This window comes from Serratia sp. PGPR-27 (genome assembly GCF_022678525.1).
GTDB lineage: Bacteria > Pseudomonadota > Gammaproteobacteria > Enterobacterales > Enterobacteriaceae > Serratia > Serratia nematodiphila.
Genome location: NZ_JALBYS010000016.1, coordinates 1 through 55,759 on the forward strand (window position 1 = coordinate 1; position 55,759 = coordinate 55,759).

The 55,759-nt window shown below is 57.6% G+C and carries 55 protein-coding genes and 1 other RNA gene (1 of these 56 cut by a window edge); 29 read left to right on the top strand and 27 right to left on the bottom strand.

Translation table 11 applies throughout. From position 1 onward, the window contains the following. The 4 genes from MMS95_RS10675 to MMS95_RS10690 form a co-directional block, all read left to right on the top strand. A non-coding RNA gene (locus MMS95_RS10675) (RtT sRNA) lies at positions 1-115 on the top strand; the annotation flags it as partial. Positions 116-307: 192 nt separating this feature from the next. After that, positions 308-880, top strand: coding sequence for a TIGR00730 family Rossman fold protein (locus tag MMS95_RS10680; protein ID WP_242141656.1), 573 nt, complete (start codon positions 308-310; stop codon positions 878-880). A gap of 101 nt (positions 881-981) precedes the next feature. Further along, on the top strand, positions 982-1,788 hold the full coding sequence (gene xthA / locus MMS95_RS10685) for an exodeoxyribonuclease III (RefSeq protein WP_004932192.1): 807 nt from the start codon (positions 982-984) through the stop codon (positions 1,786-1,788). Positions 1,789-1,832: 44 nt separating this feature from the next. Next, entirely contained in the window at positions 1,833-2,234 is a 402-nt protein-coding gene (locus tag MMS95_RS10690) for a pyrimidine (deoxy)nucleoside triphosphate diphosphatase (RefSeq protein ID WP_242141674.1), read from the top strand. 21 nt (positions 2,235-2,255) lie between these two features. Here MMS95_RS10690 and MMS95_RS10695 read toward each other — a convergent pair whose 3' ends face one another. From MMS95_RS10695 to MMS95_RS10715, 5 genes are all read right to left on the bottom strand, one after another. Further along, positions 2,256-2,552: a YnjH family protein gene (locus tag MMS95_RS10695; RefSeq protein ID WP_033632870.1), complete on the bottom strand. Its 297-nt coding sequence runs from the start codon at positions 2,550-2,552 to the stop codon at positions 2,256-2,258. Next, on the bottom strand, positions 2,549-4,474 hold the full coding sequence (locus tag MMS95_RS10700; RefSeq protein WP_242141657.1) for a DNA topoisomerase III: 1,926 nt from the start codon (positions 4,472-4,474) through the stop codon (positions 2,549-2,551). Before MMS95_RS10700 ends, MMS95_RS10695 begins: the two co-directional genes overlap by 4 nt. Beyond that, positions 4,474-5,583 (bottom strand): tRNA 2-selenouridine(34) synthase MnmH, encoded by a 1,110-nt coding sequence (gene mnmH, locus MMS95_RS10705; RefSeq protein WP_048325023.1) that lies wholly within the window; start codon positions 5,581-5,583, stop codon positions 4,474-4,476. Before mnmH ends, MMS95_RS10700 begins: the two co-directional genes overlap by 1 nt. 8 nt (positions 5,584-5,591) lie before the next feature. Beyond that, the gene (selD, locus tag MMS95_RS10710; protein WP_016927479.1) at positions 5,592-6,635 is read right to left on the bottom strand and encodes a selenide, water dikinase SelD; all 1,044 of its coding nucleotides are present in this window, start codon (positions 6,633-6,635) and stop codon (positions 5,592-5,594) included. A gap of 157 nt (positions 6,636-6,792) precedes the next feature. Further along, complete coding sequence (locus MMS95_RS10715; RefSeq protein WP_033632868.1) at positions 6,793-7,344, bottom strand: NAD(P)H nitroreductase; 552 nt, start codon at positions 7,342-7,344, stop codon at positions 6,793-6,795. A 160-nt stretch (positions 7,345-7,504) separates the two neighbouring features. Here MMS95_RS10715 and sppA point away from each other — a divergent pair, with 160 nt between their 5' ends. From sppA to MMS95_RS10735, 4 genes are all read left to right on the top strand, one after another. Further along, on the top strand, positions 7,505-9,361 hold the full coding sequence (sppA, locus tag MMS95_RS10720) for a signal peptide peptidase SppA (RefSeq protein WP_242141658.1): 1,857 nt from the start codon (positions 7,505-7,507) through the stop codon (positions 9,359-9,361). A gap of 93 nt (positions 9,362-9,454) precedes the next feature. Beyond that, positions 9,455-10,471: an asparaginase gene (ansA, locus tag MMS95_RS10725; RefSeq protein ID WP_016927477.1), complete on the top strand. Its 1,017-nt coding sequence runs from the start codon at positions 9,455-9,457 to the stop codon at positions 10,469-10,471. Positions 10,472-10,493: 22 nt separating this feature from the next. Then, positions 10,494-11,126, top strand: a complete 633-nt coding sequence (gene pncA / locus MMS95_RS10730) for a bifunctional nicotinamidase/pyrazinamidase (protein ID WP_033632866.1) — start codon at positions 10,494-10,496, stop codon at positions 11,124-11,126. Positions 11,127-11,359: 233 nt separating this feature from the next. Beyond that, entirely contained in the window at positions 11,360-12,637 is a 1,278-nt protein-coding gene (locus MMS95_RS10735) for a glycoside hydrolase family 18 protein (protein ID WP_103085345.1), read from the top strand. A 42-nt stretch (positions 12,638-12,679) separates the two neighbouring features. Here MMS95_RS10735 and MMS95_RS10740 read toward each other — a convergent pair whose 3' ends face one another. Then, entirely contained in the window at positions 12,680-12,952 is a 273-nt protein-coding gene (locus MMS95_RS10740) for a DUF1315 family protein (RefSeq protein WP_004932218.1), read from the bottom strand. A 63-nt stretch (positions 12,953-13,015) separates the two neighbouring features. Next, positions 13,016-13,429: a peptide-methionine (R)-S-oxide reductase MsrB gene (gene msrB, locus MMS95_RS10745; RefSeq protein ID WP_004932219.1), complete on the bottom strand. Its 414-nt coding sequence runs from the start codon at positions 13,427-13,429 to the stop codon at positions 13,016-13,018. Between the two features lie 348 nt (positions 13,430-13,777). On the opposite strand from msrB, the gene gapA reads away from it, so the two are divergent. Together gapA and MMS95_RS10755 are read left to right on the top strand one after the other, a co-directional pair. Beyond that, a complete protein-coding gene (gene gapA / locus MMS95_RS10750; protein ID WP_016927474.1) occupies positions 13,778-14,773 on the top strand; it encodes a glyceraldehyde-3-phosphate dehydrogenase in 996 nt (331 codons plus the stop codon). A gap of 194 nt (positions 14,774-14,967) precedes the next feature. Further along, positions 14,968-15,843 (top strand): D-hexose-6-phosphate mutarotase, encoded by an 876-nt coding sequence (locus tag MMS95_RS10755; RefSeq protein ID WP_021503854.1) that lies wholly within the window; start codon positions 14,968-14,970, stop codon positions 15,841-15,843. Between the two features lie 94 nt (positions 15,844-15,937). Here MMS95_RS10755 and MMS95_RS10760 read toward each other — a convergent pair whose 3' ends face one another. Next, positions 15,938-16,702, bottom strand: a complete 765-nt coding sequence (locus MMS95_RS10760; RefSeq protein WP_015378103.1) for a MipA/OmpV family protein — start codon at positions 16,700-16,702, stop codon at positions 15,938-15,940. Positions 16,703-17,128: 426 nt separating this feature from the next. Between MMS95_RS10760 and yeaG the strand changes: the two genes are divergently transcribed. The 3 genes from yeaG (at position 17,129) to MMS95_RS10775 (ending at position 21,032) form a co-directional block, all read left to right on the top strand. After that, positions 17,129-19,063 carry a protein kinase YeaG gene (gene yeaG, locus MMS95_RS10765; protein ID WP_242141659.1) on the top strand — a complete coding sequence of 645 codons (1,935 nt, stop codon included), beginning with the start codon at positions 17,129-17,131 and terminating at the stop codon, positions 19,061-19,063. A 132-nt stretch (positions 19,064-19,195) separates the two neighbouring features. Continuing rightward, the gene (locus tag MMS95_RS10770; protein WP_004932234.1) at positions 19,196-20,464 is read left to right on the top strand and encodes a YeaH/YhbH family protein; all 1,269 of its coding nucleotides are present in this window, start codon (positions 19,196-19,198) and stop codon (positions 20,462-20,464) included. Between the two features lie 337 nt (positions 20,465-20,801). Beyond that, complete coding sequence (locus MMS95_RS10775) at positions 20,802-21,032, top strand: hypothetical protein (RefSeq protein WP_004932237.1); 231 nt, start codon at positions 20,802-20,804, stop codon at positions 21,030-21,032. A gap of 181 nt (positions 21,033-21,213) precedes the next feature. Here MMS95_RS10775 and MMS95_RS10780 read toward each other — a convergent pair whose 3' ends face one another. Then, complete coding sequence (locus MMS95_RS10780; protein ID WP_004932239.1) at positions 21,214-21,903, bottom strand: alpha/beta hydrolase; 690 nt, start codon at positions 21,901-21,903, stop codon at positions 21,214-21,216. A gap of 826 nt (positions 21,904-22,729) precedes the next feature. Between MMS95_RS10780 and MMS95_RS10785 the strand changes: the two genes are divergently transcribed. Beyond that, positions 22,730-22,906, top strand: coding sequence for a GhoT/OrtT family toxin (locus MMS95_RS10785; RefSeq protein ID WP_015378105.1), 177 nt, complete (start codon positions 22,730-22,732; stop codon positions 22,904-22,906). A 264-nt stretch (positions 22,907-23,170) separates the two neighbouring features. Here MMS95_RS10785 and MMS95_RS10790 read toward each other — a convergent pair whose 3' ends face one another. Then, on the bottom strand, positions 23,171-23,464 hold the full coding sequence (locus MMS95_RS10790) for a hypothetical protein (RefSeq protein WP_015378107.1): 294 nt from the start codon (positions 23,462-23,464) through the stop codon (positions 23,171-23,173). A gap of 225 nt (positions 23,465-23,689) precedes the next feature. On the opposite strand from MMS95_RS10790, the gene MMS95_RS10795 reads away from it, so the two are divergent. The 3 genes from MMS95_RS10795 to MMS95_RS10805 all read left to right on the top strand — a co-directional run bounded on the left by MMS95_RS10795 (position 23,690) and on the right by MMS95_RS10805 (position 26,310). Further along, the gene (locus tag MMS95_RS10795; protein ID WP_004932246.1) at positions 23,690-24,172 is read left to right on the top strand and encodes a hypothetical protein; all 483 of its coding nucleotides are present in this window, start codon (positions 23,690-23,692) and stop codon (positions 24,170-24,172) included. A gap of 306 nt (positions 24,173-24,478) precedes the next feature. Then, on the top strand, positions 24,479-25,039 hold the full coding sequence (locus tag MMS95_RS10800; protein ID WP_033632864.1) for a 3'-5' exonuclease: 561 nt from the start codon (positions 24,479-24,481) through the stop codon (positions 25,037-25,039). Positions 25,040-25,116: 77 nt separating this feature from the next. After that, positions 25,117-26,310, top strand: a complete 1,194-nt coding sequence (locus tag MMS95_RS10805) for a multidrug effflux MFS transporter (protein ID WP_156865940.1) — start codon at positions 25,117-25,119, stop codon at positions 26,308-26,310. Positions 26,311-26,318: 8 nt separating this feature from the next. Here the strand turns inward: MMS95_RS10805 and dadX are convergent, their stop codons facing one another. Further along, positions 26,319-27,392 (bottom strand): catabolic alanine racemase DadX, encoded by a 1,074-nt coding sequence (gene dadX, locus MMS95_RS10810; RefSeq protein ID WP_033632862.1) that lies wholly within the window; start codon positions 27,390-27,392, stop codon positions 26,319-26,321. Between the two features lie 76 nt (positions 27,393-27,468). Then, the gene (locus MMS95_RS10815) at positions 27,469-28,773 is read right to left on the bottom strand and encodes a D-amino acid dehydrogenase (protein ID WP_028127472.1); all 1,305 of its coding nucleotides are present in this window, start codon (positions 28,771-28,773) and stop codon (positions 27,469-27,471) included. Between the two features lie 538 nt (positions 28,774-29,311). Here MMS95_RS10815 and MMS95_RS10820 point away from each other — a divergent pair. After that, positions 29,312-29,629: an antibiotic biosynthesis monooxygenase gene (locus MMS95_RS10820; RefSeq protein ID WP_033632861.1), complete on the top strand. Its 318-nt coding sequence runs from the start codon at positions 29,312-29,314 to the stop codon at positions 29,627-29,629. A gap of 46 nt (positions 29,630-29,675) precedes the next feature. Here MMS95_RS10820 and zinT read toward each other — a convergent pair whose 3' ends face one another. After that, positions 29,676-30,326: a metal-binding protein ZinT gene (zinT, locus tag MMS95_RS10825; RefSeq protein WP_088381668.1), complete on the bottom strand. Its 651-nt coding sequence runs from the start codon at positions 30,324-30,326 to the stop codon at positions 29,676-29,678. A 297-nt stretch (positions 30,327-30,623) separates the two neighbouring features. On the opposite strand from zinT, the gene MMS95_RS10830 reads away from it, so the two are divergent. Then, positions 30,624-32,159 carry a SpoVR family protein gene (locus MMS95_RS10830; RefSeq protein ID WP_016927460.1) on the top strand — a complete coding sequence of 512 codons (1,536 nt, stop codon included), beginning with the start codon at positions 30,624-30,626 and terminating at the stop codon, positions 32,157-32,159. Positions 32,160-32,216: 57 nt separating this feature from the next. Here MMS95_RS10830 and fadR read toward each other — a convergent pair whose 3' ends face one another. Further along, positions 32,217-32,936 carry a fatty acid metabolism transcriptional regulator FadR gene (gene fadR / locus MMS95_RS10835; RefSeq protein ID WP_004932271.1) on the bottom strand — a complete coding sequence of 240 codons (720 nt, stop codon included), beginning with the start codon at positions 32,934-32,936 and terminating at the stop codon, positions 32,217-32,219. Between the two features lie 243 nt (positions 32,937-33,179). Here fadR and nhaB point away from each other — a divergent pair, with 243 nt between their 5' ends. The 3 genes from nhaB (at position 33,180) to MMS95_RS10850 (ending at position 36,860) form a co-directional block, all read left to right on the top strand. Beyond that, positions 33,180-34,745 (top strand): sodium/proton antiporter NhaB, encoded by a 1,566-nt coding sequence (gene nhaB, locus MMS95_RS10840; RefSeq protein WP_033632859.1) that lies wholly within the window; start codon positions 33,180-33,182, stop codon positions 34,743-34,745. Between the two features lie 120 nt (positions 34,746-34,865). Continuing rightward, entirely contained in the window at positions 34,866-35,396 is a 531-nt protein-coding gene (dsbB, locus tag MMS95_RS10845; protein WP_004932277.1) for a disulfide bond formation protein DsbB, read from the top strand. A gap of 702 nt (positions 35,397-36,098) precedes the next feature. Continuing rightward, complete coding sequence (locus MMS95_RS10850) at positions 36,099-36,860, top strand: aspartyl/asparaginyl beta-hydroxylase domain-containing protein (RefSeq protein WP_033632857.1); 762 nt, start codon at positions 36,099-36,101, stop codon at positions 36,858-36,860. A gap of 113 nt (positions 36,861-36,973) precedes the next feature. On the opposite strand, the gene MMS95_RS10855 is transcribed toward MMS95_RS10850, so the two are convergent. The 4 genes from MMS95_RS10855 to MMS95_RS10870 all read right to left on the bottom strand — a co-directional run bounded on the left by MMS95_RS10855 (position 36,974) and on the right by MMS95_RS10870 (position 39,581). Continuing rightward, a complete protein-coding gene (locus MMS95_RS10855; protein ID WP_004932284.1) occupies positions 36,974-37,420 on the bottom strand; it encodes a YcgN family cysteine cluster protein in 447 nt (148 codons plus the stop codon). Positions 37,421-37,542: 122 nt separating this feature from the next. After that, entirely contained in the window at positions 37,543-38,199 is a 657-nt protein-coding gene (locus tag MMS95_RS10860; protein ID WP_033634830.1) for a fumarylacetoacetate hydrolase family protein, read from the bottom strand. Between the two features lie 58 nt (positions 38,200-38,257). Further along, positions 38,258-39,220: a lytic murein transglycosylase gene (locus MMS95_RS10865; protein WP_242141675.1), complete on the bottom strand. Its 963-nt coding sequence runs from the start codon at positions 39,218-39,220 to the stop codon at positions 38,258-38,260. An 88-nt stretch (positions 39,221-39,308) separates the two neighbouring features. Continuing rightward, a complete protein-coding gene (locus tag MMS95_RS10870) occupies positions 39,309-39,581 on the bottom strand; it encodes a YcgL domain-containing protein (protein ID WP_004932294.1) in 273 nt (90 codons plus the stop codon). Between the two features lie 136 nt (positions 39,582-39,717). On the opposite strand from MMS95_RS10870, the gene minC reads away from it, so the two are divergent. Genes minC through minE form a run of 3 tightly spaced genes read left to right on the top strand, consistent with a single transcriptional unit; the run spans position 39,718 to position 41,524 of the window. Beyond that, a complete protein-coding gene (minC, locus tag MMS95_RS10875) occupies positions 39,718-40,413 on the top strand; it encodes a septum site-determining protein MinC (RefSeq protein ID WP_004932297.1) in 696 nt (231 codons plus the stop codon). 25 nt (positions 40,414-40,438) lie between these two features. Then, on the top strand, positions 40,439-41,251 hold the full coding sequence (minD, locus tag MMS95_RS10880) for a septum site-determining protein MinD (protein WP_004932300.1): 813 nt from the start codon (positions 40,439-40,441) through the stop codon (positions 41,249-41,251). A 3-nt stretch (positions 41,252-41,254) separates the two neighbouring features. After that, positions 41,255-41,524, top strand: coding sequence for a cell division topological specificity factor MinE (gene minE, locus MMS95_RS10885; RefSeq protein ID WP_004932303.1), 270 nt, complete (start codon positions 41,255-41,257; stop codon positions 41,522-41,524). Between the two features lie 237 nt (positions 41,525-41,761). On the opposite strand, the gene rnd is transcribed toward minE, so the two are convergent. From rnd to MMS95_RS10910, 5 genes are all read right to left on the bottom strand, one after another. Then, positions 41,762-42,883, bottom strand: a complete 1,122-nt coding sequence (rnd, locus tag MMS95_RS10890; protein ID WP_048323835.1) for a ribonuclease D — start codon at positions 42,881-42,883, stop codon at positions 41,762-41,764. An 81-nt stretch (positions 42,884-42,964) separates the two neighbouring features. Then, positions 42,965-44,653, bottom strand: a complete 1,689-nt coding sequence (gene fadD / locus MMS95_RS10895) for a long-chain-fatty-acid--CoA ligase FadD (RefSeq protein ID WP_242141660.1) — start codon at positions 44,651-44,653, stop codon at positions 42,965-42,967. A gap of 209 nt (positions 44,654-44,862) precedes the next feature. Beyond that, positions 44,863-45,453, bottom strand: coding sequence for a Slp family lipoprotein (locus MMS95_RS10900; protein ID WP_049277274.1), 591 nt, complete (start codon positions 45,451-45,453; stop codon positions 44,863-44,865). 101 nt (positions 45,454-45,554) lie between these two features. Continuing rightward, positions 45,555-46,256 carry a tRNA (adenosine(37)-N6)-threonylcarbamoyltransferase complex dimerization subunit type 1 TsaB gene (gene tsaB, locus MMS95_RS10905; RefSeq protein ID WP_049277275.1) on the bottom strand — a complete coding sequence of 234 codons (702 nt, stop codon included), beginning with the start codon at positions 46,254-46,256 and terminating at the stop codon, positions 45,555-45,557. A 79-nt stretch (positions 46,257-46,335) separates the two neighbouring features. Continuing rightward, a complete protein-coding gene (locus tag MMS95_RS10910) occupies positions 46,336-48,252 on the bottom strand; it encodes an ATP-dependent DNA helicase (protein ID WP_004932318.1) in 1,917 nt (638 codons plus the stop codon). Positions 48,253-48,385: 133 nt separating this feature from the next. On the opposite strand from MMS95_RS10910, the gene MMS95_RS10915 reads away from it, so the two are divergent. Next, positions 48,386-48,730, top strand: a complete 345-nt coding sequence (locus tag MMS95_RS10915; protein ID WP_015378124.1) for a RidA family protein — start codon at positions 48,386-48,388, stop codon at positions 48,728-48,730. A gap of 62 nt (positions 48,731-48,792) precedes the next feature. Here MMS95_RS10915 and mdtI read toward each other — a convergent pair whose 3' ends face one another. The 4 genes from mdtI to zwf form a co-directional block, all read right to left on the bottom strand. Further along, positions 48,793-49,122: a multidrug/spermidine efflux SMR transporter subunit MdtI gene (gene mdtI / locus MMS95_RS10920; protein WP_004932324.1), complete on the bottom strand. Its 330-nt coding sequence runs from the start codon at positions 49,120-49,122 to the stop codon at positions 48,793-48,795. Continuing rightward, a complete protein-coding gene (mdtJ, locus tag MMS95_RS10925) occupies positions 49,109-49,477 on the bottom strand; it encodes a multidrug/spermidine efflux SMR transporter subunit MdtJ (RefSeq protein ID WP_004932327.1) in 369 nt (122 codons plus the stop codon). Before mdtJ ends, mdtI begins: the two co-directional genes overlap by 14 nt. Positions 49,478-50,029: 552 nt before the next feature. Beyond that, positions 50,030-50,671: a bifunctional 4-hydroxy-2-oxoglutarate aldolase/2-dehydro-3-deoxy-phosphogluconate aldolase gene (locus MMS95_RS10930; protein WP_085336657.1), complete on the bottom strand. Its 642-nt coding sequence runs from the start codon at positions 50,669-50,671 to the stop codon at positions 50,030-50,032. A 154-nt stretch (positions 50,672-50,825) separates the two neighbouring features. Beyond that, entirely contained in the window at positions 50,826-52,301 is a 1,476-nt protein-coding gene (gene zwf, locus MMS95_RS10935) for a glucose-6-phosphate dehydrogenase (RefSeq protein ID WP_242141661.1), read from the bottom strand. A 447-nt stretch (positions 52,302-52,748) separates the two neighbouring features. Between zwf and MMS95_RS10940 the strand changes: the two genes are divergently transcribed. The 3 genes from MMS95_RS10940 to MMS95_RS10950 form a co-directional block, all read left to right on the top strand. Further along, positions 52,749-53,621: a MurR/RpiR family transcriptional regulator gene (locus tag MMS95_RS10940; protein ID WP_021503871.1), complete on the top strand. Its 873-nt coding sequence runs from the start codon at positions 52,749-52,751 to the stop codon at positions 53,619-53,621. Positions 53,622-53,810: 189 nt separating this feature from the next. Next, positions 53,811-55,253 (top strand): pyruvate kinase, encoded by a 1,443-nt coding sequence (gene pyk, locus MMS95_RS10945; protein WP_004932339.1) that lies wholly within the window; start codon positions 53,811-53,813, stop codon positions 55,251-55,253. A gap of 85 nt (positions 55,254-55,338) precedes the next feature. Next, positions 55,339-55,759, top strand: the beginning of a protein-coding gene (locus MMS95_RS10950) for a leucine-rich repeat domain-containing protein (protein WP_015378126.1). Its footprint extends 461 nt past the window's final position; only the first 421 of its 882 coding nucleotides appear in the window; it begins with the start codon at positions 55,339-55,341; the stop codon falls past the right edge of the window.

Consider the following 55,759-nt stretch of genomic DNA (forward strand, 5'->3'; position numbering starts at 1 on the left):
GGGGAAGGATGAGAAGCTTCGACCAAGGTTCGAGTCTCACGCAGTGAGACAACGCGCTTCAGCGCGGCCCGCAGGGTGAGTCGCGCAGCGACGAATCATCCTTCCCCCACCACCACCTTTTGCAGAAAATTCCAAACCCTACTTAAAACACGTTGCATCCAATGTTCTCGTATCAATAAATCAAGTTATCTCCCCTTATCGCCGCTTTCACCTTGATGTTTTATCTCCTCTCTCCCAGCCGTAACTTGAACTCCGGCCGACAATTCGCTATACCACTGGCTTCTTTAGTGCAGTAAGGAACAGGTGGATGCGAAACAATATTTGCGTTTTTTGTGGCGCCAGCGAAGGCGTCAATCCCGCTTATGCCGAGCAGGCTCGTCAACTGGGGCAACTGCTGGCCGCACAGGGGCGCCGTTTAATCTATGGCGGCGGCAAAAAAGGATTGATGGGGATCGTGGCAGACGCGGTGTTGGCCGCAGGCGGTGAAGCGGTCGGCATTATCCCCGAACGCCTGGTTGAAGCGGAAACGGCGCATCGCGGCCTGACTGAATTGGAAGTGGTGTCAGACATGCATACGCGCAAAGCCCGTATGGCAGCGCTGGCGGACAGTTTTATCGCCCTGCCCGGCGGCATCGGCACGCTGGAAGAGCTGTTTGAAATCTGGACCTGGGGGCAAATCGGCTATCACAACAAGCCGGTCGGCCTGCTGAACGTCAACGGATTCTACCGCCCGCTGAGCCAGTTCCTCGAGCACGTCGCCGATCAGGGCTTTATGCGTCACGACTATCTCGGCACCCTTCACATCAGCGAATCGGCACAGACGCTGCTGCAACAGTTTGACGACTATCAACCTAAAAATTACGACCGCTGGGCGAAATAAACCCGCTGCGCAGTCAGCGGTCCTGCCGCTGTCTGCGTTACATTTCCCGCCAAACTCTGCTACTATCACAGCACATTTTTCTCGTGAAAACGGCACCGCTCATGAAGTTTGTCTCTTTTAATATCAATGGACTGCGCGCGCGTCCGCATCAGCTGGCGGCAATTATCGAACAGCACCAGCCCGACGTGATCGGTCTGCAGGAAACCAAAGTTCACGATGACATGTTCCCATTGGAAGAAGTCAGCCAGCACGGCTATCACGTGTTCTATCACGGGCAAAAAGGCCATTACGGCGTGGCGCTGCTGACCAAAGCGGAGCCCCTGGCCGTACGCCGCGGTTTCCCAACCGATGAAGAAGACGCGCAGCGTCGCATCATCATGGCCGATCTGGCTACGCCGCAGGGCACGCTGACGGTGATCAATGGCTACTTCCCGCAAGGTGAAAGCCGCGACCATCCGATCAAATTCCCGGCTAAAACACGCTTTTATCAGGATCTGCAAAACTACCTGGAGCAGCAGCTGTCGGCGGAATCCCCGGTGCTGATCATGGGCGACATGAATATCAGCCCGAGTGATTACGATATCGGCATCGGCGAAGACAACCGCAAACGCTGGCTGCGCACCGGCAAGTGCTCCTTCCTGCCGGAAGAGCGCGAATGGATGGATCGCCTGCTGAACTGGGGCCTGGTGGATACCTATCGCCACGCCAACCCGGGGCGCAACGACGAGTTTTCATGGTTCGACTACCGCTCCAAAGGGTTCGACGACAACCGCGGCCTGCGTATCGATCTGCTGCTGGCCAGCACCCCGCTGGCTTCGCGCTGCATCGCCACCGGCATTGATTACCAAACCCGCGGCATGGAGAAACCTTCCGACCATGCGCCGGTCTGGGCGGAATTCACGCTGTAACCCCATCCCCCCGGCGCTCGCCGGGGTTTTATTCTGTGAAGCCAATGAAAATTATCGACGTAGTAGCCGCCATTCTGGAACAAAATGGGCGTATTTTGCTGGCCCAGCGCGGCGCAGGCAGCGATCAAGCCGGCCTGTGGGAGTTTCCCGGCGGCAAGGTTGAAACCGGCGAAAGCCAGCCGGAGGCGCTGACGCGCGAGCTGGATGAAGAATTGGGGATTAGCGCCCGTATCGGCAACTATGTGGGCAGCAATCAGTGGCGGCAAGGCGAACGCATCATCCGACTGCATGCCTGGCGAGTCGCGGAGTTCTCCGGTGAACTGCAACAGCGCTGCCATTCGGAGCTGGTCTGGGTCACGCCGCAACAGGCGCAGGAATACCCCCTGGCGCCCGCTGACGTTCCACTGCTGGCGGATTATCTCGCCGCGCAAGGCGAGGCGCGCTGAGCGCGGTGACAGGTTACATCGTCACTTCTTTAATCGTACCCAAATCAAGGGGTTGGTGCCGATAGTATTAGGCTCACGCACGCACTGCAGCACTTCCCCTTCGACTTTGAGCACCGCCCCCTCGGAATAGTTCTGATTCTGGTAGACGCAACAACGGCTGCAGGGCTGCGCCGGCGGCGGATTGTCGCCGCTTTTGGCCGCGCCCCAGATCTCCGGCGAAACCGGTAGCACCACGTCCACATCGCCGCGATTGGCGGCGGCCAGGCCGGAAAACATCAGGGCCGCGGCAGCCAATACACCAGTGAGTCCACGCTTCATTCACTCTTCTCCTGCGCCTTGCCGGCGCTTTTCCTGCGTTTTTTGCCTCCGCTGGAGGGCGGCGGCGGCAATCCACGAAACGCCATGCTCGCCCGGCTCTGCTTGGCCTGATAAATCAGCTCTTGCAGCGTGCCGACCAACGGCTGCATAAAGTCCTGATAGCGGCAGGATTTCTCGCTGATTTGCGTCAGCGTGGCTTCCCAGTTGGCCGTCATATCAGGGCGCGCAGCAAGATCCGGCAGCGAGTGAATCAATGCGCGCCCGGTTTCGCTGGAGTGAATATAGCGTCCCTTCTTGTACAGAAACGCCCGCTTGAACAGCAATTCTATGATCCCCGCTCGCGTCGCTTCCGTACCTAAACCATCGGTCGCCCGCAGGATTTTCTTTAGCGCTTTATCTTGTACGAACCGCGCGATGCCGGTCATGGCCGACAACAGGCTGGCGTCAGTAAACGGCCGCGGCGGCTGCGTCTGGCGCTCCACCACTTCACCGCGCTCGCACAACAGCTCATCATCTTTAGCCACCACCGGCAGCGGCGCACCTTCGTTCTCCTCGTCGCGCTCCTTGCTGCCCAGCAGCGTACGCCAGCCGGCTTCCGCCAGGAATCGCGCCTTGGCGATAAATTTGCCGCCGGCGATATCCAGCTCGATCAGGCATTTGCGGAATACCGCATCCGGACAGAACTGCATCAGATACTGGCGCGCCACCAGCCCATACACGTTCCGCTCATCCTGCGTCAGATTAATCTTGCCGGCGCGGGCGGTGGGAATGATGGCGTGGTGCGCGTCGACCTTTTTATCGTCCCAGCAACGGTTGCGGCGATCGCTGTCGATCACCGGCTGCGGATACAGCTCGGGCTGGTGCACGCTGATGGCGTTCAGCACCGCGTGGCGGCCGGCGAAATGCTCTTCCGGCAGGTAGCGACAGTCGGAACGCGGATAGGTAATCAACTTGTGGGTTTCGTACAGCCGCTGGCAAACGTCCAGCACCTGTTGCGCGCTGAGGTTATAACGCCGTGCCGCTTCGATTTGCAGCGTGGAGAGCGAAAACGGCAGCGGCGCGGTATCCGATTCCCGTTTATCGTTATAAGACGTGACCAGAGCCGGCTGGCCTTCAATGCGCTTGACCACATGCTCCGCCAACGGCCGGTGCAGCAAACGCCCCTCTTCGTCCTGATAAGGCTCACAGGACTCACTGGGCTGCCACAGCGCCACGAAGCGTTCTTCTTTCGGCGTGACGATGTGCGCCTTGACCTCAAAGAAGTCTTTTGGCACGAAGTTTTCGATCTCTTCATCACGCCGTACCACCAATCCGAGCACCGGCGTCTGCACCCTGCCTACCGACAGCACGCCGTCGTAACCGGCGTTGCGGCCCAGCAGCGTGTAGGCGCGGGTCATATTGATGCCGTACAACCAGTCGGCGCGCGAACGCGCCAGCGCAGACACGCACAACGGAATGAAATCACGGTTGTCGCGCAGGCGTTCAACCGCGCGCTCCACCGCCTGCGGGTTGAGATCGTTGATCAGACAGCGGCGCACGTTCTGGCGCTTTTCCGCCGTCAAATCCAGGTAGTCCAGCACCTCATCCACCAGCAGTTGCCCTTCGCGATCCGGGTCGCCGGCGTGAACCACTTCATCGGCTTCGAGCAGCAACTTTTTAATGGCGTTGAGCTGTTTGCTGACCGAAGGCCGCGGCTGCAACCGCCATTTTTCGGGAATTATCGGCAGGTCTGCCAACGACCAGCGCGCATAGCGGCTGTCATAGGCGTCAGGCTGAGCCTGCTCCAACAGGTGGCCGACGCACCAGGTCACCACGTCGTTGTTGCCACAGGCGATATAACCGTCGCCGCGGCGATGCGGCTTGGGCAAGACGTCGGCAATGGCGCGCGCCAAACTCGGTTTCTCGGCTATGAACAGTCGCATTAATCACCGTTTTTCTGGCTGAACGTCATCAAGAATTCTCTTACTTCTGCATAGTTCCCACGGAAGACGATCCGCTGGGCTTTCTTTTCCAACTGATAGCAATACATCGGATCGTAGTACTGCTGCAACAAGGGCGCCAACCACTCGCGGTGCGCGTCACCCTGGCCGCTGAGACGCTGTGCCCGCAACGCCGCTTCCAGCCGCTGCGTCAGCTGCTGGAAGCGCTCCAGGCCCAACCGGCGGCGAATGGCGAACAGGCCGTGATGCAGATAGTCGTCGTACTGCCGCCAGCCTTCTTCCACGCCATAGGCCTGTTCGAACTGTTCGCGCATCCCGTCGATATATTCGGCCTGCAGGCGTGCCAGGCGAATATCAAACGGATCGTCGATCACCGCCACCGGCGCCTGCTGCATGCCGTTGAACAACGGCAACGGCAGATTGTTGCTGCCGATGATCCGCCCTTCGTCTTCCAGCACCCAACGGCGGCTGCCACCATGCTGTTTTTTCAGCAATAACACAGCCAGACGATTCTCAAAATCGATCTGTGAGCTTTGCCCCGCCAGCGTTCGGCCAAAAGATGAACCGCGATGGCGCGCCGCGCCTTCCAGATCGACGCCGTCAGCCAGTTCGTTGACCAGCAGCGTCTTGCCGCTGCCGGTATTGCCGCCCACCAGGGCCATCGGCAATGCCGCGCTTTGCGCCAACACGCCGAGCAGATAATTGCGCAGCGCCTTATAACCGCCAGTAATACGCGGGTACTCGACGCCGGCCTCATGCAGCCATTGCTGCACCAGCTGTGAGCGCAGCCCGCCACGGAAGCAGTAAATATAACCTTCGGGTCGCTGCGCACAGGCCGCCAGCCAGGCGGCGGTGCGCTGTTCCCGCAGTTTGCCGTTCACCAGGCTGTGGCCGAGCGCAATCGCCGCTTGCTGACCATGCTGCTTATAGCAAGTGCCCACCGCCTGCCGCTCGCTGTCGACCATCAGCGGCAGGTTCACAGCCTGAGCGAAGGCGCCTTGCTGAAACTCGATCGGCGCACGCACGTCAATCAGCGGCACGTCCTGCAGAAAAATGCGTTGATAATCGGCGCTGTCCGGCCTGCCTTGCATCTTGGACACTACACAACCTCGATCAGCGGTTTACCTGCCTGTGCGGCATGCAGCTCACCGATAGGATTGAGCGTGATGCCATGCTGCTCGGCAATCGCCAGCACCTGCGCCTGCGCCTCAGGCAATACCGCCAACAGCAAACCGCCGGAGGTTTGCGGATCGCACAGCAGCTGACGCTGCAAATCGCTCATCTCGCCCACCAGATGGCCGTAGCTGTCGAAGTTGCGCCCGGTGCCGCCCGGCACGCAGCCCTCGGCAATATACGCCTCGACGTGCGGCAGCTTCGGCACCCGATCGAACCAGACCGTCGCCTGCAGACCGGAACCCTGGCATACCTCGCTCAGGTGGCCCAGCAAGCCAAAGCCGGTGATATCGGTCATCGCCGTGACGCCCGCCACTTCGGCAAAGTCGGCGCCCGGCTTATTCAGGCGGCACATCACGTCCGTCGCCAGCCCTTGATGTTCAGGGCGCAGCTTGCTTTGCTTCTCGGCGGTCGTCAGCACGCCAATGCCCAGCGGCTTGGTCAGATAGAGTTGCGCCCCGGCCTGTGCGGCGCTGTTCTTTTTCACTCGCTCGGTGTTGACCACGCCAGTGACCGCCAGGCCGAAGATAGGTTCCGGCGCATCGATGGAATGGCCGCCGGCCAGCGCGATCCCCGCCTGCTGGCAGGCGAAACGTCCGCCGTCGATCACCTGCTGCGCCACCTCCGGCGGCAGTTTGGCGATTGGCCAGCCGAGAATGGCGATCGCCATGATCGGTTTGCCGCCCATGGCGTACACGTCGCTGATGGCGTTAGCGGCGGCGATACGGCCGAAATCGAACGGATCGTCGACGATCGGCATGAAGAAGTCGGTAGTGCTGATGATGCCGACGCCGTTGCCGATGTCATACACCGCCGCGTCGTCGCGGGTTTCATTGCCGACCAACAGACGCGGATCGACAAATTTTTCCCGCTCGCTGTGCAAGATGGTTTCGAGAACTTTCGGTGAGATTTTGCAGCCGCAGCCAGCGCCATGGCTGTACTGGGTTAAACGGATCGCTGGCGATGTCATAGTCCACTCCCTTCGGTAACGGCACTCAAGATAACATAGGGTAGCGCTTGCCGAGGGGATTGATAAGAGCGCGCCGCGGATAAGCGAGCGGCCTGCTCAGAAACCATGCAATTTTGCGGGGTTTGGCGCATTTTCGCCGCACCCCGTTGGAAAAAACTTAGAAATAGCTGACGAAAGGCGTGCTGTCCGGCGGCGTCACTTTGGTGGCGGCCTTCAGTTGCGGCGTGCCCAGGTAGAGGAAACCGACGATCTCATCCTGCTCGCGGCAGCCGAAGGCTTCGCGCACCAGCGCATGCTCGGTCCAGGCGCCGGTGCGCCAGATGCCGTTAAAGCCCTGCGCCAGCGCCGCCATCTGCATCGCCTGCACGGCGCAACCGGCGGAAACCACCTGCTCCCAGCGCGGCACCTTGGTTTCCTCAGTGCAATGCGCGATGACGGTGATGATCAGCGGCGCGCGGAACGGCGCCTTGGCGGCTTTTTCAATCGCCGCTTCGTCCAGCCGATCCTGCTTCGCCGCCGCCTGCAGCAGCTGGCTGAAGCGCTCCAGACCCTGATTCTCGATCATCACGAAACGCCACGGCTGCAGCGCGCCGTGATCGGGCGCACGCAGGCCCGCGTTGATGATATTTTGGCGCACTTCCCCCGCCGGCGCCGGTTCCGCCAGGCGCGAAGCCGAGCGGCGATTCAATAAAAGATCCAGAGCATCCATTGTAAACTCCTGATAACAATTTTCATTCCGGCCACGTTAACATAGCTAAACGACGAGTTACAGCCTCGGCGATAGCGTCCGTGTGCCACGATTTAAAGCTGACATTTACCCGGCCGCTCATTAGGATAGCGGAACATTCTCGACTCTTGTTGGAGAGCACATGCGCACATTGTGGCAAATTTTTGCCGGCATTTTCCGGTGGACATGGCGTCTGCTGAATTTTATCAGGGAACTGATCCTTAACCTGTTCCTGGTCTTGCTGATCCTGGTTGGGGTTGGCATCTATCTGTCCTTCCAAAGTTCCTCCACCTCGGCGGCCCCGGCGCGCGGCGCGTTGCTGGTCGATTTAAGCGGCGTGGTGGTCGATCAGCCTTCGGTAAACAACCGGGTGCGGCAATGGGGCCGCGAACTGTTGGGCGCCTCCAGTAGCCGCCTGCAGGAAAACTCGCTGTTCGATGTAGTCGACAGTATCCGCAAGGCCAAAGACGACAAAAACATTACCGGCATGGTGTTGCAGTTGAATGACTTCGCCGGCGCCGATCAGCCGTCGCTGCGCTATATCGGCAAAGCGCTGCGCGAGTTCCGCGACAGCGGCAAACCGATCTTCGCCATCGGCGACAGCTACAACCAAACGCAATACTACCTGGCCAGCTACGCCAACAAGGTCTACCTGTCGCCGCAGGGCGCGGTCGATCTGCACGGTTTCGCCACCAACAACCTGTACTACAAGTCGTTGCTGGACATGCTCAAGGTCACCACCAATATCTTCCGCGTCGGCACCTATAAATCGGCGGTCGAACCGCTGATCCGCGACGATATGTCCCCGGCGGCGCGCGAAGCGGACAGCCGTTGGATCGGCGGCCTGTGGCAGAACTACCTGGAGACCGTGGCCGCCAACCGCCAGCTGACGCCGCAGCAGCTGTTCCCGGGCGCAGCCGGCGTGCTGAGCGGCCTGCAGGCGGCCGGTGGCGACACCGCCCGCTATGCGCTGGACAATAAGCTGGTGGATGAGCTGGCGTCGCGCACCGCGATCGAAAATCAGCTGGTCAAGACCTTCGGCTGGGACAAACAGGCGAACGATTTCAACGCCATCAGCATCTACGACTATCAGCCGAAGCCGGACGCCAACCAGGGCGGCAAGATCGCCGTGGTGTTCGCCAACGGCGCCATCATGGACGGCCAGCAGACGCCGGGCAACGTCGGGGGGGACACCACCGCCGCCGAGCTGCGCCAGACGCGTCTGGATCCGGCCGTCAAGGCCGTGGTGTTCCGCGTCAACAGCCCAGGCGGCAGCGTCAGCGCGTCCGAAGTGATCCGCTCCGAGCTGGCCGCCGTGCGCGCCGCCGGCAAACCGGTGGTGGTGTCGATGGGCGGCATGGCCGCGTCGGGCGGCTACTGGGTCTCGACGCCGGCCGACTATATCATCGCCAGCCCGAGCACCCTGACCGGTTCTATCGGCATTTTCGGCATCATCAATACCTACGAGAAAACCCTGGATACGCTGGGTGTGCACACCGACGGCGTGGCGACCTCGCCGCTGGCCGATATCGCGGTCACCAAGGCGCTGCCGCAGGAGTTCTCGCAGATGATGCAGCTGAATATCGAAAACGGGTATAAGAACTTCCTCGATCTGGTCGCCAAATCACGCAAGATGACCCCGCAGCAGGTTGACAAAATCGCACAGGGCCACGTCTGGCTCGGCAGCGACGCCAAGGCCAACGGCCTGGTCGATCAGTTGGGCGATTTCGACGACGCGGTGAAGAAAGCCGCCGAGCTGGCAAAGCTGCAGCAGTGGCAGCTCGACTGGTTCGTCGATACCCCAAGCCTGAGCGATATGGTGCTCAGCCAGTTTGGCGTTTCCATTCACGCCATGCTGCCGGCCGCGATTCAGGCCATGCTGCCCGCCCCGCTGGCTTCGGTCGCCAACGCGGTGAAAGAACAACCGGGCTTGTTCAATAACCTGAACGATCCGCAAAACCGTTATGCGATCTGTCTCACCTGCGGAGAAGTCCGCTAACAAATAATTCTGCAGCCCGGCCACCGCCGGGCTTTTTTTCTGCCGCCATGTCCCTATAATTCAGCCCATCTTATCTTTGTTAAAATCATAACCATGCAAAAGAAATCCATTTACGTCGCCTACACCGGCGGCACCATCGGCATGCAGCGTTCCGATCACGGCTACATCCCGGTTTCCGGCCACCTGCAGCGCCAGCTGGCGCTGATGCCCGAATTCCATCGGCCGGAGATGCCGGATTTCACCATTCATGAATACGCGCCATTGATTGACTCTTCAGACATGACGCCGGAAGACTGGCAGCACATCGCCGACGACATCAAGCAGAACTACGATCGCTACGACGGCTTCGTGATCCTGCACGGCACCGACACCATGGCGTTCACCGCCTCTGCGCTTTCCTTCATGCTGGAAAACCTGGCCAAACCGGTGATCGTCACCGGCTCGCAGATCCCGCTGGCGGAGCTGCGCTCCGATGGCCAAACCAACCTGCTCAACGCGCTGTATCTGGCGGCCAACCATCCGGTGAACGAAGTCAGCCTGTTCTTCAACAACAAGCTGTTCCGCGGCAACCGCACCACCAAAGCGCACGCCGACGGCTTCGACGCCTTCGCCTCCCCGAATTTGCCGCCGCTGCTGGAAGCCGGCATCCACATTCGCCGCCAGCAAGGCATCGACAGCCCGGCTTGCAACGGCGCGTTGCAGGTGCATGACATCACGCCGCAGCCGATCGGCGTGGTCACCATCTATCCGGGCATTTCCGGCGCGGTGGTGCGCAACTTCCTGCTGCAGCCGGTCAAAGCGCTGATCCTGCGCTCCTACGGCGTCGGCAACGCGCCACAGAAGGCCGAGCTGATCGACGAGTTGCGTGCGGCCTCTGAACGCGGCATCGTGGTGGTCAACCTGACGCAGTGCATCTCCGGGCGCGTCAATATGGAAGGCTACGCCACCGGCAACGCGTTGGCGCATGCCGGGGTGATCAGCGGTTTCGACATGACGGTGGAAGCCGCCCTGACCAAGCTGCACTATCTGTTGAGCCAGCCGCTGACGCCGGAACAAATCCGCGCCCTGATGCAGCAAGATCTGCGCGGCGAGCTGAGCATCAACGGTTAACCTACTGAACTCTGGAGCGGCGATGAAAACGGCCCTGTTGTTGATCGATCTGCAAAACGATTTCTGCCCCGGCGGCGCGCTGGCGGTCACGGAGGGCGACGCCGTCATCCCAGTCGCCAATCAGGCTATCGCCGCCTGCCTGGCGCGGGGCGAGCCGGTGGTAGCCAGCCAGGACTGGCATCCCGCCAATCACCGCAGCTTTGCGGTGAACTCCCATGCGCAGGTCGGCACCCTCGGCCAGCTGGAAGGCCTGCCGCAGGTGTGGTGGCCGGTGCACTGCGTGCAAGGGAGCCACGGCGCCGATTTTCATCCTCAATTGCAGCGGCAACACATCAATGCCGTTTTTCGCAAAGGGCAGGATACGAGCATCGACAGCTACAGCGCGTTCTTCGATAACGGCCACCGGGCGCAGACCGAACTGCACGGCTGGCTGCACTCGCAGGGCGTCCGGCGGCTGGCGATCATGGGCCTGGCGACCGACTACTGCGTGAAGTTTAGCGTGCTGGATGCACTGGCTGCCGGCTATCCGACGCAGGTGATCGTCGACGGCTGCCGCGGCGTGAATCTGCAGCCGGGCGACAGTGAACGAGCGCTGCAGGACATGGCGCGCGCCGGCGCACAGCTAGTTACCCTGTCACAGTTTCTCGCCAACTAAATCCTCTCGGGCGCCACCGGCGCCCTCTCTACGCAGCGGCGAAATTATCGACGCCGCTCACAATACCACCTTTCTTCTTCCCCAACGGCTTGTGACCGGCAGGCGCTTTTGCTGTTATGGCTGCGACGCTTTTGGCGTCAATCGGTTATACGCATCCGGGGCCCACTGAGCCCGGCTTTATTGTGCCCGCCCCTGGCGGTACGGTCGGCCTTGCCGACCACAAGGAGACAGACATGAAAATAACCCGAAAACTGCTGCCTTTGCTGGCGGCGGTGCAGTTGTCTATGGCCGGCGCAAGCACGGCCCAGGCGGCCTATCTCTCCGTCGGCTACTTCAACGGCGGCGGCGATGTCACCGCCGGCCCCGGTGGCGACATCGACAAGCTGGACGTGACGCAAATCACCCATCTCAACTATTCGTTCGGCCTGATCTACAACGACGAGAAAGACGAAACCAATGCGGCGCTGAAAGACCCCGCTCGCCGTCACCAGATCTACCTGTCGCCGAAAGTCACGGCCGATCTGCAACGTCTGCCGGTGCTGCGCAAACAGAACCCCGAGCTGAAAGTGCTGTTGTCGGTCGGCGGCTGGGGCGCCCGCGGTTTCTCCGGCGCCGCCGCCACTGCGGAAAACCGGGCGATATTCATTCGCTCCGCGTTGCAGGTGATCGCACAGTACCGGCTGGATGGGATCGATCTGGACTGGGAATACCCGGTAAACGGCGCCTGGGGTTTGGTGGAAAGCCAACCGGCAGACCGCGACAACTTCACCCTGCTGCTGAGAGAGCTTCATCAGGCGCTGGGTAAAGGCAAGCTGTTAACCATCGCCGTCGGGGCCAACGTCAAAAGCCCGCAGGAATGGGTCGATGTGAAAAGCATTGCCCCTTACCTCAACTACATCAATCTGATGACCTACGATATGGCTTACGGCACGCAGTACTTCAATGCCAACCTGTACGATTCAACGCGTTGGCCAACCGTAGCCGCCGCCGACCGCTACAGCGCCGATTCCGTGGTAAAACATTATCTGGCCGCCGGATTAAAACCGGCGCAGATGAACCTGGGTATCGGTTTCTACGGCCGGGTGCCGAAACGAGCGACCGAGCCGGGCATCGACTGGGACAAGCCGGACGCCGCCAAACATCCGGTGACGCAGCCTTATTTCAGTGCGCGAGAAACCGCTCTGTTCCGCACGCTGGGGTTGGATCTCAGCAAAGACACTTACTTTAAATACCGCGATATCGTCAGCAAATTGCTCAACGATCCGCAGCAGCGTTTCCGCGAGCACTGGGATGACGCCGCCAAAGTGCCTTACCTGACGCTGCAATCCGCCGAAGGCAAACCGCTGTTCGCCATCTCCTACGAGAACCCGCGTTCGGTGGCTATCAAAGCCGAGTACATCAAAAGCCGGGGATTGGGGGGAGCGATGTTCTGGGAGTACGGCGCGGACGACAATAACCGGCTGGCGCAACAGCTGGCGGAGTCGCTGGGAATAAAAGGCGAGAAACGGTAAATCGACGGGGCGATGGCGACATCGCCCCGCTTTTGGGACAGCTTACTGCGGTTTAAGTTTGACCAGCGGCTCGGCAACAAACTGCTGCTTCAGTTCTTGCTTGCTCTTCATCACGATCTGTCCGTCGGTGCCGATGCTCATGTGCTGCGGATCGACGTTATTCATCGACTGCCACAGCATCACCGCCTGCAGGCTGTTTTCCTTCTGCTCAGGCGTCAGCGCCACGCCGTCCGGCCACTTGCCAAGCTCAACCGCCTGCACCAGGCGCTGGTATATCTCGGGCGTCATCGCCGCAATCAGATCTTTCACGTCCATCAGAGCCCTTCTCGCTTACAGATGAATAATTAGCTGAATCGATTTTGTTGATTAAATTACCACTTAACCGGCCGTTTGGTCGCCATTTTCGCCATCGGTGAAACTCAACGAGGCGGAGTTGACGCAGTAGCGGTCGCCAGTCGGCTGCGGGCCATCAGGGAAAACGTGCCCCAGATGCGCGTCGCAGTGGCCGCAGCGGATTTCAACACGATGCATATTATGTGAATTATCATCAAGATAACGGATTGCATCGGCGGAAACCGGCTCATAAAAGCTCGGCCAGCCGCAGCCGGAATCGTATTTGGTTTCGGAATAGAACAGCGGCTGGTTACAGCACAGGCAATGGTACACGCCCTCGCGCTTGTTGTGCAGCAATTTGCCGCTGAACGGCGCTTCGGTGCCACGCTGTTGCGTCACATAACGTTGGATTTCATTCAGTTCCGTGACCGGATGACCGGGGGTTGTCTCTTTAGCCATTTGTGCTTATCTCTGAATGTGGATAATGTCAACGAAAACAATGATTAATAATAACAAAAAATTAACACCGCTGCAGGGGTTTTTGGCCTAAACTGTAGCCCATAAAGGCCACGTCACGATGATATGTGATAACGATCACACATCTTGCGTATGCTGACTTTATACTTGGCGGCTTGTCCCCATATAACGGATGAGGCCGAGCGCAAATGGACTGTGCAATAAGCGTGCAAAACCACCCTTCCGGTTTGACTTGCCGCAAGTATTGACACGATTCCGCTTGACGCTGGGTAAGGTTTTTGTAATTTTACAACCAACCTTTTATTCACTAACAAATAGCTGGTGGAATATATGACTATCAAAGTAGGTATCAACGGTTTTGGCCGTATCGGTCGCATTGTTTTCCGTGCTGCTCAAGAGCGTTCTGACATCGAGATCGTTGCAATCAACGACCTGTTGGACGCAGAGTACATGGCTTACATGCTGAAGTATGACTCTACTCACGGCCGTTTCAACGGTACGGTAGAAGTTAAAGACGGCCACCTGGTTGTTAATGGCAAAACCATCCGTGTTACCGCAGAGAAAGACCCGGCTAACCTGAAGTGGAACGAAGTGGGTGTTGATGTGGTTGCTGAAGCGACCGGTATCTTCCTGACCGACGAAACCGCGCGTAAACACATCACCGCCGGCGCTAAAAAAGTGGTTCTGACTGGCCCATCCAAAGATGCGACCCCAATGTTCGTTCGCGGCGCCAACTTTGACAAATATGCCGGCCAGGACATCGTGTCCAACGCCTCTTGCACCACCAACTGCCTGGCGCCGCTGGCTAAAGTCATCAACGACAACTTCGGCATCGTTGAAGGCCTGATGACCACCGTTCACGCCACCACCGCGACTCAAAAAACCGTTGATGGCCCGTCTCACAAAGACTGGCGCGGCGGCCGCGGCGCATCCCAGAACATCATCCCTTCTTCTACCGGCGCAGCGAAAGCGGTTGGCGTGGTTCTGCCAGAGCTGAAAGGCAAACTGACCGGTATGGCGTTCCGCGTACCGACGCCTAACGTGTCCGTTGTCGACCTGACCGTGCGTCTGGAAAAACCGGCTACCTACGAAGAAATCAAGAAAGCCATCAAAGACGCCGCTGAAGGCTCTATGAAAGGCGTTCTGGGCTATGTTGAAGACGACGTGGTTTCCACCGATTTCAACGGCGAAGTGCTGACTTCCGTGTTCGATGCCAAAGCCGGTATCGCACTGAACGACAACTTCGTGAAACTGGTTTCCTGGTACGACAACGAAACCGGCTACTCCAACAAGGTTCTGGATCTGATCGCTCACATCTCCAAGTAATGGCATGATGTTAAGCTGATAATGAGGGCGACATTTTTTTGTCGCCCTTTTTTTACCCGTCATCTTTCGAGTCACAGCGTTGTTCGCTGCACACACTCACCTCAGTCACTGTCTAAGCATGCGCCTGAGGGCCTGGTTGTGACCCGAAAGCTAATAGGGTCCATTTCTATCTCCGGCAAACAATAGGTCATGAAATGAACGAGAAAATTTTCACCCTGCCCGTTTCCGAACAAATTTCTCCTTATATCAGCCAGCGGCAACTCGATGAGCTGGGCGTGGTTGTGGTGTCGCACCCGAAAGTGCGCGCGGCCGTCGCGCTGCAAGGCGCGCATTTGCTGGCCTGGCAGCCCAGCGGTGAGCAGCCGGTGATTTGGCTCAGCAACAACACGCCTTTCGCCACAGGCAAGGCCATCCGCGGTGGCGTGCCGATCTGCTGGCCGTGGTTCGGCCCGGTGGCGCAACCCTCCCACGGCTTTGCCCGCAACCAGCCCTGGAGCCTGACGGCGCACGATGAAGATGAGAACGGCGTCATCCTGACCTTTACGCTGAAAGACAATGAGCAGACCCGCAAACTGTGGCCGCACGCCTTCACGCTGATTGCTCGCTTCAAGCTGGGTGAAGAGTGCGAGATCGAGCTGGAATCGCACGGCGATTATCAAGCCACGGCGGCGCTGCACAGTTACTTCCAGGTCGGCGACATCGATCGGGTCAGCGTGGCGGGCCTGGGCGAGCCTTATATCGACAAGGTGGCGGGCGGCGCAGAGGCGCATCAGACGGGTGAAGTGACATTCATCGGCCAAACCGACCGCGTCTATACCCGCCCGGAAGCTTTCAGCCAGATCCGCGATCCGGCACTCGCTCGCACCATCGAGGTTCACCACCATCATATGAGCGACGTCATCGCCTGGAACCCCGGCGTGGAACTCTCCTGCAGCATGGGGGATATGCCGAACGACGGTTACAAGACCATGGTCTGCATCGAGACCGGGCGCGTCAGCAAACCGCTGGTCGCTGCCGGCGAGCAACCCGCCCGTTTGGGTGTCACCTTCCGCAGTCGTAAGAAGGCCTGAGGAACCGTGCGCGGAAGCGCACTACAGATGTGCAAAAGGGGCACCAGCGCCCCTTTTTGATGCACGACATGCACGATAATTGTGCAATGTGTGATTAGAAGGTGTAGCTCACACCCGTCATCAACAAACCGGTGTAAGATTTATCCACCATCGGGCTGTCTTTCACTTCATCCGACAATTTCACATAGCGGCCGACGAAGAAGGCGTTCCAGCTTTTGTTGATCTGATAATTGGCGCTCAGCTCGAGATACGGAGCCCAGCTATCGCCAGGGGTGTAGCTGTCCAGGCCGCTGCGGCGTGATTCATTGGCGCTGACGCCGTAGTAATATTTGTTCTGGTTCTTACTGTTCCACATCACGCCCACGCCCGGGACCAGCGTCAGCGCGTCCAGATCAAACTTGTACAGATAAGCGACATCGCCCACCAGCCCGTTGCTGTTGTTCAGCGTGTCGCCGGTGAACGTGGTACGAAGGGTGCCCCACTCTGCGTTGTGTGAATAGGCCAGGCCGGCCATCAGCGTGCCGCGACGCTTGTCGAGACGCTTCATGCGATCGTCGTCGCTGTCGCCCGGACGGTAGCCCCATGGCGTGTAATACCCCATGATGCTCAGCTGATTTTCTTGATCTTTCCACAGGTAGTAACCGGCGGTCAGAGTACGGAAGTAGAAGTCGTCACCTTCATAGTCGATGACGGGCACCGGATAAACGCGGTCCTGATAACCGCGATACGCGTCCGGGCTAACCAGCGCGGCAGCACCGAGTGACCAGGTCCCCGCCTGAGCACTTTGCGCACAAACCATTGCGGAAGCGATAATTGCTAGCGTTTTGAGTTTTGAAATCTTCACTGGTTCTTTTTCCATAAATTACAGGGTTAATAGCCGCGATAGTTTATGTGAAAATTTAGTTGCGCGCCTAATCTTTACAAAGGAAAACGACCAAGATCGAATAACTTATAGCGGAATTATGAATTAATCATGGCGGAACGATGACGATTCATGCCGCAGGCCGCGCCAGACAAGGCATTTGGTTATCCCGGCAATAACTGAGTCATTGATATGACTTAAAAAAAGCTTTTTCTACGGCAGGAAATTTTCCGGCAAGCAAACTAAGCTTAAATCAGAAGGTGAATTTATCCTGGGCCCAGTGGCATACAGCGCAACTCGCGATAATAAGCGCACCAAGTTGGCATACGGGTTGCTGTACTCAGGCGTATTCTCATCTTTCGGGAGCCAGAACACTATCACACGCTCTCTTTAACCTGTGCTAATAACGAAAGGACGGGCATCATGAACATATTTGACCACTATCGCCAGCGCTACGAAGCTGCCAAGGACGAAGAGTTCACACTGCAGGAATTTCTTACCATTTGCCGGCAAGATCGCAGTGCCTATGCCAACGCGGCCGAACGTCTGCTGATGGCTATCGGTGAACCTGTGATGGTCGACACTGCGCTAGAATCACGCCTGTCGCGCCTGTTCTCCAACCGCGTGATCGCACGCTATCCGGCCTTCGAAGAATTCTACGGCATGGAAGAGGCCATCGAACAGATCGTCTCTTACCTGAAGCACGCCGCGCAGGGCCTGGAAGAGAAGAAACAGATCCTTTACCTGCTGGGCCCGGTGGGCGGCGGTAAATCCTCGCTGGCAGAACGCCTTAAAGCGTTGATGCAGCGCGTGCCCATCTACACCCTCAGCGCCAACGGCGAACGCAGCCCGGTCAACGATCATCCGCTGTGCCTGTTCAACCCTCAGGAAGATGCCTCAATCCTGGAAAAAGAGTTCAACATCCCAAGTCGCTATCTCGGCACCATCATGTCGCCGTGGGCGGCGAAGCGCCTGCACGAGTTCGGCGGCGATATCACCAAGTTTAAAGTCGTGAAGGTGCGCCCTTCCATCCTGGAGCAGATCGCCATCGCCAAAACCGAACCGGGCGATGAGAACAACCAGGACATCTCGGCGCTGGTCGGTAAAGTGGACATCCGTAAGCTGGAGAACCACGCGCAGAACGATCCGGACGCCTACGGCTATTCCGGCGCACTGTGCCGCGCCAACCAGGGGATTATGGAATTCGTCGAGATGTTCAAAGCGCCGATCAAAGTGCTGCATCCGCTGCTGACGGCGACTCAGGAAGGTAACTACAACGGCACCGAGGGCATCTCCGCCCTGCCGTTCAACGGCATTATTCTGGCGCACTCCAACGAATCCGAGTGGGTGACCTTCCGTAACAATAAGAACAACGAAGCGTTCCTCGACCGCGTGTACATCGTCAAGGTGCCTTACTGCCTGCGCGTGTCGGAAGAGATCAAGATTTACGACAAGCTGCTGGACCACAGCGAGCTGACCCACGCGCCCTGCGCGCCCGGCACCCTCGAAACGCTGGCGCGCTTTAGCGTGCTGTCGCGGCTGAAAGAGCCGGAAAACTCGAGCATTTACTCGAAAATGCGCGTGTATGACGGCGAAAGCCTCAAGGATACCGACCCGAAAGCCAAGTCCTATCAGGAGTACCGCGACTACGCCGGGGTTGACGAAGGCATGAACGGCCTCTCCACCCGTTTCGCCTTTAAAATCCTCTCGCGGGTATTCAACTTCGATCACGCCGAGGTGGCGGCTAACCCGGTGCACCTGTTCTATGTGTTGGAGCAGCAGATCGAACGCGAACAGTTCCCGCAGGATTTGGCCGAGAAATACATCGAACATCTGAAAGGCTATCTGATCCCGAAATACGCCGAGTTTATCGGCAAAGAGATCCAGACCGCCTATCTGGAATCCTACTCGGAATACGGACAGAACATTTTTGACCGTTACGTGACCTACGCGGACTTCTGGATCCAGGATCAGGAGTATCGCGACCCCGACACCGGTCAGCTGTTCGACCGCGAGTCTTTGAACGCCGAACTGGAGAAAATTGAAAAACCGGCCGGTATCAGCAACCCGAAAGATTTCCGCAACGAAATCGTGAACTTCGTGCTGCGCGCCCGCGCCAACAACAACGGCCGCAATCCGAACTGGACCAGCTACGAGAAGCTGCGCACCGTGATCGAGAAGAAAATGTTCTCCAATACCGAAGAGCTGTTGCCGGTGATTTCATTTAACGCCAAAACCTCGACGGACGAGCAGAAAAAACACGACGACTTCGTCGACCGCATGATGGAGAAAGGCTATACCCGCAAGCAGGTGCGCCTGTTGTGTGAATGGTATCTGCGGGTCAGAAAATCCTCATAACGCCTCAGGTAAGCGGCATTATCAGGGCCATGTCCACAGTCATGGACGTTGCAGCGCAGCCCAAGGAGGGGCTTACACATTGCGCTGTCGCGACCGGGACATGAAGAGTTGGCAACGTCGTTTGGGGGAAGTATGGCCTATTTCATTGACCGACGGCTGAACGGCAAAAACAAGAGCATGGTGAACCGCCAGCGCTTCTTGCGCCGTTACAAGTCGCAAATCAAACAGTCGATTGCCGAAGCCATCAACAAGCGTTCGGTCACCGACGTAGACAGCGGGGAGTCGGTCTCCATCCCCACTGACGATATCAACGAACCGATGTTTCATCAGGGGCGCGGCGGCACACGCCATCGTGTTCACCCAGGCAATGACCACTTCGTGCAGAACGATCGCGTTGAGCGGCCTCAGGGCGGCGCAGGCGGTGGCGGCGGCCAGGGCAACGCCAGCCAGGACGGTGAAGGCCAGGATGAATTCGTCTTCCAGATCTCCAAAGACGAGTACCTCGATCTTTTGTTCGAGGATCTCGCCCTGCCCAATCTGAAAAAGAATCAGTACAAGCAGTTGACCGAGTTCAAAACCCATCGTGCCGGCTATACCGCCAATGGCGTGCCGGCCAACATCAGCGTCGTGCGTTCGCTGCAGAATTCGCTGGCGCGACGAACCGCCATGACCGCCGGTAAAAGACGCGCGTTGCACGAGCTGGAAGATGCGCTGACCCAGTTGGAAAATACCGAGCCGGTGCAATTGCTGGAAGAGGAGCGGCTGCGCAAGGAAATTGCCGAACTGCGCAAGAAAATCGAAAGCGTGCCGTTTATCGATACCTTCGACCTGCGCTACAAAAACTATGAGCGCCGGCCGGAGCCCTCCAGCCAGGCGGTGATGTTCTGCCTGATGGACGTGTCCGGCTCGATGGACCAGGCGACCAAAGACATGGCCAAGCGTTTTTACATTCTGCTCTATTTGTTCCTGAGCCGAACCTATAAAAACGTCGAGGTGGTCTACATTCGCCATCACACCCAGGCGAAAGAGGTGGACGAACAGGAGTTCTTCTATTCGCAGGAAACCGGTGGCACCATCGTTTCCAGCGCGCTGAAGTTAATGAATGACGTAGTCGAAGAACGTTATGACCCGGCGCAATGGAATATCTATGCCGCGCAAGCGTCGGACGGCGACAACTGGGCCGACGATTCACCGCTGTGTCATGAGCTGTTGGCGAAAAAGATCCTGCCGATGGTGCGTTATTACAGCTACATAGAAATCACTCGCCGCGCTCACCAAACGCTGTGGCGCGAATACGAGGATCTGCAGGCGAAATTCGACAACTTCGCCATGCAGCATATCCGCGAACCGGACGATATCTATCCGGTATTCCGCGAACTGTTCCGTAAGCAGACCGTGTGAATAACGCCGCGTGAATGTCACCACAGCCGGAAAGCACCGTTTTCCGGCTGTTTCTTTTTCGCATTATACATTTGCAAAACCCATGTTTATTTTTTAAACAATGGCAACAACAATAATAAGTCAGATTCCCCAGAACGGTTCTCTCTATTATTTGTTCTTCTGAGGTTATTCCTAAACATCCGCCGCTACCCCCTCACGGCTTGATAGGAATATTCCCATTCAGTTATCGTTACCCCATCGCTTAAGTCTCTTCCTAAGCGAAATTTGCATCATTTTATTTTTCTATGGCTTCTCAGCCCGCTGCGGCGGGCATTTACCTGTCAGCAGGTTAGACATCATGATCGACTACACCCTCTATGGCCTCAACAAGCACGATGTTGATGAATACCATAAGCAAATATGTTGCCTGCTCGGCAAAAACGTGCTGCTGGTGTTGACCGCCAACAAGCCGATAACCAAACAGAACCTGCTCGCCAGCCTTATCCAGGAGATAGAAAAGCAGCCCGATGATTATTTTCAGCGGCTGCATCGTGCGGCAATAGAAATGATCGGCGTTAACGGGCGCTAAGGCGATATGCGTAAGGCAGACCTCTACGCCATTATTACCGCCGCCGTCGTGTTGATGATGCTGTTATAGCGATATCAGCGCTTATCCCTAATTAGCGCCTATTACGCCGGCGCTTTCGTCCGGCGTAATAGGCAGCGAAGGGATAATCTGCCGCAGAATGTCGAGCCTTCCTGCCCCTGCTTTATTTCAAACCTGCCGCTTCGTCAATCAAACCCGCCACCTCATCGGCATGGGAAACCAGCGAGGCATGGCTGGCATTCAGCACCATCACTTTCTTGGCCTGCAGCCGCTGCGCCATGCGCCGCTGATTCTCCGGCGCTATCATGCGATCGTCGCTGGAAAGTTGATACCATGACGGCTTATGTTTCCAGGCGGGCTCGCCGATGGTGTTGCCAAAGGTATCGGCCAGCGGGGCCTTCTGCGCCACCGCCATCACCAATGCCTCGTCGGCGGTCAGATCCTGGCAAAAGCTTTCGTGAAACTTGTCGGTTTTAATCCACAGATAACCGTCGCTGTCCGGGGCCAGATTCTCGACTGCCGCAGGAGGATGCGCTTGCGTAATACCGCCGGCACTTTCACCGGCATCCGGCGCAAACGCGGCGATGTAGACCAGGCCAACCACGTTAGGCTGGTTGCCCATTTCCGTGATCACGGCACCGCCGTAAGAGTGCCCGACCAACAATACCGGTCCCGCTTGCTGCGCGACCATCTTACGCGTACGTTCCGCATCCTCAGCCAGCGACGTCAACGGCATTTCCACCGCATGAATCGCCGTATATCCCCTGCGCGACAACTCGATGATGACCTTACTCCAGTGCGCGGCGCCGCCCCAGAATCCGTGTACCAGCACGATAGTTGGTTTTGTGCTCATTGCCGACTCCTTCATCTCATAGGAAAGCGCCGCAGGCAGATGAACGGCCCCGCAAGGGGCGAGCCTGGCTGCCTTCGACGCCACGCAGTCCCCCTTTTATATAGTCAGCCTCATGGCGTTCAGCAATAGCTACGACGAGTTAACGTCCCCGATTTCCCACCGCCGCCACGGCTTATCGAAGCGGCTTACGCCGCAAGGCCGGGAAAAAACAGGATTAAAACTAGGATTTTTACCCATACCGATCTAAAATTTCGCGCAAAAACAAAGAGAAGTAAATTTGGCTCACCGGGAAAAGGAATGAAGTTGTGAAGGAAATGATCTCCATCGTTTTTATGGCATGCCTGCTGGCGCTGCTGTTTTCGTGGCTGTTCGTCTACGGTCTTAACATTCATTAAACCCGTAACGACAACCATCCCCCTCCCTGGCGGGCAAGCGGCGCATCGCGACCGATGCGCTAAAACCGGCGCCTGAAGGGTTCACGTACCGCCAAACCCGACGCCACCTCACCTTAGCCTTGCCGTCCGCAAATACATCATTAATTTTTATGAGTCATAACCCCACCGCGTTTCCCCCTTCACCGACTCTTTAACTGCTCAGCGGAGTTCACTCCAGAAGGATGGCTTGCCTGATGCAAGATGTTACCGGTAACTATGCTGTTGATTTCTTTTGGCAATAAACATAAAGCCGCTAATAACCCTACGTTCTTTATAGAAATAAATTATGCATACTTATGGATAAAGGTTTGAATAAAGGGCCTTTGGTCATTGATTATCACCCGCCAAGCTCCTAGAATTCGCGCGTAAAAATACAACTGGGATCGGGTTTCATGTCGCCGCTGTGGGTTGCAACGCAATACTGTTATTTTATTGGTCTGTTAGTTTCTATGGTTTTCACCTACCTGGTTAGCCGGGACACCGTCAAAATTCGCTGTATCAGCGCACTGACCATCGGGTTAACCTGGCCGTTGAGCCTGCCGGTGGTGTTGCTGTTTTCGCTGTTCTAACGCCCCAATGCCGCGCGCTGGCTTTTAAACAGTCATATTAATGAAAAGAGGCTGACCACCGGCGTCATGGTTTTTGGCGTGGGATAAAAAAGTGCCAGCGCAAGGCTGGCATGAAAACGGGAAGCAATGTGAGCAATGTCGTGCCGGATCGGGGGGCACAGAAGGAGACAACCCTTTTCCCCTCACCGGCGAATAAAATGATAATACGTCTCATTATCGAGTGCAAAGTCATTTCCCCAGGCAACTTTCCCCTTTGAGAAACTATCAGCCGCGCGGCGATCGCCAGCGCTGATACAATCGCCCCGCCCCCCACACCAGCAGCCAGAGCAAAGCGTTCAACCCCAACCATAGCATCAGCAAGTAGAAGAAAGTCTGATAGCCGGGTATGCCCCGATCGGCCAAAAACGGGTTGAAGTGAAAAAATTTGACGATCGCGAACGGATTAAGATTGAAACGGTTGAACACGACCGCCGTCAGCAACGGTGGCAATAGCGTATAAAACGCCAGGCTGAACAGCAGCAGGATTTTTGTGCCCGAAGTGTTTTTATAATCTTTCATATCAATAAATTATATCTGTCATCATAATGCAAAAACCGCCAGGCATTCGTACGCCAATCGACCCCGCGGGCGCAAAAGAGTTCCAGGCCAACGCGGAAATAAAGCCGATCCCGCGTTTAATTGTCATTTAGCGCTCGGGTGATATATACCCTGTGGATTTTAAATTACGATGTCGCCGCGCCGTCTTCAAGCACAGCGTTTACATGGCATCATCAGGAGGCATTAATGAAACCGGACGCACTCTCCCTGCCGCCGACCCCGAAAAAACTCAAGGTCATCTACGGCTGGTATATTTATGTGATCTATATCCTGCTGGTTTTCAACATTTATATGGCGGTCTACAACGTCTGCGTTCGGCACCCAATCGAGGCCCCGCTGCTGTCGCTGTTTCACAGCCTGTTTCTCGCGTTGATGCTGCAGCAGGTGCTCAAGAAGAACGTCGTTTTCGCCTGGATCTTGCTGAGCTATTTTATTCTGATGCGCCTGTATTACGCCAATGTGCTGCATGTTGAGTTCACGTTGGTGAGCCGTTGCCTGGTGCTGCTGATTCTGACGCTGCTGCTGACCGGCGCCGTAGCCGTCGGGCAACTGTCCACGCCGCCGCAGCGGCATGACTGGCTGGCGCGGCTGGGCTGGCGGCAATGGGGGGCGCTCACGGCGCTGGCGGCCATCCTGACGCCGCTGATTACCACCGACTATCTGGGATAAACTGGGGGCTATTTGGGAATATGAGGTTCGGAAATGTCTACGACGCGGCATATTTTGGTGTAGTTACCCGCCTTCTCACAGATCTTGTCCGTGACGAACATGCTAAGGTAGCCCAGCAACAGCAAGTAGCCGGCCATGCACAGAATAAAGATAAGCGTTCTCACCGATAGCGACCAACCTGACAAGAGTATCACGAGCATCATAACCTGAACGAGGCGCTTTAAAAGGATTTCATGTGCGCACCGGCCGCATCGGCGCACGTTCTGTAGTAACATTAAGCCACCACGCCCACCACCGGAAACGCCGATGCACCATCTGATGTTAGACATTGAAACCCTGGATATAAAACCCAGCGCCGTCATTCTGGTGGTTGCGGCGGTGTTTTTCGATCCCCGGACCGGGGCACTGGGCGCCGAATTCGAAACCGCCGTCAGCAGTCAGAAAGACCAACCGGGCCGTACCATCAGCCTGGACACGGTCGCCTGGTGGGCGAAACAGTCCGATGAAGCGCGCAAACAGGCCTTCGGCGGCACCGAGAGCCTGAAGCGCGTGCTGAGCAGCCTCAGCCGCTTTATCCATATGAACAGCACCGACACGGTGAAAGTCTGGGGCAACGGCAAAGAGTTCGACTGCGCGATCCTCGAACACGCCTTCCAGCAGTTGGAAATGCCCTGCCCGTGGAAGTTTTGGGATACTCAGGACGTGCGCACGGTGATCACGCTGGCGGAACTGCATGGCTTTAACCCGAAAAAGGCTCGCCCGTTCGAAGGTATGCCGCATCGTGCGCTGGATGATGCTCGCCACCAGGCCCGTTATGTGGCCGATACCGTCTCAGCGCTCTATTATCGTCAGGGGGCGCAGCGCTGACCCGCTTTGCCCCTTTTCATTTGCCGCCAGAGTCTCTACTCTAGCCCTCTTTGTCACTCGGACGTGCCTTTTCTGTTATGCAAAAGTTTCTGTTTATGCTTCTCAGCCTGGTGCTGCTCGGCCCATTAGGCATCGATCTTTATCTGCCGACGATTCCCGCTATTGCCGTCGGTCTGGGCAGCAGCGAAGCGCTGATCCAATCCACCATATCGCTATTTATTCTGGTGCTTGGCCTCGGCCAGGTCATCGCCGGCCCGCTGGTGGATAACTATGGCCGCAAACCGGTGGCGCTGGCCGGCATTATCCTCTACATGATCGGCGCCGCGATGGCGGCGCTGGCCACCAGCCCGACGATTTTCATCGCTTCGCGTCTGCTGCAAGGGGTGGCCGTTTGCTGTACCGCCGTCGTCGCCTTCAGCGGCGTGCGCGATCGCCTGAATGGCGACGACGCCGCCCGCGCTTTCGGCTTTCTTAACGGCACGCTGAACATCATCCCGGCGCTGGCGCCGCTGCTCGGCGGGCTGCTCGCCGAAGCCTTCGGCTGGCGCGCGCCCTTCTGGTTTCTGGTCGGCTACGCGCTGCTGGTGTTGGCGCTCATCGCGCTGCGCCTGCCGGAAACTCGCCCCGCCGACACCGTGCCGGTCAAGGGGTTGCCGGTGCGTCAATACGCGCGCATCCTCAGCGAACGGCGTTTTCTCTCCTTTGCGGTGGTGAACTCCGGGGCGATGGGCATGGCGCTGACCTACGTTTCTCTGGCACCGAACGTGCTGATGGGCACCGCCGGCCTGACGCCGCTGCAATTCTCGCTGGTGTTCGGCGCCAACGGTTTCTGGATCATGCTGGTCAGCTTCTTCGCCAACCGCATCATCCACAAGGTCGGCCGCCCGGTTTGTCTGGCGACCGGCGGCATGTTGATGGGGCTGGGCTGTCTGGGCCTGCTGCTGGGCGTCATGCTGCTGCCCGCGACGGAGCAAACGCACTGGCTGGCGTATATGCTGCCCGTCGCCAGCGCCTGCGCCGGGTTGGCATTCGTGATGGGCCCGGCCACCAGCTACGCGTTGGAACCCTACTCCAATGAGGCCGGCGTCGCGTCCGCGCTGGTCGGTTTCGTGCAGATGGCGGGCGGCGCCGCGCTGGGTCTGGTGGCGATGGCGTTGCCGCTGCAACCCAAGCTGTCGCTGGCGCTGGTGATGCTGGCGGGCTGCCTGCTGGCGCTGCACGCGCGGCGGCTCAGCAAGCAGATTAAAGGGCAAATCAGAAAAGTCGCCTAAGCCCCGGCTCAGGCCTCGATGGCGACCGGCACTCGCGCCGCTAACGCCGACAGCAGTTCATAGCCTAACGTCCCTGCCGCCGTGGCCACCTCATCCACCGGCAGACGTTTCCCCCACAGCTCGACTTCGGCGCCCAGTTCGACTTGCGGACAGGGCGTCAGATCCACCGCCAGCATATCCATCGATACCGTTCCCAGGGTGCGCGTCAGCACGCCGCCAACCCATACCGGCGTACCGGTCGGCGCATGACGCGGATAGCCGTCGGCGTAACCGCAGGCCACCACACCGATACGCTGTGCGCCTGCGGCGCTGTAACGGCCACCGTAACCTACACGATCGCCAGACTTCAGCTGCTGAATGCCGATGATTTCACTGCTCAGCGTCATCGCCGGCTGCAGCCCCGTCGTCGCAACGTCATTCCAGCAACCGCTCGGCGAAGCGCCATAGAGAACGATCCCAGGACGGATCCAACTGCCGTGGGTCGAAGGGTGCCACAGCGTGGCGGCCGAGTTGGCCAGGCAGCGCGGCAGCGGTATATCGGTAGCCGCCGCCTCGATGGTGGCCATCTGCTGCGTCACGCCTTCGGGGCCGTCGGCGGTGGCGAAATGGCTCATCAGCGTAAGCTCGGCAATGTTGGCTACCGCCTGCGCCCTGCGCCACACCTCATGCAGCCGCTCGGGTGCGAACCCCAGCCGATTCATGCCACTGTTCACTTTCAGATAGACATTGAGCGGCGCGTTCAGCGTGGCGTCGGCGATCGCCGCCAGTTGCCAGTCGCTGTGCACCGCCGTCGTCAGGCGATAACGATCAAGCAACGCCAGATCCTGCGGCTGGAAGAAGCCTTCCAACAACAGGATAGGCCCTTGCCAACCCGACTCGCGCAGCAGCACCGCTTCGGCCAGATCCAGCATGGCGAAGCCGTCGGTTTGCGCCATGCTGCGCCAAACGTGTTTGATGCCGTGGCCATAGGCGTTAGCCTTGACCACCGCCCAGACTTTGGCGCCGGGGGCGAAACGGCGCACCACCTGCAGGTTATTTTCAATCGCGCCGAGATGCATCGTGGCGGTTATGGGACGGGGCATCGCTTCTCCTTGGGGCAGCGTACGGCGGCCACGCGCGCCTGCGCGTGGCCGGGAAAGTCTATGACAGAGTCAACGATTAACGTGCGGGATGCACGTCGTTCAGCGGAACCGCGTGTTGCTGACGAAACCCGGCGCTGTAACGCGCCACCGCCAAGTCATCGGAAGGGATCGCCGGCGTAATGCCGGACATCAGATCGGACAACAACTGCCCGGAGCCACAGGCCATCGTCCAGCCCAACGTGCCATGCCCGGTATTGAGATACAGGTTCTTCAGCGAGGTGCGGCCGACAATTGGCGTACCGTCCGGCGTCATCGGCCGCAGGCCGGTCCAGAACGTTGCCTCTTCCACTCGGCCGCCGTTCGGGTAGAGATCGCGCACCACCATTTCCAGCGTTTCGCGCCGTTTTTGCTCCAGCTGCGTATTGAAACCGACGATCTCCGCCATGCCGCCAACGCGAATGCGCTGGTCGAAGCGTGTGATGGCGATTTTATACGTCTCATCCAATACCGTAGAGAACGGCGCCGCCGCTTCGTCGGTGATAGGAATGGTCAACGAATAGCCCTTCAGCGGGTAAACCGGAATGGACACCAGGCCGCGCAGCAGTGCCGTGGAGTATGAGCCGAACGCCACCACATAGCTGTCGGCCTTGAACACTTCCTCGCCGCACTGCACGCCGGCGATCTTGTCGCCCTCCACCAGCAGACGATCGACGCTGCGGTTGAACAGGAAGGTGACGCCCGCCTGCTCTGCCATCTTCGCCAACTGTTGCGTAAACAGCTGGCAATCGCCGGTTTCGTCGTTCGGCAACTGCAGGCCACCGGTCAGCTTGTGCGCCACCTGCGCCAGCGCCGGCTCGACGCTGCCGAGCTGGCCGGCTTCCAGCAATCTGTAAGGCACGCCGGCATCTTCCAATACCGCAATGTCTTTCGCGGCGTTTTCGAACTGTTGTTGAGTGCGAAACAGCTGCAGCGTGCCGCCCTGACGACCTTCGTACTGGATGCCGGTTTCCTGACGCAGCGCCTTGATACAATCGCGGCTGTATTCCGCCAGGCGCACCATGCGGCCTTTGTTGGTCATGTAGTGTTCGGTGTTGCAGTTTTTCAACATCTGCCACATCCAGCTCAGCTGGAAGCTGCTGCCGTCGAGGCGGATGGCCAACGGCGCATGGCGCTGGAACATCCACTTGATGGCCTTCAGCGGCACGCCCGGCGCCGCCCAGGGGGCAGCATAACCCGGTGAAATCTGCCCGGCGTTCGCCGCGCTGGTTTCCAGTGCGGGGCCTGGCTGACGATCGATCACCGTCACCTCATGCCCCGCCTTCGCCAAATACCAGGCACTGGCTACGCCCACCACTCCACTACCTAAAATTACCACTCGCATCGCTGACTCCAGCCCAAGGCTTCACAAAGCATAATCTTCTGCTTACAGGAAATTAACTCAGTGAAAAAATCCGTCCAACAACTTCGTCATCAAACGTGACAATATTCACAATTAATTTATCGTCGATGGGCCATGTATTTGCAATAGCCGTCTGCAAATAGCGATAAGATGCGGTTTAGAAGGGATTATGGCGTCATACCGCCACTGAATTGACATCAACGCTATCAATGATAGCACTCAAAAAAGGCGTAATAAGCAACATTGATTTAACAGAATATAAAAATACCAGCCAACACTTAAATAGAATAAAAATCTAATAAAATAAAAAATACCAACATAACAAACAAAGAGAGCCCCCTCCCTCCGCAGCAGAAAAATCGCGCAAAATTTCAGCTGCCGTTAACCTTGCTTTCAGTGCCGGAATAAAACACCCGAGCCCTTGGCCCGCCGTTTATGTTGAACGCTGCAGCACGATATGAACGTTAAAGCCAGAAGCAGCGCCTAAAGTTCACACTGTCGCTATTGTGGAGAACGTCTTATGTTCATCGCCATCTACCAGTTTTCAGTCAAACCCGGACACGAGCACGCCTTTCGCCAGGCTTGGCTGGCGTTGACCCAAGGTATCTATCTGCAGCGCGGCAGCCTTGGCTCGCGCCTGCATCGGGATGTGGGCGGGCAGTTTATCGGCTATGCGCAATGGCCAAGCCGAGTCGCATGGGAAAGCGCCGGTGATATTCAGTTGGATGAACGCTACCGGCAAGCCCGGGAACGAATGCGTGCGACCTTGTTGGCAGATAAAACGCTATTTGAAATGGAAGTGACGGACGATTACCTGCAAATCAGACCGTTTGACTGAGCACAAGCCCACACAGGCGGGCTTGTGGTTGCGGGAACGAGCAGCATTAATGATGCAGCATCTCATCCACGACTTCTTTGGTTTGCAGTTGGAATGGGTAGTAAGTCGGCCAGTTATCCATCTCTTTCAGCAACGCTTCCTGCGACGTGTTGCCCATAAAGATATGGAAATGCGCCGATTTGCGCGGGCCGATAATGTGATCGCTGAACTGCACGAATTTCGGCGCCAGGCTGCCGGCATCCTGGCATTCAAACAGATAACGCACGCCCTTTTTACCGGAAACATACGTCAGGATCTTATGCCCGGCGTACTTATACTGACAGGCGCTGGATTGGTCACCGCGGTGAAATTCCATGACGCCGTTTTCAATGCCGATGGTATCCACATCGGTGGCATACCCTTTGCGGTAATACGCCTTCACTTCGGCGAAGGTCTTGCGCTTATCCTGCGCCGCTTTCTTCTTGAACACCGGGTCAAGATCCCCATTGAGCAGATAGGGATACACGGATTGCCATACGCCCTCCCAGTCGGCCAGATCGCGATCTTTGACGTCCTTATCGTCGAACACGCCTCCCTCCGCCTTTTTTTCCGCCTCCGTCAGCGGCTTGCCATGTGAATGATGCCCGTGGGCGCATGCCTGCCCGCTGATAAACAACGCGGCCAGCGCCACCGCCAGTTTGCCAAAATGCCTCGCCAAAATGCGCTCCTTGTCCGTTATCGGGAAAATTAAAAGTTACAATATAACATAACAATTTTCAATCTTTGTCGTGCAACAGGCATTGTGTTGCGCCCCCCTGCCGCAGGGTTATACTCGAAGAGGAAGTGCGGTGCCGCACCGCCTTCTGCCGGGACGGGCGCCGGATTGACCGCCGTTCGCTCCTTTGCGTACCGGCATTTTTATTTCACTGATTTGCAATGGTTAATTATGACTTGAACTATGCTTGTTACAGGGTCTGCCGTTTGAGCAAGACCCGTGAATAATGAGGGTGCGCTGATGACTACTTCAACACATGAAAAGGTTAAGGATGATAAACGTCTGAGCGATGGACCGGACTGGACGTTCGAACTGCTGCAGGTGTATTTGGAGCAGATCGACCGCGTCGCCAAGCATTACCGACTCGACACCTACCCCCATCAAATCGAGGTGATCACCTCCGAGCAGATGATGGACGCCTATTCGAGCGTCGGCATGCCGATCAACTATACCCATTGGTCCTTCGGCAAGAAGTTCATCGAAACCGAACAGCGCTACAAACAGGGCCAGCAAGGGCTGGCGTATGAAATCGTCATCAACTCCAATCCCTGCATCGCCTACCTGATGGAGGAGAACACCATCACCATGCAGGCGCTGGTGATGGCGCACGCCTGCTATGGCCACAACTCGTTCTTCAAGAATAACTATCTGTTCCGCAGCTGGACCGACGCCAGCTCCATCGTCGATTATCTGCTGTTCGCCCGCCACTACATCAGCCAGTGCGAAGAGCGCTACGGCGTCGATGAAGTGGAGCGACTGCTGGACTCTTGCCATGCGCTGATGAACTATGGGGTCGACAGGTACAAGCGCCCGCAGAAAATCTCCCTGGTGGAAGAGAAAGCGCGCCAGAAAAGCCGCGAAGAGTATCTGCAAAGCCAGGTGAATACGTTATGGAAGACCCTGCCACGCGTTGAACGCGAAGAGTCGCCGGAGCAGGCGCGCCGGTATCCGAGCGAACCGCAGGAAAATATCCTCTATTTTATCGAAAAGAATGCACCGCTGCTGGAACCCTGGCAGCGTGAGGTGTTGCGCATCGTGCGCAAAGTCAGCCAGTATTTCTACCCGCAAAAGCAGACTCAGGTGATGAACGAGGGTTGGGCCACCTTCTGGCATTACACCATCCTCAACCATCTGTACGATGAGGGCCGAGTGACCGAGCGGTTTATGCTGGAGTTTTTGCACAGCCACACCAACGTGGTGTATCAGCCGCCGTACAACAGCCCGTACTATAACGGCATCAACCCTTATGCGCTGGGCTTCGCCATGTTCCAGGACATCAAGCGCATCTGCCAGTCGCCGACCGAAGAAGACCGCTACTGGTTCCCGGACATCGCCGGAAAAGACTGGCTGGAGACATTGCACTTCGCCATGCGCGACTTCAAGGACGAGAGCTTTATCAGCCAGTTCCTGTCACCCAAAGTGATGCGCGATTTCCGGTTGTTCACCGTGCTGGACGACGATCGCAACAACTATCTGGAGATTGCCGCGATCCATAACGAAGCCGGTTACCGGGCGATCCGCCAGGAGCTGTCGGCGCAATATAACTTGAGCAACCATGAGCCGAACATTCAGATCTGGAACGTGGATCTGCGCGGTGACCGCTCGCTGACATTGCGCTACATCCCGCAGGAACGCGCGCCGCTGGATAAGAGCCGCCGCGACGTGTTGAAGCACCTGCATCGCCTGTGGGGCTTCGACGTGATCCTCGAGCAGCAAAATGAAGACGGCAGTGTAGAGTTGCTCGATCGCTGCCCGCCGCGGCCTACGCCGCTGTAACCGCCACAACGACAAAGGGCGCCGCATGGCGCCCTTTCTTATTTCATTGACTCGCGATTAACGACGCGCTTCGGTCAGATCGCTCGGCATGGTGCCCTGCATGCTCTGCCAAATCGCTCCGCTGTCTTTACCGTAGCTGCGCACGGTATCCATCACCTGGTCGTACAATTTCTCATGGCACAGCGTGGACAGCTTGCTGTAGAAGGCCAGCGCCAGCTTGCGCGCTTCCGGATTGGAGAAGTAGTAACGGCCCACGCGGGTGTACAGCCCTTTCAGACCGTTGAAGATCAGGCCGTAGATCGGGTTGCCGGAAGCGAACGCCAGACCGCGGAAGATCTCGTAATCGAGCAGATTGAAAGCGTCCGCCTGATCTTCTACCTCGGCGGCCTTCGCCAACACTTCCTGGGCCTGCTCAGGATGATTGCGCACCGCGGCGCGAATAAAGATCGACGCGATATTGGTGCGCACGGACAGCAGGTTATCGATCAGCTGAGGGACGCTTTTGTGATCGAGACGGGCCACCGTCTCAAGGATATTGAGGCCGGACGTTTCCCAAAAATTGTTCACTTTGGTCGGTTTGCCATGCTGAATGGTCAACCAGCCATCGCGGGCCAGACGTTGCAACACTTCACGTAACGTGGTGCGCGTGACGCCAATCAACTCCGAAAGCTCACGCTCCGCGGGCAAAATAGAGCCAGGGGGGAAGCGATTATTCCAAATACTCTCAATAATGTACTCTTCCGCGAAACCGGCAGGACTCTGCGCCTTTATGACCATGTGTTTGACGTTCCGTTGCGACGATAAAATCAGTAAAAGTAATCAGCTCATCATACCAGATCGTGCTGACATGACATAGCGTGAGCGAAAAACAATAAACGAAAGTGTGCATAACGTGGCAAAAAACGAGCAAAAATACCGGTCGCAGGAATTTTCCCATCGTAAAACAAGCTCAGGTTGCGCACGCCCCCGCCGCATTGTTAGGGTACGTGCTACGACTGATTGAAGGATGCATAGAGCACAATGGAAACAACCCTGCGTAGCGCCCTGCTCAAAAATTTTCTGGGGCAATCTCCCGACTGGTACAAACTGACCATTCTCATTTTTCTGGCGATCAACCCCCTGGTGTTCTTTTTCGCCAGCCCGTTTATCGCGGGTTGGCTGCTGGTGGTCGAGTTCATCTTTACCCTGGCGATGGCGCTGAAATGCTACCCGCTGCTGCCGGGCGGCCTGCTGGCGCTCGAGGCCGTGGCCATCGGCATGACCAGCCCGGCGCAGGTCTCGCAGGAGATCGAACATAATCTGGACGTGTTGCTGCTGCTGATCTTTATGGTGGCCGGCATCTACTTTATGAAGCAACTGCTGCTGTTCGTGTTCACCAAGCTGCTGCTCAACATCCGCTCGAAAACGCTGCTGTCGCTGGCGTTCTGCCTGGCCGCTGCCTTTCTTTCCGCCTTCCTCGACGCGCTGACGGTCGTGGCGGTGGTGATCAGCGTGGCCACCGGCTTCTATTCCATCTATCACAACGTGACGTCGAATCGCCCCGACGGCGACATCGGCGATGACAGCGATTTTACCGGCGAAGAGCGCAAACAGACGCTGGAGCAATTCCGCGCCTTTCTGCGCAGCCTGCTGATGCACGCCGGCGTCGGCACCGCGCTCGGCGGTGTCATGACCATGGTAGGCGAGCCGCAAAACCTGATCATCGCCAAAAACGCGGGCTGGGGTTTTATCGATTTCTTCCTGCGAATGGCGCCGGTCACGCTGCCGGTGTTGGTGTGCGGCCTGCTGGTTTGTTGGCTGGTAGAACGTTTTCGCCTGTTTGGCTACGGCGCGCAGCTACCGGAAGCGGTACGCGACGTGCTGAAAGAGTATGACCGCAAGGCCACTGCGGGTCGTAGCAAACAAGAACGACTCAAACTGGTGATGCAAGCGCTGATCGGCGTTTGGCTGGTGCTGGCGCTGGCCTTCCACCTGGCTGAAGTGGGGCTGATTGGCCTGTCGGTCATCGTTCTCGCCACCTCCCTGTGCGGCGTGAACGACGAGCACGCCATCGGCAAAGCGTTCCAGGAAGCGCTGCCGTTCACCGCGCTGCTGACGGTGTTTTTCACCGTGGTCGCGGTCATCATCGAGCAGCACCTGTTCAGCCCGGTGATCCAGTTTGTGCTGCGCGCCGAGCCCGCTTCTCAGCTTTCGCTGTTCTACCTGTTCAACGGCCTGCTGTCGTCGGTTTCCGACAACGTGTTCGTCGGCACGGTTTACATCAACGAGGCGCGCACCGCGCTGGAAACCGGCGCTATCGGGCTGAAGCAGTTCGAGCTGCTGGCGGTCGCCATCAATACCGGCACCAACCTGCCCTCGGTCGCCACCCCTAACGGGCAGGCGGCGTTTCTGTTTCTGCTGACGTCTGCGCTGGCGCCGCTGGTGCGTTTGTCGTATGGCCGCATGGTATGGATGGCCCTGCCTTATACGGTGGTGCTGACGGTGGTTGGCCTGCTGTGCGTCCAGTTCACCTTGGAACCGGCGACCGAGCTGTTGACGCAGTGGCATTGGCTGACGCTGCCGTCCATCGACGCCGTCGGCCACTGAGACGGCGCCGGCAGGGTGAACCGACTATTTTTACGCTGAATCCGGCCCAGGTGGCTGGCAGCGAAGAGGAATTGGTTTACACTGCCGGTTCAATTGCTTACTGCATGGAAGAATCTAGATATGTTGCAATTCTTTAACCGCTGTTCACAAGGACGCGGCGCCTGGCTGCTGATGGCCCTGACAGCGTTGGTGTTGGAACTGGTCGCGCTCTATTTCCAGCACGTTATGCTGCTGCAGCCGTGCGTGATGTGCATTTACGAGCGTTGCGCGCTGTTCGGTATCCTCGGCGCCTCGCTGGTGGGCGCCATCGCGCCGAAAACGCCGCTGCGCTACGCGGCGATCTTGCTGTGGATCTACAGCGCCTGGGAAGGCGTACAGCTGGCGTGGAAGCACACCATGATCCAGTTGCATCCTTCGCCATTCAATACCTGCGATTTCTTCGTCAGCTTCCCGTCATGGCTGCCGCTGGACAAATGGCTGCCGGCGGTGTTCCACGCTTCCGGTGACTGCTCCGTGCGTCAATGGCAATTCCTGACGTTGGAAATGCCGCAATGGTTGGTCGGCATCTTCGGCGCCTATCTGCTGGTGGCGCTGATTGTGCTGATCGCGCAGTTTGTTCGCCCACGCCGCCGCGACCTGTTCGGCCGCTGATCGGCAGACAAACAAAAAACGGCGCCGGAAGGCGCCGTTTTTTTAGGTATTGCTGCCACATTCCGAGATAAAGCCACCTCAGGTATGTGTAAGGAAGTAAACGAGCACGATCAGCGCTCCAGCTACGGCAAACAGGCGGATCATTTTCATTGTTATACTCTCGAACTTGCGGGAGAGCGGCCAAATTACCCAACTTATCGTTTAAAAAGAAGCATCCCGGCACAGTTAAGCGCGTAATTTACATAACATTAAGCTTCTGCGATATCGGCGACTAAAAACTGGCCATTCTGGCACCTTCCTTTCAGCCTTCGAGCATCAATAAATTACCGTTACTTATGAACGACTGCACCTTTGTCACATTCAGAGCACAATATTTTGGTGAAGTTTACCCATAAAATCCTTATAGTATCGGCAAAGTGAGTACTACCGATTTCCCTGGTGTTGTTGTGTGTCTTGCCCCTCATCTTTGCAGGGGCTTTTTTCCCCCCCTCCTCCCTCACACAAGCCCTTACCATCCTTAAATAAATTGTTGGAATTTGCCTCTATCCGGCAGCAAGCATCAACGCTATTCGCGCACTAAAGATTAAAATCGTTCGCGATGCTTTCCCTATGCTAAATGACGTGTTGACTTTCACCCTTTCTTCCTGTGAGCCAGGTTTTGGCTGACTAAAGCACATCATATGACATCAAGGACACGATACTATGCCGGATACCACATTGCCCCCTTCGTCTCAGCGCCCCTTCCTGCGGCGCATGCTGCTCAAAGCCGGGAAAAAATTCCTGCGCTGGAACGGCGAATTTCAGACTCGCCATTCGCTCATCTCCACCACGCCGCGGATCGGTAATCATGAATTTCATTGGGTGACGGCGCTGGAAGCCCGTTGGCCGGCCATTCGCGAGGAGTTGGATCGGTTGCTGGAGCACCCGGAGGATATCCCAGCGTTCCACCAAATATCGCCGGATCAGAAACGCATCTCTAAAGGAGATAACTGGAAAACCTTCGGGCTGTTTGTCTACGGGCAACGGGTTGATGAAAACTGCGCCATCTGCCCGCGCACGGCAGAGGCGGTCAGCGAGATCCCGGGCATGCGCACCGCCATGTTTTCAATCCTCAAACCGCACTATCACATCGTGCCCCACAAGGGCCCGACTCGAGCCGTCGTGCGCGCGCATCTGGGATTGATCGTGCCAAAGGATCGGGACAAGCTCTGGATCCGCGTTGACGACCAAATTCTGCACTGGGATGAAGGCAAGGTGATTTTGTTTGATGATTCTTATGAACACGAGGTCCGCAATGATACCGACGAGCTGCGTGCGGTGCTGTTTCTCGATGTCGACCGGCCAATGGACAAAGTGGGCACGGCGGTGAATAAACTGCTGTTCAGCCTGATCAAAGCCAGCCCGTATGTGAAGCAGCCGCTGAAAAATCTGGCCAACTGGCATCGCCGAGATAAAAAAGCGTGAAGCAAGAGTCTCACGCGCGTAAGCTCAATAGCCAAGAGGGCGGAATGTCTTAACACGCCGCCCTCTGGCATTAAAACTCGTGTTGCCTAGCAACATCTGTCAAGGTATCCGCGTTATCTGGCCCAGTCCGGCTTGTTGAGGATATGATCCTGCCAGTCCACCACTTCACTCTCGCGCACCGCAATATGCCGCACCGTGATGCGCTCGCCGTGCATCGCCGCTTTGGAGCCGCTGATCAGCGGGTGCCAGGGAAACAGCGGCTTGCCTTCGCCAATAAGGCGATAGGCGCAGGTCGGCGGCAGCCAATCGAAGGTAGTGAGGTTCTCGCGCGTCAGTTTAATGCAGTCTTCTTCCAGCTCGAAGCGCCGCTCATAGTTACGGCATTGGCAGGATTTGATGTTGAGCTGGTTGCAGGCTACGTTGGTAAAATAAATCTCGTCGGTATCTTCGTCGATCAGCTTATTCAAACAGCATTGCCCGCACCCGTCGCACAGCGATTCCCACTCTTGTTCTGACATTTCCGCCAGCGTTTTCTGTTGCCAAAAAGCGAGTTGTGACATGTTAGCGTCCGGTTTCGGTAAATGGATAAGTCACCTGCGCGCAGGTTCGAGGGGGGACTATATAGACATTTTAGCCACAAGATGCAAGCTTTGCCGCCGACGATGTCGGCGGCAAGGAGAAATCAGATCACCCGGGTGCTGAGCATTTTGCCGTTCAGGCTGATTTTCAGCATGTCGCCGGAAGCCATCGGCCCCACGCCCTGCGGCGTGCCGGTCAGGATGATGTCACCGGCGCGCAGCGTGAAGAAGCGGCTCATGTAGCTGATAAGCGGCAGGATTGGCGTGATCATGTCGCGCGTATTGCCCTGCTGGCGCAATTGATCGTTGACGGTCAACGACAGCTCGGCGTTTTGCGGATCGCCGAATTCCGCCACCGGGATAAATCCCGACATCGGGCAGGAACCGTCGAAGGCCTTGGCCTTTTCCCACGGCTGACCGGCCTTTTTAAAGCCCGCTTGCAGATCGCGCAGCGTCAGATCGAGCGCCACACCGTAACCGGCGATCGCCCGCGCAACGCGATCTTCGTTGGCCTGTTTCAACGGCGTGCCGATCAATACCGCCAGCTCCACCTCATGATGCACCGCACCGAACTCTTTGGGGATGGCCACCGGCTGGCGAATATCACACAACGCCGTTTCCGGTTTGATAAACACCACCGGTTCGACGGACACCGCGCTGCCCATTTCTTTGATGTGATCGGCGTAGTTGCTGCCGACGCAGACCACCTTGTTCACCGGGAAATCGAGCAACGAACCCTGCCAGTCTCTATGTTGATACATACCGCTTCTCCCAAACTGTAGAGGCTTGGCGCGCCAAGCCGATTATTGGTGTGCCGGATCAATGCCCGATCGCGTCTGCCATCATACCCACGGCGAGAGCGAAATAGTAAGAGCGATTCCAGTGCATGAGGGTGCGGAAATTATCATAGACCAGGAACGTCCGCCCCTGCAGATCATCCGGCGCGATAATCCAACCGCGCTGCACGGCATGCGGCAACGCACTGCCATCCGCGCGGCGCACGCCGCGTTTCTGCCAGTCGTTGACGCTGCGCGCCTGCGCGTCTTTCAGGCCCAGTTCGGCCGGGTTGAAACCGGCGGGCAATTTGACCTCGCGCCCCCAACCGATGCCGGGCTGCCAACCCTCTTTGGACAAATAGCTGGCTGTAGACGCGAAAACGTCGTCAATGTTATTCCAGATATCGATGCGCCCGTCGCCGTCGCCATCCGCCGCATAGCGCAAGAAGGAGCTCGGCATAAACTGGCATTGCCCCATCGCGCCGGCCCAGGAGCCTTTCAGCGGCGTATCGCCGACATGCCCCTGCTCAACTATCTGCAGCGCCGCCATCAGTTCCTGGCTGAAAAAAGCTTCACGGCGCCCTTCAAACGCCAAGGTCGCCAGCGCAGACACCACGTCTTCCCGCCCCTGAATCTTGCCGTAGGCGCTCTCCATCCCCCACAGCGCGATGATATAACGCCCTGGCACCCGATAGCGCTCGCTGGCCCGCGACCATTGCGCATGGCGCAGCCGATACAGTTCGCGCCCCTGGCGCACCTTGGCGGGCGACATCACCCGCCGTAGATAGTCGTCCAGGGTTACCTTCTGCTCCGGCTGATTGCGATCGGCCTTGATCACCCGATCGACGAAATGGATTTGCGCAAACGCGCGATCAAGGGTGGCCTGACTGATGCCCTGTTCCCGCGCCCGGCGCTTAAGTTGATCGACATACGCCGGGAACTGCGCCGGATCGCGGCCGCTCGCCGCCAGCGTCGTCTCCTGCGCCGCCTGCGATGCGCCGGGCATCAGCACCCCGCCCAGCGCCAACCAGGCGGCCAATACGGTCTTTCTCGCCGAACGTGTCATCGCGCCTCCCCTGGCCGTGGCGACTGTCTCAGGCCTTATCGCCCGCCAGATGCTGATTGAGCAGGTTTTCAACCGGCGGCGGGAACTGCAGATAATAGCCTTCGTCTTTCAACGCCTGCTTCACCTTTTCGATATCCGCCGAGGCCAATTTTTTGCGCTCATCGAGCGACAGCATCATGGCGAATTGCGGCACGCCGAAACTTTTCATCAGCTCTTCCGGCACACGAGAGAAATCGTCTTTTTTTTCGACATAAAGATAAGTTTGATCGCGTTTCGGGCTTCTATAGATCACACAAAGCATTTTTTTAACTCTATTTAATTGAGGGAGCGTCTTGCCTGGATATAACTCTGACTATAACATGCTTATAGTACATCGGAATATCGCACCCCGAGTGGTATTCCGGGGATTTAAAGTTGCTGAGACTGAGTCAGGATAGATGTCACAATCGCCAATTGAGCTAAAAGGCAGCAGTTTTACCCTATCGGTTGTTCATTTGCATAATTCGCAGCCCGAGGTAATACGCCAGGCGTTACAGGAAAAAGTTGAGCAAGCGCCCGCTTTTCTGAAAAACGCCCCTGTTGTTATCAACGTCGCAACGCTGGAAGGCGATGCGAACTGGAAAGAACTTCAACAGGCTGTCGCGGCAGCAGGTCTGCGCGTTGTGGGTATCAGCGGTTGCAGAGATGAGCGTCAAAAGCGCGCGATAGCCCGCGCCGGGCTGCCGCTGCTGAGCGAAGGCAAAGGCCAGAAAATGGCGGCGCCGGAGCCTGCACCAGCGCCCGTGGTGGCGGATAACGCCCCCGCCAAAACGCGCATCATCAGTACGCCTGTCCGCTCCGGCCAACAGATTTACGCCCGCAACAGCGATCTTATCGTGACCAGCAGCGTCAGCGCCGGCGCCGAATTGATTGCCGACGGCAATATTCATGTCTACGGCATGATGCGCGGTCGCGCACTGGCAGGCGCGTCAGGCGACACGCAATGTCAGATTTTTTGCACCCACCTGGCGGCTGAGCTAGTCTCTATCGCAGGGCAGTACTGGTTGAGCGACCAAATCCCGTCCGATTACGTCGGGCAGGCCGTACGACTCAGCCTGTTGGATAACGCTTTAACCATACAACCTTTAAATTAAGCCCTTTTGACAAGGAATCCATTTCATGGCACGCATTATTGTTGTTACATCGGGTAAAGGGGGCGTTGGCAAGACCACTTCGAGCGCGGCCATCGCTACCGGCCTGGCCCAAAAAGGCAAGAAAACCGTCGTGATCGATTTCGATATCGGTCTGCGTAATCTTGACCTGATCATGGGCTGCGAACGTCGGGTAGTTTATGATTTCGTGAACGTGATTCAGGGCGATGCCACGCTGAATCAGGCGTTGATCAAAGACAAACGCACTGAAAACCTCTATATCCTGCCGGCTTCGCAGACACGCGACAAAGACGCGTTAACCCGTGAAGGCGTTGAAAAAGTCCTCAACGATCTCGGCGAGATGGATTTTGACTTCGTGGTCTGCGACTCACCGGCCGGTATCGAAACCGGTGCGCTGATGGCGCTGTATTTCGCCGACGAAGCTATCATCACCACCAACCCGGAAGTGTCTTCGGTACGCGACTCCGACCGTATCCTGGGCATTCTCTCTTCCAAATCACGCCGCGCTGAGAAAGGCGAATCGCCTATCAAGGAACACCTGCTGCTGACCCGTTACAACCCGGGCCGCGTCAGCCGTGGCGACATGCTGAGCATGGAAGACGTGCTGGAAATCCTGCGCATTCCGCTGGTGGGCGTAATCCCGGAAGACCAGTCCGTACTGCGCGCTTCCAACCAGGGTGAGCCTGTCATTCTGGATGCCGAGTCAGACGCCGGTAAGGCGTATGACGATACCGTTTGCCGCTTGTTGGGGGAAGAACGCCCATTCCGCTTCATTGAAGAAGAGAAGAAGGGTTTCCTGAAACGCCTTTTTGGGGGATAAACCATGGCCTTATTAGACTTCTTTCTGTCCCGCAAAAAACAGACAGCCAATATAGCCAAGGAACGGCTGCAGATTATCGTCGCTGAGCGTCGCCGCGGGGACAGTGAGCCCCCGTATCTGCCTGATTTGAAACGCGATATTCTGGCGGTTATTTGCAAATACATTCAGATCGATCCTGAAATGCTGCACGTGCAGTTCGAGCAGAAAGGGGACGATATTTCGGTACTTGAACTTAACGTGACATTGCCGGAATCGGAAGAAGCAGCTAAATGATTGCGACGCATTAATTACCCCCTGTATATTTTATGCAGGGGGTAACTGTATGTGCATCCAGTTATTAAGCATTATCGGCAGCAAAAAATCGATTTTTCCCTTTGGGATAATTCCCAATTAACTTTGCCGCCACCTCGTTTAAAGTAAATTCTGGCCAGATTTACCTTCAACGCATTATTTCCTGCCTATATTCACCCGAGCAGAGTTTCCCTACCCTGCCCTGGTGATAATCAGCGATTAATAATCTTTCAGGATGTCCTGCAACGGCGCCATTAATAAATCGCCGCGCCAGCCGCTGATTAATTCAGGGCGACTTTCGCCGTCCTTCAGTTTCCAATGCCAGTTCAACAATTGGTTAATTTGGCGACGGGATGCCAGCAGCTCGCTGCTCAACCCGCTTTGCTCGCTGACGGCAGCGATCGCCGCCTTGATGTCTTTGAACACCTTCTTGTAGCCCGGCTGATCGATAAGGTTGGCCAACGGCGCCGGCAACTCGGACTCGTCCAGCGCTTCGGCCTCCGCCACCAGCGCCAGCAGCGTTTTACCGTGATAACGGATCTCCGGCCCGCTCAGACCCAGCGAATCCAGTTCTCCCAGCGAAGACGGCATATAGCGCGCCACCTGCCACAGGTTCTCCTCACGCACCACAAAGTTCACCGCCAGATCGCGCTCACGCGCCTGGCGCAGCCGCCATTCCGCCAACTTCTGCAGACAACCGAGCTGACGCGGGCGCAGCTGCCAGGCGTTGCTGATTTCGCGGTAGGCCAATGCCGGCGCCAGCGTCTCGCTACGGCGCTGGCACAGCAGCAGGCACTCGTTATTGGCCGCCGCGGTCCAACCGGCCTCTTCGGTCTCCTGCACCAACTGTTTAGCCATCGGCAGCAGATAGAACACGTCGGCGGCCGCATACACGCACTGTCTTTCAGTCAGCGGGCGCGCCAGCCAGTCGGTGCGCGACTCGCTCTTGTCCAGCTCAACCTTCATGTACTCCGCCACCAGCGTCGCGAAGCCACAGGAGAGCGGCCGGCCGGTAAAGGCCGCCAGGATCTGGGTATCGACCATCGGCGTCGGCAGCGTTTTAAAGGCGTTGAGAAACACTTCGAGATCTTCACTGCCGGCATGCAGGAACTTCACCACGGCGGTGTCGGCCAGCAGGTCGACAAACGGCTGCCATTGCTTGATCGGCAGAGGATCGATAAGGGAGAGTTGTTCACCGTCGTAGAGCTGGATCAGGCCCAGCTGCGGATAGTAGGTGCGCGTTCTGACAAACTCGGTGTCCAGCGCAATCTGGGCATGCTTTCTCGCCTGCTCGCAGACCTGCTGCAATCCGGCATCGGTAGTGATCAACTGATAATTCAAAACATCATTCTCTTGTAGGATTCAAACACAACAACGCCGGCATTCACCGGCGTTGTTGATAGTCAGGCGCGAGAGCGACACCTAGGCGGCATCGGCCGGCTTCGGCGTTTTTAGCTCATCGCGCAGTTCTCGCCGCAAAATCTTGCCGACGTTAGACTTCGGCAGTTCATCGCGGAACTCAACAATTTTAGGCACTTTATACCCGGTCAGGTGCCGACGGCAATGGGTCAGCAGCTCTTCCTTGGTCAGCGAGGCGTCTTTCTTCACCACGCAGATCTTCACCGTTTCGCCGGAGACCTCGCTCGGCACACCGATCGCCGCACATTCCAGCACTTTCGGATGCTGGCTGACCACGTCCTCGATCTCGTTCGGGTAAACGTTGAAACCGGAGACCAGGATCATGTCTTTCTTGCGGTCGACGATGCGCACGAACCCCTGCTCGTCTACGGTCACCACATCGCCGGTCGCCAACCAGCCATCTTTCAGCACTTCGTCGGTGGCGTCCGGGCGCTGCCAATAGCCTAACATAACTTGCGGCCCTTTGACCCACAGTTCGCCCGGTTCGCCCGGCGGTACATCGTGGCCATTGTCGTCCACCAACCGAATGTCCGTCGACGGCACCGGCAGGCCGATGCTGCCGCTGTAGTGTTTCAGATCGTAAGGGTTACCGGCCACCAGCGGCGCGCACTCCGTCAGGCCATAGCCTTCCAGCAGGTGTTTACCGGTAGTTTTTTCCCACTTCTCGGCCACCGCTTTTTGCACCGACATGCCGCCGCCGACCGAGAAACGCAGCGTAGAGAAATCGAGCTTGTGGAACTCTTCATTGTTCAGCAACGCATTGAACAAGGTATTCACCCCGCTCATGGCGGTGAACGGGTATTTACCCAACTCCTTCACCAGCCCCGGAATATCGCGCGGGTTGGTGATCAGCAAATTGCGCCCGCCCAGATCGATAAACAGCAGGCAGTTCACCGTCAGCGCGAAAATGTGATACAGCGGCAACGCCGTCACCACCAGTTCCTGCCCTTCGCGGAACAGCGGCGAATAGGCGGCCTTGGCCTGCTCGAGGTTGGCCTGCATGTTGCGGTGCGTCAGCATCGCGCCCTTCGCCACCCCGGTGGTGCCGCCCGTATATTGCAGGAAGGCCAGATCGGCATTAATGATGTCCGGTTTTACATACTGCAGGCGGCGGCCGCGCTGCAGCGCGCTGCGGAATGAAATGGCGTCCGGCAGGTTGTATTTCGGCACCAGACGCTTGACGTACTTGACCACGAAGTTGACCAGCGTACCTTTGGCGGCCGACAGCTGATCGCCCATGCGCGTCAGGATCACGTGCTTAACCTGAGTGTTGAACACCACTTTTTCCAGCGTATGGGCGAAGTTGGACACGATGACGATGGCGCTGGCGCCGCTGTCGTTCAACTGGTGCTCCAGCTCACGCGGGGTATACAGCGGGTTGACGTTGACCACCACCATGCCGGCGCGCAGAATGCCGAACAGGGCGATGGGGTATTGCAACAGGTTAGGCATCATCAGTGCGACGCGGTCGCCCTTCTTCAGGCCCAGTTCATTTTGCAGGTAAGCCGCGAAAGCCCGGCTGCGTTCTTCCAGTTTGCGGAAGGTCATCACCTCGCCCATATTGATAAAGGCGGGCTGATCGGCATAGCGCTGCACGGCATGCTCAAACATTTCGATCAACGACGAATAGCGATCGGCATCAATCTCTGCGGGCACATCTGCCGGATACCGTTTTAACCAGACCTTATCCAAGGTATTACTCCTGAAATCATTACTAATTATCATCGCAGCCCTCAAACTCGCAGCCTAACCATAACAATATTTTAACTCAGCAGACCAGTTCGGGTTTTAAACATTATTCAGGTTGCGATGTACGTCACTAATTGTCGGATATTCCTTATCCCAAAAAACAAAAGGGCGGCCTGAGCCGCCCTGTCAAATGTGTTCACATCAAGCGTATGCTACTCGGTTACGATGGTTTGCACCTGTGCCGGGCCAGGGTTGTACCAGCCATAGCCTGCGCCCCAACCGGGTCCCCACGGACCTCCGCGCCAGCCCCAAGGGCCCATCGGCGCCGGCGGCATCACCACCTGCTGCACCAGATGCCAGCGCTTGAAACCGGTCACGTTCATCGTTACGAAGCGATATGGCGTCATGCCGATCCGCCCCTCTTTCAGGCCGGTGATAGGGCCGACGACGGTCACCAGTTGGCCTTTGAAATCGACCGGTTCGAGGAAGCCGTTCACCGTGGCCAGCAAGCGGCCGTTCGACGGTTCACCCAGTATCGGCCGCGCACCGCTGTCGAGCGGCACCGCCGCAATCTCCAGCACCGTGCGCCCTTGTTCGTTGGCGACGTTTACCACGGTGCCGCCGAAACGGGCTTCCGCGCCGGTAAACAGGTTGGGTGCATTTTGTACCGAGGACAGCTGAGTCACCGGCGTAGGGCTGGAGCCTTTGATCGCATCCGGTACGGTGACGCACCCGGATAAAACCAGCGCGCCGCAGGCGACGGCCAGCAGCGACAGCTTTTTACTTGCAGTGCGGATTAACATGGTCGCAATCTCCTGAAATGGCTGTAACTTTGACCGCGTTTCATCGTTCAAGTTGCAACCCCTCATCGCCCGGCATCAACATCAGCACAATAACGCCGCGATTACTCGCGGCCCGGCAGTTTTTTCCAGGTGACTTCATTGCGCAGATAGGTCGGCTCGGCGTTTTCCACCGCTACCGCCAGCCCTTCTTGCCAGGCCTGCAGCGCCAGCGGCAGCATGTCTTCCGCCTGCGGCAACAGCATTTGGCCGTCACGTACGCTCAACGCGGAACCCTTGACCAAGTCGGGATAGGTTTGCCACCCGGTGCCAACATGGGCCCATTCGCCCTGCAGGCGCTGCGCACGCTCCAGCGCCTGCGCCGGCGACAGCACGGCCTCGCTTTCGCTTTCCAACCAGCGGCCGTCCGCCTGGCGTTCGAACTGCCCCCAGTAGACCTCGCCCATGCGCGCATCGATCGCCGCCAGCACACGCCCCGCGCCGCTGACGCGCCAGGCGCCCTGCGCCATGGTTTGCAGCGTGGAAACGCCGATCATCGGCAGATCGGCGCCCAGCGCCAGGCCTTGAGCGATGCCGATACCGATGCGCACCCCGGTAAAGCTGCCGGGGCCACGGCCGAAGGCCAGCGCATCGAGCTGATTGAGCGCCAGACCGGATTCCGCCAGCACCTGCTGCACCATAGGTAAAATTCGTTGCGTATGCTCGCGTGGGCACAGCTCAAACAGGGCGTGGATTTCGCCTTGATTCCAGACGGCGACGGAACAGGCTTCCGTCGCGGTATCGATCGCTAAAATTCGCGTGGACATGCCAACCTCTGGCGGGAATAAAACTGGGTTTTTCATACAGGGCGCGCATTGTAGCACAGCCCCGTAAGCCCTTCATCTTTCACGTGGCCGACGTGTCGGCGGCCTGCAGGAAGGCGATTGCCTGCTTCAGATCGCGGGTGCGCGGCGTGGGCGGCAGGCTATTGAGGAACACCTCGCCGTAAGGGCGCATCACCAGACGGTTATCGCAAATCACCAGCACGCCGCGATCGTCGGTGTCGCGGATCAAACGGCCGACGCCCTGTTTCAGGGTGATGACCGCATCCGGCAACTGCACATCATTGAACGGATCGCCGCCACGCAGGCGGCAATCTTCAATGCGCGCCTTCAGCAACGGATCGTCCGGTGACGTGAACGGCAGTTTATCGATGATGACGCAGGACAGCGCATCGCCGCGCACGTCCACCCCTTCCCAGAAGCTGCTGGTCGCCACCAGCAGCGCGTTACCGGCGGCGACGAACTGCGCCAACAGCTGGCCTTTACTGGTTTCCCCTTGCAACAGCACCGGCAGCGTCATCGTGGCGCGAAACTCTTCCGCCAGCTCGCGCATCATCTGGTGCGAGGTGCACAAGAAGAAGCAGCGGCCGTTGTTGGCTTCGATTAATGGCCGCAGCATGCGCGCCAGCTGGCGCGCCCCGCCGGGCTGATTCGGCGAAGGCAAAAAGCGCGGCACGCACAGCAACGCCTGTTTGGCATAGTCGAACGGGCTCGGCAGCAGCAGCGTTTTGGCCTTGGTCAGCCCCAGCCGTTCGGTGAAGTGACCCAGCTGATCGTTGACCGACAGCGTGGCCGAGGTAAAGATCCAGCTGCCCGGCTTCTCGTCCAGCATTTCGCGGAAACGATCGGCCACCGTCAACGGCGTCAGCGCCAGCACGAAGTGGCGCGAATTGCACTCATACCAATAGCTGTAGCCCGGCTCCGTCACCGCCTTGAGGCGTTTGAGGCGCGCGCGGTACAGCGTGGCGCGCTCAAAGGCGGCGTCCAGCAGCGCCGAACGCCCCAGCGACAGTTTCATGACGTCGTAACACAGCTCCAGCGCGTCATCGAGCAGCAACAAAGCGCGCTGCACGTTCGGCTCCCCGAGCACGTCACGCAGATTGCCGCGAAAACCCGGCTCTCCCAGATTAAGGCGAAAATCTTGCGTGCTCAGGCTGAGACGATCGGCGCTTTTTTGCAGTTGGGCGGCATCGCGCACCTCGGTGCGGTAGGCGATGGTGATGTCCTTCGCCAGATCCAACAATTGGCGGCTGGTGAGCTGCTGGCCAAAATACTGGCTGGCGATGTCGGGGATTTGGTGCGCCTCATCGAAAATCATCACCTCGGCTTCCGGGATCAGCTCGGCGAAACCGCCCTCTTTCACCACCATATCCGCCAGGAACAGGTGATGGTTCACCACCACCACATCCGCATCCATCGCGCGGCGGCGCGCTTTGACCACGAAGCAATCCTGATACAGCGGGCAATCGCTGCCGAGACAGTTGTCATTGGTGCTGGTCACCAATGGCCAGACGAAGCTGTCTTCCGCCACTTCGCTGCAGGTGCTGATGTCGCCTTCTTTGGTCTGCGACGACCACTTGCGCAGCTGCACCAAATCGATCAGCGTCTGCCCCGCCAGCTCCCCGCCGGCCATCGACTGCTGCTCAAGACGCTCCAGACACAGGTAGTTGGAGCGCCCCTTCAGCAGCGCCAGCTTGCCTTTGTACTTCAGCGCCTTGGCGACGGTGGGCAGATCGCGCGCATACAGCTGATCCTGCAACGCTTTCGAACCGGTCGAGATGATCACTTTGCGATCGGCGCGCAGCGCCGGCGCCAGATAAGCGAAGGTTTTGCCGGTGCCGGTGCCGGCTTCCACCACCAGTTCCTGCTTGAAATTGATCGCTTCGGTGACGGCCTGCGCCATCTGCCGCTGCGGCTCACGCGGTTTGAATCCCTTGATAGCCTGCGCCAATGCGCCGTCTGTTGCAAAATCGTCTGTCACGCTGTCTCTCTGCCGGTGTCATTCAGCGGTGATTATGCCAAGCCTGCCGCCCGGCTACCACCCACTTTATCGCCGCGCTTTTTCATCACCGGCTGTGCTACCCTTAGCGGGACTATGATATGGAGATAAGCAAATGAATATCGAAAGAATTGATCCCGATCAGCGCTGGTCCGAAGCCGTGGTGCACAACGAGACCGTTTACTATACCAGCGTGCCGGAGAACCTGGATGATGACGCGACCGCGCAGACCGCCAACGCCCTTGCAGCCATCGACGTGCTGCTGGCGCGCGTAGGCTCGGATAAAAGCCGCATTTTGGACGCCACCATCTTCCTGGCCAATACCGCCGACTTCGCCGCGATGAACGCCGCCTGGGACGCCTGGGTGGTTGCCGGCAGCGCGCCGGTACGCTGCACCGTGCAGGCGCAGCTGATGAATCCGAAATATAAAGTGGAAATCAAAATCATCGCCGCGCTGTAAGCCTGAGCGCAGACGAAAAAAAACCGCAGACGGCAACGCCTGCGGTTTTTTATTGCCCGCTATCAGGACAGTTTAAGGATCACCATCCCCGCCAGCAACAGCGCCAGGCCGATCCAGCCTTTGGCGTTCAACCGCTGGCCGAACATGATCCAGCCCGCAGCGATAGTGGCGGCGATACCGAAACCGCCCCACAACGCATAAGCGATCGACAGATCGATGCCCTTCACCGCCTGCGCCAGGGCGCTGAACGCGCCGAGCACCGACAGCAGCGACAACAGCCCCAGCCAAATTTTACGGAAGCCGTCTGACATCTTCAGGAAGATGTTGGCGATGATTTCCAGCACGATGGCCAGCCCCAGGAACCCAATGTGGTACAACTCAAACTGTTGCATGGTTGTCACCTCGCGGGCTGACCTGTTTTCGCTCTTTGCGGGTGCCGGATTTCACCAGCATGATGCCGGCGATCAGCGTAGCCAGACCCAGCACCTTCAGCGCCGAGATCGGCTCGTCGAACCACAGCACGCTGAACAGGGTGATGAACAGAATGCCGATGCCTTCCCACAGCGCATAAGCCACGCCCAACGCCACGCGTTTTACCGCTACTGACAACAACACATAAGACGCGGTGATCATCACGTACATCACGATATGCCCAATCATGCCGCCATTGACGCTGGCGTATTTCATCGACAAGGTGCCGATGATTTCGGTCATGATGGCCAAACCTAAAAAGATCCAATAAATCATAATTTTTCTCCCAAACGGCGAATAACGCGCGCCAAGGCATATTTATCCCGATTTATCTCGTCGAACGGCCGCAGTACGGCGCGCAAGACGCAGAGATCCCTGGGGATAAACTGACCCAAACGCAAAAAGAATGTTTGCCCGGCTGAACGGTAGAACGAAGGCCTAAGCCCGCTACCCGCACCGGTTAAGGGAGAAAGACGCTATAGCTCGCTGCACCAGTGATGCTCACTGGCAAGGATCGCAGACAGGAAGAGTTGGCACGTAGAGGTTCTGAGGGTAGTTCCGTTAATAGTCATCATAATAGTTCTCTATTATCAGCCGCACACCGTGCGATTTGCCCAATATCCTCATAAAAGTAAAATTTTCAACTGAGATATTTTTACCACAGCCAAAATAAGAAAGCAAACTGCCGTTTTCATCAAAAAGCAGAAAAAAACGGGTTAAAAATAAGAAAGTTAATCACGATAAAAATTAAAAAAGGCTCAACAAAGGGTTGAGCCTTGCGATATCCGCGGGAGAGCAAATAAGCGCCAACCCCAGGCCTGGCGCGGGTTACAACGCGGCGCCGCTAACGGCGCTGCGCGCCAGTTCAGTGATGCGCGCATAGTCGCCTTTTTCGAGCGCGTCCGCCGGCACCAGCCAGGAACCGCCGATGCAAAGCACGCTTTTCAGCGCCAGATAATCGCGGTAATTGTTTGGCGTAATGCCGCCGGTCGGGCAAAAACGCACCTGCGGGAACGGGCCGCCGATCGCCTGCAGCGCCTTCACGCCGCCGTTGGCTTCCGCCGGGAAGAATTTAAATTCGCGCAGGCCGTGATCCATGCCCTGCATCAGTTCAGACACGGTGCTGATGCCCGGGATCAGCGGGATGGATCCCGCCGTCGCCGCCTGCAGCAAGGCCTCGGTCAGCCCTGGGCTGATGGCGAACTGCGCCCCGGCTTCGGTCACCTGCCGCAGCTGCTGCGGGTTGATCACCGTACCGGCGCCGATGATCGCCTCCGGCACCTCTTCGGCGATAGCGCGGATAGACTCCAGTCCGCAGGCGGTGCGCAGCGTCACCTCCAATACCCGCACGCCGCCGGCAACCAGCGCTTTCGCCAGCGGCACCGCCTGCTCCAGCTTGTTGATCACGATAACAGGCACCACCGGCCCCGCCGTCAGGATCTGCTCGGCGCTGGTTTTCCAGTTTTTCATCGTTATTTCTCCATTACTCGCGGTTAACAATGGCACGCCCCTGCCACAGGGCTCCGCACAAATGCGCGGACGTCCGGCCGTACCGTAAGTGATGAGGCCCGCGCGCAGATCGCAGGCAAAAAAAAGCCGGCAGACAGGCTGCCGGCATTACGCATTATTCGAACTCGTTCCAGGAGCGGCCGTCGCGGGTGATCATCGCCACCGAGGCCACCGGCCCCCAGGTACCCGCCTGGTAAGGCTTAGGCGCCTCGTTGTCGGCTTTCCATGCGTCCATGATGGAGTCGACCCACTTCCAGGCTTCTTCCACTTCATCGCGGCGCACGAACAGCGCCTGAATGCCACGCATGGTCTCCAGCAGCAGGCGCTCATAGGCGTCCGCCACGTGCTCCTGGTTGAAGGTTTCCGAGAAGCTCAGGTCCAGCTTGGTGGTCTGCAGGCGGTGCTTGTGATCCAGCCCCGGCACCTTGTTCAGCACCTGAATTTCGATGCCTTCGTCCGGCTGCAGGCGGATGGTCAGCTTGTTCTGCGGCAACTGCTGGTAAGAATCGCTGAACAGGTTAAGCGGCGGGTTTTTGAAGTACACCACCACTTCCGAACATTTGGTCGGCAGACGTTTACCGGTACGCAGGTAGAACGGCACGCCGGCCCACTGCCAGTTGTCGATATCCACGCGGATAGAGACGAAGGTTTCGGTGCTGCTGCTCTTGTTCGCCCCTTCCTCTTCCAGATAACCCGGCACTTTCTTGCCCTGGACGAAGCCGGCGGTGTACTGACCGCGCACGGTGGTTTCCCGGACATTGGTCTGATCGATGCGGCGCAGCGAGCGCAGCACCTTCACCTTCTCGTCGCGGATGCGGTCGGTCGTCAGATCCGCCGGCGGCGACATGGCGATCATGGTCAGGATCTGCAGCAGGTGGTTCTGGATCATGTCGCGCATCTGGCCGGCCTGGTCGAAGTAACCCCAACGCCCTTCGATGCCCACCTCTTCCGCTACGGTGATCTGCACCGAATCGATGGTGCGGTTATCCCAGTTGGAGGCGAACAGCGAGTTGGCGAAACGCAGCGCCAACAGGTTCAGCACCGTCTCTTTGCCGAGATAGTGGTCGATACGGTAAACCTGGGATTCGTTGAAGTACTCCGCCACCTGATCGTTGATCACGCGTGAGGACGCCAAATCGGTGCCCAGCGGTTTCTCCATCACCACGCGCGCCGGCTCATGGTTCAGCTTGGCTTCGCCCAGCCCTTTGCAGATGGAGCCAAAGGTGCTTGGCGGCATGGCGAAGTAGTTGATGGTGGTGCGGTGCTTCTGATCCAGCATTTTACCCAATTTGGTAAAGTTCTTGCTGTCGTTGACGTCCAGGTTGCAGAAGTCCAGGCGCGCGCTTAGCGTGGCCCAGAGTTCGTCATCCAGTTTTTCCTTCATGAAGGTGCCAAGCGCTTCCTTGACCACTTCGGTATAGGCTTGTTTATCCCACTCCGCGCGGCCAACGCCGATGATCCGCGTATCCGGGTGGATGTGTCCGGCTTTCTCTAACTGGTACAGGGAAGGCAGCAGTTTACGGCGCGCCAAATCACCTTTCGCGCCGAAAATAACCAGGTCACACGCCTGGGCTGTAGAGGTTACCGCCATGTTCATCTCCTCGTTGCAGGATATTTGTAATTTTCTTACATTACTAATGTACTCTGTTTGACTACGGCCAGCAAACCCGGAGCAAAGCAGAAAAAAAGGCTTCAAGATTCCAGTGGAAAGCGCCAATCTACGCCAACGCCCTCACCACGGGCAAAACTGTAATTTTTCGTCTTTTTTGACGCTCTGTTACCATTATGAAAGTTAGACACAGGTCATATTCTGGTGAAAAAACCCTGCATACGCCGTGTCGAGACTGCCAACGGTTACCAGCACGTAGTATATTTTCACTAAACCGGCATTGATTTCTCCTTTGTTTGAAATCGACATACCCTATCGATTCCAGGTTACAGCCGCTCGTTTGGCGTCTGCTTGCACGGCGAACACGGGCGAAATTCGACGCTGTTGCTTGAAAGCCACAGGGATAAAACCATGAGTGACTCTCGTTATATGAATACGCTGGACAAAATCCAGAGCCATCTGGAACGCCTGAGCAAATCTGAAAGGAAAGTCGCCGAGGTGATCCTGGCCTCCCCGCAGACCGCCATTCACTCCAGCATCGCCACGCTGGCGCGCATGGCCGACGTCAGCGAACCTACCGTCAACCGCTTTTGCCGCCGCCTTGATACCAAAGGCTTTCCCGATTTCAAACTGCATCTCGCCCAAAGCCTGGCTAACGGCACGCCCTACGTAAACCGTAACGTTGAGGAAGATGACAGCGTCGATTCCTATACCAGCAAGATCTTCGAATCGGTAATGGCCAGCCTGGATACAGTAAAGGCAAATTTGGATATTGCCGCAATCAATCGTGCGGTTGACCTGCTCACCCAGGCAAAAAAGATCTCTTTCTTCGGGCTGGGCGCCTCCGCGGCGGTGGCGCACGATGCGATGAACAAATTTTTCCGCTTCAACATTCCGGTGGTCTACTTCGATGACATCGTCATGCAGCGCATGAGCTGCATGAACTCCAGCGAAGGCGACGTGGTGGTGCTGATCTCACACACCGGCCGCACCAAGAATCTGGTGGAGATGGCCCACCTGGCGCGGGAGAACGACGCCACGGTACTGGCTATCACCTCGCGCGACACCCCGCTCGCCCAGGCGGCGACCCTGGCCCTGCTGCTCGACGTGCCCGAAGACACCGACGTTTACATGCCGATGGTGTCGCGGATCGCGCAATTAACGCTCATTGACGTGCTCGCCACCGGATTTACCTTGCGCCGAGGGGCTAAATTCAGAGATAACTTGAAGCGGGTCAAAGAAGCGCTCAAAGAATCGCGCTTTGATAAAGGCGTGGTCATTCCCAACAGTTTTGATTCGTGACCCGACGAAGAAAAAATCGCCGTTCAACAGACATTTGAATGACGGCATCAGAGGCGGTACCCTGTTAACATGCTCATGCGGGTAACCCGGGTGAAATATCAGTGTTGTAAAATTACATTTCACGCCTGGTTTCGTTATCCGACGTTATCGCAACACCAATATTTGCTTCACCAGTCAACGGAGTAATACATGTCCAGACGGCTCAGAAGAACCAAAATCGTTACCACCCTGGGTCCGGCTACAGACCGCGACAATAATCTGGAAAAGATCATTGCCGCCGGTGCCAACGTAGTTCGGCTTAACTTCTCCCACGGCAGCCCGGAAGATCACCAGGCTCGCGCTGACAAAGTGCGCGAAATCGCTGCCAAACTGGGGCGTCACGTCGCTATCCTCGGCGATCTGCAAGGGCCGAAAATTCGCGTCTCCACCTTCAAGGAAGGCAAAATCTTCCTCAACGTGGGCGATAAATTCCTGCTGGACGCCAACCTGTCAAAAGGCGAAGGCGATAAAGAAAAAGTCGGTATCGACTATAAAGGCCTGCCAGCCGACGTGGTGCCGGGCGACGTCCTGCTGCTCGATGACGGCCGCGTTCAGTTGAAAGTGCTCGAAGTTCAGGGCATGAAAGTGTTTACCGAAGTGACCGTCGGCGGCCCGCTGTCCAACAACAAGGGCATCAACAAACTCGGCGGTGGCCTGTCGGCCGAAGCCCTGACCGAAAAAGACAAGGCGGACATCGTGACCGCCGCCAAGATTGGCGTCGACTACCTGGCGGTCTCCTTCCCGCGTACCGGTGAAGATCTGAACTATGCCCGCCGCCTGGCGCGCGATGCGGGCTGCAACGCCAAGATCGTGTCCAAGGTTGAGCGCGCCGAAGCAGTTTGCACCGACGAAGCGATGGACGACATTATTCTGGCCTCCGACGTGGTGATGGTCGCCCGTGGCGACCTAGGCGTCGAAATCGGCGATCCGGAACTGGTCGGCATTCAGAAGAAACTGATCCGCCGCGCCCGCACCCTGAACCGCGCAGTGATCACCGCGACCCAGATGATGGAGTCGATGATCACCAACCCGATGCCGACCCGCGCCGAAGTCATGGACGTGGCCAACGCCGTGCTGGACGGCACCGACGCCGTCATGCTGTCGGCGGAAACCGCCGCTGGCCAATACCCGGCGGAAACCGTGGCGGCGATGGCGCGCGTTTGTCTGGGCGCCGAGAAGATCCCGAGCATCAACGTTTCCAAACACCGCCTGGACGTACAGTTCGACAACATCGAAGAGGCGATCGCCATGTCTTCGATGTATGCCGCCAACCACCTGAAAGGCGTCACCGCGCTGATCGCCATGACCGAATCCGGCCGCACTGCGCTGATGATGTCGCGCATCAGCTCCGGCCTGCCGATCTTCGCCATGTCGCGGCATGAGCACACGCTTAACCTGACCGCGCTGTATCGCGGCGTGACGCCGGTATATTTCGACAGCCACAAAGACGGCGTGATCGCCGCCAATGAAGCCGTCAATCGCCTGCGTGACAAAGGCTTCCTGGTCTCCGGCGATCTGGTGATCGTCACCCAGGGCGACGTGATGGAAACCGTCGGCACCACCAATACCAGCCGTATCCTGCGCGTCGAGTAATCCACGCCGCAGACGACATGCCGGCCGGCTCACGTTGGCCGGCATTTTTTTTGCCCTGACACCGCCATAAACGACGGAGAACGCCATGCTCCACCAACGCAATCCAGCCTCGACCGGTGATGCGCTCGATCTCGATGGGCGCGGTCTGACACAGCTCGACGAATCGCAGCTAACCGGCCACGCGCTGCGCAAAATCAGCCTGTACGACAATCTGCTGACGGCCTTCCCCGCCTCCATCTTGCAACACCGCAACCTGCAGGTGCTGAACATCTCCTGCAATCAGCTCGACCGCCTGCCGCCGGAGATTGGTCAGTTGCAACAGCTTGAGATGTTCGACTTCGGTCACAACCGCGCAAGCGAACTGCCTGAAACATTGGGGCAACTGCACCGGCTGAAATACCTCTACCTGAGCGATAACGGCTTTAGCGACCTGCCGCGTGCGCTGGCGCAACTGCAGCAGTTGGTTTACCTCAACGCGACCGATAACCAACTGACCGCCTTGCCGC

Bases quoted from the DNA above. Each gene is read 5' to 3' on its own strand.
- MMS95_RS10680 (WP_242141656.1), top strand. From the start codon at position 308: ATGCGAAACAATATTTGCGTTTTTTGTGGCGCCAGCGAAGGCGTCAAT.
- xthA (WP_004932192.1), top strand. From the start codon at position 982: ATGAAGTTTGTCTCTTTTAATATCAATGGACTGCGCGCGCGTCCGCAT.
- MMS95_RS10690 (WP_242141674.1), top strand. From the start codon at position 1,833: ATGAAAATTATCGACGTAGTAGCCGCCATTCTGGAACAAAATGGGCGT.
- MMS95_RS10695 (WP_033632870.1), bottom strand. From the start codon at position 2,552: ATGAAGCGTGGACTCACTGGTGTATTGGCTGCCGCGGCCCTGATGTTT.
- MMS95_RS10700 (WP_242141657.1), bottom strand. From the start codon at position 4,474: ATGCGACTGTTCATAGCCGAGAAACCGAGTTTGGCGCGCGCCATTGCC.
- mnmH (WP_048325023.1), bottom strand. From the start codon at position 5,583: ATGCAAGGCAGGCCGGACAGCGCCGATTATCAACGCATTTTTCTGCAG.
- selD (WP_016927479.1), bottom strand. From the start codon at position 6,635: ATGACATCGCCAGCGATCCGTTTAACCCAGTACAGCCATGGCGCTGGC.
- MMS95_RS10715 (WP_033632868.1), bottom strand. From the start codon at position 7,344: ATGGATGCTCTGGATCTTTTATTGAATCGCCGCTCGGCTTCGCGCCTG.
- sppA (WP_242141658.1), top strand. From the start codon at position 7,505: ATGCGCACATTGTGGCAAATTTTTGCCGGCATTTTCCGGTGGACATGG.
- ansA (WP_016927477.1), top strand. From the start codon at position 9,455: ATGCAAAAGAAATCCATTTACGTCGCCTACACCGGCGGCACCATCGGC.
- pncA (WP_033632866.1), top strand. From the start codon at position 10,494: ATGAAAACGGCCCTGTTGTTGATCGATCTGCAAAACGATTTCTGCCCC.
- MMS95_RS10735 (WP_103085345.1), top strand. From the start codon at position 11,360: ATGAAAATAACCCGAAAACTGCTGCCTTTGCTGGCGGCGGTGCAGTTG.
- MMS95_RS10740 (WP_004932218.1), bottom strand. From the start codon at position 12,952: ATGGACGTGAAAGATCTGATTGCGGCGATGACGCCCGAGATATACCAG.
- msrB (WP_004932219.1), bottom strand. From the start codon at position 13,429: ATGGCTAAAGAGACAACCCCCGGTCATCCGGTCACGGAACTGAATGAA.
- gapA (WP_016927474.1), top strand. From the start codon at position 13,778: ATGACTATCAAAGTAGGTATCAACGGTTTTGGCCGTATCGGTCGCATT.
- MMS95_RS10755 (WP_021503854.1), top strand. From the start codon at position 14,968: ATGAACGAGAAAATTTTCACCCTGCCCGTTTCCGAACAAATTTCTCCT.
- MMS95_RS10760 (WP_015378103.1), bottom strand. From the start codon at position 16,702: ATGGAAAAAGAACCAGTGAAGATTTCAAAACTCAAAACGCTAGCAATT.
- yeaG (WP_242141659.1), top strand. From the start codon at position 17,129: ATGAACATATTTGACCACTATCGCCAGCGCTACGAAGCTGCCAAGGAC.
- MMS95_RS10770 (WP_004932234.1), top strand. From the start codon at position 19,196: ATGGCCTATTTCATTGACCGACGGCTGAACGGCAAAAACAAGAGCATG.
- MMS95_RS10775 (WP_004932237.1), top strand. From the start codon at position 20,802: ATGATCGACTACACCCTCTATGGCCTCAACAAGCACGATGTTGATGAA.
- MMS95_RS10780 (WP_004932239.1), bottom strand. From the start codon at position 21,903: ATGAGCACAAAACCAACTATCGTGCTGGTACACGGATTCTGGGGCGGC.
- MMS95_RS10785 (WP_015378105.1), top strand. From the start codon at position 22,730: ATGTCGCCGCTGTGGGTTGCAACGCAATACTGTTATTTTATTGGTCTG.
- MMS95_RS10790 (WP_015378107.1), bottom strand. From the start codon at position 23,464: ATGAAAGATTATAAAAACACTTCGGGCACAAAAATCCTGCTGCTGTTC.
- MMS95_RS10795 (WP_004932246.1), top strand. From the start codon at position 23,690: ATGAAACCGGACGCACTCTCCCTGCCGCCGACCCCGAAAAAACTCAAG.
- MMS95_RS10800 (WP_033632864.1), top strand. From the start codon at position 24,479: ATGCACCATCTGATGTTAGACATTGAAACCCTGGATATAAAACCCAGC.
- MMS95_RS10805 (WP_156865940.1), top strand. From the start codon at position 25,117: ATGCAAAAGTTTCTGTTTATGCTTCTCAGCCTGGTGCTGCTCGGCCCA.
- dadX (WP_033632862.1), bottom strand. From the start codon at position 27,392: ATGCCCCGTCCCATAACCGCCACGATGCATCTCGGCGCGATTGAAAAT.
- MMS95_RS10815 (WP_028127472.1), bottom strand. From the start codon at position 28,773: ATGCGAGTGGTAATTTTAGGTAGTGGAGTGGTGGGCGTAGCCAGTGCC.
- MMS95_RS10820 (WP_033632861.1), top strand. From the start codon at position 29,312: ATGTTCATCGCCATCTACCAGTTTTCAGTCAAACCCGGACACGAGCAC.
- MMS95_RS10830 (WP_016927460.1), top strand. From the start codon at position 30,624: ATGACTACTTCAACACATGAAAAGGTTAAGGATGATAAACGTCTGAGC.
- fadR (WP_004932271.1), bottom strand. From the start codon at position 32,936: ATGGTCATAAAGGCGCAGAGTCCTGCCGGTTTCGCGGAAGAGTACATT.
- nhaB (WP_033632859.1), top strand. From the start codon at position 33,180: ATGGAAACAACCCTGCGTAGCGCCCTGCTCAAAAATTTTCTGGGGCAA.
- dsbB (WP_004932277.1), top strand. From the start codon at position 34,866: ATGTTGCAATTCTTTAACCGCTGTTCACAAGGACGCGGCGCCTGGCTG.
- MMS95_RS10850 (WP_033632857.1), top strand. From the start codon at position 36,099: ATGCCGGATACCACATTGCCCCCTTCGTCTCAGCGCCCCTTCCTGCGG.
- MMS95_RS10855 (WP_004932284.1), bottom strand. From the start codon at position 37,420: ATGTCACAACTCGCTTTTTGGCAACAGAAAACGCTGGCGGAAATGTCA.
- MMS95_RS10860 (WP_033634830.1), bottom strand. From the start codon at position 38,199: ATGTATCAACATAGAGACTGGCAGGGTTCGTTGCTCGATTTCCCGGTG.
- MMS95_RS10865 (WP_242141675.1), bottom strand. From the start codon at position 39,220: ATGCCCGGCGCATCGCAGGCGGCGCAGGAGACGACGCTGGCGGCGAGC.
- MMS95_RS10870 (WP_004932294.1), bottom strand. From the start codon at position 39,581: ATGCTTTGTGTGATCTATAGAAGCCCGAAACGCGATCAAACTTATCTT.
- minC (WP_004932297.1), top strand. From the start codon at position 39,718: ATGTCACAATCGCCAATTGAGCTAAAAGGCAGCAGTTTTACCCTATCG.
- minD (WP_004932300.1), top strand. From the start codon at position 40,439: ATGGCACGCATTATTGTTGTTACATCGGGTAAAGGGGGCGTTGGCAAG.
- minE (WP_004932303.1), top strand. From the start codon at position 41,255: ATGGCCTTATTAGACTTCTTTCTGTCCCGCAAAAAACAGACAGCCAAT.
- MMS95_RS10900 (WP_049277274.1), bottom strand. From the start codon at position 45,453: ATGTTAATCCGCACTGCAAGTAAAAAGCTGTCGCTGCTGGCCGTCGCC.
- tsaB (WP_049277275.1), bottom strand. From the start codon at position 46,256: ATGTCCACGCGAATTTTAGCGATCGATACCGCGACGGAAGCCTGTTCC.
- MMS95_RS10915 (WP_015378124.1), top strand. From the start codon at position 48,386: ATGAATATCGAAAGAATTGATCCCGATCAGCGCTGGTCCGAAGCCGTG.
- mdtI (WP_004932324.1), bottom strand. From the start codon at position 49,122: ATGCAACAGTTTGAGTTGTACCACATTGGGTTCCTGGGGCTGGCCATC.
- mdtJ (WP_004932327.1), bottom strand. From the start codon at position 49,477: ATGATTTATTGGATCTTTTTAGGTTTGGCCATCATGACCGAAATCATC.
- MMS95_RS10930 (WP_085336657.1), bottom strand. From the start codon at position 50,671: ATGAAAAACTGGAAAACCAGCGCCGAGCAGATCCTGACGGCGGGGCCG.
- zwf (WP_242141661.1), bottom strand. From the start codon at position 52,301: ATGGCGGTAACCTCTACAGCCCAGGCGTGTGACCTGGTTATTTTCGGC.
- MMS95_RS10940 (WP_021503871.1), top strand. From the start codon at position 52,749: ATGAATACGCTGGACAAAATCCAGAGCCATCTGGAACGCCTGAGCAAA.
- pyk (WP_004932339.1), top strand. From the start codon at position 53,811: ATGTCCAGACGGCTCAGAAGAACCAAAATCGTTACCACCCTGGGTCCG.